Genomic DNA, 55,727 nt, shown 5'->3' on the forward strand with positions numbered 1-55,727 from the left:
CGAACAGGGTGTCGAACACCGCCGCTGCGGTGGCATCGAGCTGCTCGGCACCGCCGGCCACCATCACCGTCTGCTTGCCACTGCGGATCGCTTCATAGGCCGCACCCACGCCCTGGCTGCCGGAGGTGCAGGCACTGGAGGTGGTGTACACGCGCCCGGACAGGCCGAAGAACACGCCGATGTTGACCGGCGCGGTGTGGCTCATCATCTTCAGGTAGGTGGTGGCACTGATGCCATCGGTGGTGAACTCGTTGAGCATGCGCCCGAATTCACCCGTGGCCTCGTGGCTGCCCGAGGACGAGCCGTAGGCCACGCCGGTACGGCCGCTGCGCAGCACCGGATGCTCGTGCAGGCCGGCTTCACGCAGTGCCACCTCAGTGGCGCGCACCGACATGATCGCGACCTTGCCCATCGAGCGGGTGGTCTTGCGGTTGTAGTTCGGCGGCAGCTCGAAATCCTGTGCCGGCGCGGCCAGCTTGGTGTTCAGCCCGGCATAGACATCCCACTCGGGCATCGCACGCACCGCATTGCGGCAGCTGCGCAGGTGTGCCTCGATGGTCGGCCAGTCGTGGCCGAGCGGACTGATGGCGGCGGCACCGGTGACCACCACGCGACGATCGGCGGCCATCAGATCATGCCTCCGTTCACCGAGATCACCTGGCGGGTGATGTAGCCGGCCGGCTCGGACAGCAGGAACGCCACCGTGGCCGCCACTTCGTCGGGACGACCGACGCGGCCGGCGGGAATCAGCTTGAGCGCGTGTTCAACCACTTCATCGTTGAGCATTTCGGTCTCGATCAGGCCCGGGGCCACGCAGTTGACGGTGATCTGGCGGCTGGCCAGTTCCAGCGCCAGGGCCTTGGTGGCACCGATGATGCCGGCCTTGGCGGCGCTGTAATTGACCTGCCCGCGGTTGCCGGCCAGTCCGGACACCGACGACAGGGTGATGATGCGGCCAGGCTTGCGCCGGCGCACCATCGGCATGATCAGCGGATGCAGTACGTTGTAGAAACCGTCCAGGTTGGTGTGGATGACCTGGTCCCAATCCTCCGCTGACAGTGCCGGGAAGGCACCATCACGGGCGATGCCGGCGTTGCAGACCACGCCGTAGTACGCGCCGTGCGCTTCGACATCGGCCTCCAGCACAGCGCGTGCGGCCTCGCGATCAGCCACGTCGAACATCAGTACGCGGGCCTGCTGGCCCAACGCGTGGATCTCGGCCATCACGGCCTGTGCCTCATCCAGGCGGCTGCGGCAATGCACCACCACGTCGAAGCCGTCACGCGCGATGCGCAGCGCGATGGCCCGGCCGATGCCCCGGCTGGCGCCGGTCACCAGCACGCTTCGATTCCCTGTCATGCCTGTCCACTCTCCAGATAGGCCATCGCATCGGCCGGTTCGAACACCGACACGTTGGCTGTCGCCCATTCGTCCTCGCCTGCCAGGATGCGGCAGGCGAACATCCCCAATCCATTGTCACCCAACAGCTCGCAGCGCGCCTGTACGCGCAGCCGCGATCCGCTGGGAAAGCTGCTGCGCGGGCTGCTGTAGCGGCGGCTGCCAAGCAGGAAGCCCAACTGCGGCGGCTTGCCCGCCGCACGCGCACGGCAACCGGCCCAGGCCGCGATGGCCTGCGCCATGTATTCGATGCCGACCCACGCCGGCACCTGGCCCTCCTCGACGAACAGGCCCGCGTCGGGCACCACCAGTTCGGCCTCGATGGTGTCCTGGTCCCAGTGCGTGATGCGCTCCAGCAGGCACATGTCCTGGCGGTGCGGCACCACCTCTTCGATCGCGTACAGCGTGTTCATCGACGCTCCAGCGCCAGCACGGCATTGCTGCCGCCGAAGGCGAACGAATTGCTCAGCACCCGCCGCGGTGCCTGTGCCAGGCGGGTGGCCGGTGCGACCAGCGGCAGTGCCGGCAGCGCGGGGTCTGCCACGCCGTCCCACCAGTGCGGTGGCAGCTGCTGCTGCGGGTTCCCGGCCAGCACGATCCAGCACAGTGCAGCTTCGATCGCGCCTGAAGCACCCAGCGTATGGCCGGTCAGCGGCTTGGTCGAACTGGCCGGCACCTGGTTGCCCAGCACCTGCGACACCGCCAGGCTTTCCATCGCATCGTTGTGGCCGGTGGCGGTGCCATGCAGGTTCACGTAGTCCACTTCATCGGCCGCCCAGCCGGCGCGCTGCAGCGCCTGCTGCAGGGCATCGATGGCACCCAGGCCCTGCGGATCGGGGGCGGACATATGGTGCGCGTCGGCCGATTCGCCCCAGCCGGCCAGGCATACCGGGCCGGGTTCGCGGGTGAGCAGGAACAGCGCGGCACCCTCGCCGATGTTGATGCCGGCACGGTGCTGCGAGAATGGATTGCAGCGCAGGGCCGACACCGATTCCAGCGCGCTGAAGCCGGCCACGGTGAAGCGGCACAGCGAGTCCGCGCCACCTGCGATCACGGCGTCGACGATACCGGCCCGCAGCATGCGTGCAGCCGACATCAGTGCCTTGGCACTGGACGAGCAGGCGGTGGACAGGGTCCACGCCGGCCCCTGAGCGCCGCTGCGCTGGCGCACGAACTGCGCGGCAGTACCCATTTCCTGCTGGGCGTAATCGAACCCGGGCGGCCATTGGCCCTGTTCGGCATGGGTGCGCAGGGCCTGCTCGGATTCACCGATGCCCGAGGTACTGGTGCCCAGCACGACCGCCACGCGTTCGGCGCCGTGGCGGGCGATCGCGGCGGCCACCGCCGGTGCGATCTGCGCCAGTGCCACGTCCAGCAGGGCGTTGTTGCGCCCGCGCAGGGCGGCCGGCAGTTCTTCAAGCGTCGGCAGCGGTGTACGCACCTGCCCCAGCGCCAGGGTGTGCCCCGGCAGCAGGGTATCGTTGTCGCTGAGCCCGCCCGGCACGCCGGCGAACATCGCCGAAGCCACCGCGTCGCGGCCATCGCCGAGCGCGCAGACCACGCCCAGATCGTTCAGATAGATCGGTGCACTCATCGATCCGGCCCGCCCATGTCGATCGATTCGATGCGCAGCACATAGCCTTCGGCCCGGTTGTCCAGCTGCACGCTGCCATCGTCCAGGCGCTGCAGCTGCAGCCACACCGTGCCGTCGCGCGACAGGCTGCGCTGATGGCCATCGTCACGGACCTGCCAGCCGGCTGGCAGCGCGGCCGCGATGGCTGCGGTCGGCCACAGCGCGAACTGCAGGTCATCCAGCACGCGCTCGGCGCGCACCTGCGGCGGCAGCCACGGCGCGCGCTGCTGGGTCAGCTGCTGGCCGTCCCACTGCAGGCGCACGCCGGTCTGGCCCATCGCCTGCACCGCCAGCTGCACCTGCTGCGCATCGGCTTCCAGCAGTGCATCCAGGTCGCGCTCATGCGTGCCGAACCGGAAATGCAACTGCTGCTGCAACGCCAGCGGCGCCGGCAGGCTGGCCGGCGACAGGCGCAGCGGCGGCAGTTCCACCAACGGCTTCGGCATGCGGCCGGCGCAGGCCACCAGCAGCAGGCTCAGCAGCAGTGCTGTCGCAGGGGCGATCAGGCGCCGCACAGCTGCTCCAGCACGCGCATGCGGCGGCCACTGTCATCGGCCACGTACGGGTTGTTGGTGTCCCAGGCGTAACCGGCCAGGATGGAGCTGATCATGTCGCGCACTTCGGGCTGCTGCTGCGGGTGGTAGATGATCTTCTGGAAACCGCCTTCGTACCAGCTTTCGACAAAGCGGCGGAAGGTCTTCACGCCCGCCCGCAGCGGGACCGAGAACTCCGCTTCCCAGTCCACGGCTTCGCCGGCATAGCGGCGCGCCAGGCATGCACTGGCCAGCTGCGCGGACTTGAAGGCGATGGTCACGCCGGACGAGAACACCGGGTCGAGGAACTCGCCGGCATTGCCCAGCAGGGCATAGCCCGGCCCCCACAACGAACTGACATTGGCCGAGTAGCCGGTGATGCGGCGCACCGGCAGCACCGCCCATTCGGCATTGGCCAGCAGCCGGGTCAGGTTCGGGTCCTCGCCGACGATGGCCTGCAGTTTCTGCAGGTCGTCGCCCTCGTAGCGCTCGAAGAACGACGGTTCGGCGACCACGCCCAGCGAGCAGCAGCCGTTGGAGAACGGGATTGTCCAGTACCAGACGTCGACGTGCTCGGGATGGGTGGTGATCAGGATCTTGTTGCGGTCGAAGTCCGCTTCGGCCGGAATGTTGTCGCGCACGTGGCAGAAGATCGCCCCGCGCACCGGGAAGTTGGACGGGGATTCCAGCTGCAGCAGGCGCGGCAGCAGGCGTGCGAAGCCCGAGGCGTCGAGGATGAAATCGGCCTCGATGCGGTACTCGCTGCCGTCCGGGCGGCGCACCGTCACCGCCGGCTGCTCGCCGGCTTCGACCGACAGCACTTCATCACCGAAACGCAGCGTGGCCCCCATGCGCTCGGCACCGCGCGCCAGCACGTTGTCGAAGTCGGCGCGCTGCACCTGGTAGGTGGTGCCCCAGCCCGGCGAGAACTTCTTCCTGAAGTCGAATGCGGTACGCGCTTCGCCGTGCACGAAGGCCGCGCCGTTCTTGTGCTGGAAGCCGGCTTCGACCACGTCCTGCAGCAGGCCGGCGGCCTCGATGTACTCCATGCTCTGCGGCAGCAGGCTTTCGCCGATGGAGAAGCGCGGGAACTGCTGGCGCTCCAGCATCAGCACCTGGCGGCCCTGCTGGCGCAGCATCGCCGCAGCCACGGAGCCGGCCGGGCCGGCACCGATGATCAGGATTTCAGTACGTTCGACAGCATCCACAGCAGTATTCATCGGTGCGTCCTTGTTGCTCGATCAAGTGGAAAGAAGGAAGTCGGAAGCAGGCTCAGGCCCGCGGCAGATCATGCGGCGGCGGCCGGAACAGCGGCGAGATCAGCCAGACCAGGCCGATGCCGAACAGCAGGGTCAGGCCGAACGCGCGCAGCGCCGGGGTCTGCGACAGTCCCAGCAGGCCGAACGACAGCCAGGTGCTGGCCGCGCCCACGCACACCGCCAGCCAGGCACTGGCATCGCCGCGGTGCTCGATCAGGAAGATGCCGTAGTCGATGCCCATGCCCAGCAGCAGCATCAGTGCCAGCACGTTGAACAGCTGCAGTGGCTGGCCGAACAGGCCCAGCAGGCCCAGGGTCAACGCACCGGCAATCAGGGTCGGCGCGAACACGCGCCAGGCCTGGCGGCGGTAGCGCAGCCACAGCGCGCCGAACACCAGCAAGATGCCGACCAGCAGCAGCCCCCCCATCAGCTTGCGGTAGTGGCCCAGCAGCTGCGAGAAGTCGGCGGTGCGGTCCACCCAGCGCACGCCAGGCAGGCCTTCGGCCGCCCCGCGCAGGGTCGCCAGCGCATCGGCGCGCGACAGGTCATCGACCATCACCACGCTGATCATCTGCCCACCGACCTCACCCACCCACAGGTGGCGGAACGGCTGCGAGGCCGGCGAGGCCAGGAACGCCTCCGCGGTCAGCGGCGTGGTGGCGAAGTCGGGGCGCGGCAAGGGTTCTCCGACCGCATCGGACACGGCCTGCAGCACGCCCGGTTCCACCTTGGCGGTCAGCGCCGCATCGGCCTGCTGGCGTGCCGGCGACGGCAGCCAGTCACTGATCGCGCGGTAACCGCCGATGCGCTTGTCGTTGGCCAGTACACGCAAGCGTTCGGTCAGTGCTTCTTCGCGCTGCAGCAGCTGTGCAGCGTCACTGCCCTGCACCAGATAGAACTGCGCCGGGCTGGGCATGCCCAGCAGCTGGCTCAGGCGGATCTGCTGGGCCATCAGTGCCGGCGGTGAGGACTGCAGGCTGCGCAGGTCGTCATTGCTGTGCAGGCGGGCGATGCCGATGGCAGACAGCGCCAGCGTGATCACCACGAACACCGTCACCGGCCGGCGGCCATGCAACCGCGGGAAGCGCTCCAGCGTGTTGCCCAGCCACTGCGAGAAACGGGTCTGGCGGATCTCGCCGCCATCCAGCCACGGGAACCAGAAGATCACCGTGAGGAACGCGGCGGCCAGGCCGACCACCGAGAACAGCGCCATCTGGCGCAGGCCCGGGAACGGGGCCAGGCCCAGGGCCAGGTAGGCCAGCGCGCTGGTCAGCAAGGCCAGCCACAGGCCCGGCAACAGGTGCCCCAGCAGCTTCCAGCGGCGATCGGCCGGCTCGGCCTGGCGCGAGGCAAACCAGTGGATGCCGTAATCCTCGGCCACGCCCACCAGCGACGCACCGAACACCAGGGTGAGCACGTGCACCTTGCCGAACACCAGCACGGTCACCGCCAGCGCCACGCCACAACCGATCAGCAACGACGCGGCGACCAGCAGGATCGGCCGCAGCGAACGGAACGCCAGCCACACCAGCAGCAGCACCGCGGCCAGCGAGCCCCAGCCGATCGTGTTGATCTCCTGGTTGGCCTGCACCGCGGCCGCCTCGGCGTGCAGCGGCACGCCGGCATGCAGGATTTCCAGCTCCGGCGCTGCCGCCCTGGCAGCCCGCCCGGCACGTTCCAGCAGGCCGTCGAGATGACGCTCACCGTCGAGCTGGAACGCCGAACCCGGTGTATCGAACTGCAGCACGGCCCAGTGCCTGCCCTCGGCTTCGAGCAGGCCATCATCGCCCAGCCGCAACCCCGACCCCTGCGCCTGCTGCTGCCACCATTGCGGCCACAACGACAACGGGTCTTGCCGCCAGTCGGTCAGGCGCGGAGCGCCCATCGGGCCGTACAGCGCGGCCAACGCCTGCTCGGCCAACGCGCCCGGTTCGCTGCCCTGCAGCTGCTCGCGCTGGGCCGGCGTCAGCAGGCGGTCGCGGTACGGCGCGTAGAACGCGCGCGCCTCATCGAACCAGCCTTCGATCGAACCACTGGGCACCAGCAGGGCTCGGTCAGTGTCCTTGGCCATGGCCGCGGCAAAGGCCGCCTGCGCACGCTTGGCGGCGGCGCCGTCCCTGCTGCCCAGCAGTACCACCACCTGCCGCGAGCTGCCGTCGGCGATGCGCCGGGTGACGTCGCTCAACAGGCGGTCATGCGCATCCTGCGGCAGCAGCGCGAGGATGTCGGTGTCGATCCGCGATTGCTGGCTCCACAGGTGCCACTGCTGCGCGCCCAGTACCAGCAGCAGCAACAGCCAGGCGATGCCCAGCCAGTGCCACCAGCGCCGCAGCCGCTCCGGTGCGTTCGATGCGACGGCCTCACTCAAAGCGGCGTGCCTCGTCGGCGGTGAGGGTGGCCGGCGCCTCGCTCAATGCACTGAACTGGATCTGCGTGCGGTCCTTGTTGGCCTCGACGATCTCGACCTGGCGCACGTAGCGGTCACCCTGCAGGGTCAGCGACTGGAACGCCTTGGCCAGCATCGCCGACTTCGGCGTCAGCCGCAGCCGCCAGCCCTGCCCTTCACGGCTGGCCGCCACGTTGAACTGGCTGGACAGCGCCTGCACGTCGCCACTCATCAGCGCGAACATGATCGCGTTCACCGAACGCATCGCCGGCTGCTGCCGTGCATCGAGTTCGACACGGGTGCTGCCATCGCGCTGGCGGCTCAGGATGCGGTCGGCGGTGACCACCACTTCGGAAGGGAACGGCTTGAGCGTGGCCCAGATCACGCCGTGCTGGCGCGCGACCACGAACTGGCCCTGCGAGCGCAGCGGGTTCCTGAAGCCGCTGACCTGCTTTTCCTGGCTGAACTGGCCACGCAGCACATCCGGCCGCGCCACCGCCTGGGTGATCGCATCGATGGCGGGGTCGGCCGCCTGCACCTGCGGTGCGGCAACGAAGATCAGCGCGCACAGCAGCACGCTCGAAAGACGGACAAGGGGGTTCACGGCGCAGGTACTCCCAGGCGTTCCCACAGTACCGGCGGGCACTGGTACAGCATTTCCTTGCTGGCCGCGTCCACCGCGACCTGGATGGTCATCGCGCGGGTCAGCACCTGGCCGCTCTGCGCATCGAGGATTTCATACTCGATCTTCAGCCGGTTCTCCCATTCCACGATGCGCGCGACCACGCGCAGCGCCTGGTTGAACAGCAGCGGCCGCACGTACTTCACCCGCGCATCGACCACCGGCCACAGGTAGCCCGATTCGAGCATTTGCGGGTAGTCGTAGTCGTAGCGCCCGAGCAGCGCGCAGCGCGCGATCTCGAAGTACTTGAAATAGTTGCCATGCCAGACCACGTTCATCGGATCGCAGTCATGGAAGGCAGGGGTCAACGCAATTTCGCCAACCCGTTCGATGGCCTCATTCACCGGCATACAGCTCCCAACGTTGCGCGCGGATCTCCACCAGCAGTTCCCGCAGTTCGCGATCCAGCGCGCGGTCTTCTTCAACCAGGGCGATGCGCTGCCCCAGGTCGGCGTACATGTCGGCCAGACTGCCATGCAGCTGCGCGTTCAGGCCAACCCGTTCGCGCAGCGCCAGGCCCTGGCGGGCGGCGATCAGCATCGCGGCCACCACCTGTTCAGTCAGCTCGATCACGCGCAGGCAGTCGCGCGCGGCGATGGTGCCCATGCTGACCTTGTCCTGGTTGTGGCACTCGGTGGAACGCGAGAACACGCTGGCCGGCATGGTCTGCTTCAGCGCTTCGGCAGTCCAGGCCGACACGCTGATCTGCAGCGCCTTCAGGCCATGGTTGATGGCCGCGCGCGGGCCGGTGGCCGCCGACAGGTTGGCCGGCAGGCCATGGTTGTAGCGGGCATCCACCACCAGCGCCAGCTGCCGGTCGAGCAGGTCGGCAACGTTGGCCACGGTGTTTTTCAGGGTGTCCATCGCCAGTGCGATGTGGCCGCCGTAGAAGTGGCCGCCATGCAGGATGCGCTCGCCGTCGGCGTCGATCAGCGGGTTGTCGTTGGCACTGTTCAGTTCGGTTTCGATCAGCTGGCGCAGGAACGGCAGGCTGTCTTCCAGCACGCCGATGACGTGCGGCGCGCAGCGCAGCGAATAGCGGTCCTGCAGGCGCTGTTCGTTGCGCGGCGGGCGTTCGCTGTGCAGGTCGCTGCGCAGGCGCGCAGCGATGCGGCCCTGGCCCGGGTGCGGCTTGGCGGCGAACAGGGTTTCGTCGAAGTGGTGCGCGTTGCCGTCGCTGGCCAGCACGTTGAACGCGGTCAGGCGCGTGGCCATGCGCGCCAGGTAATCGGCGCGCTGCCAGGCCAGGCAGGCCAGGCCGGTCATCACCGCGGTGCCGTTCATGATCGCCAGGCCTTCCTTCGGCCGCAGCTTCAGCGGGGTCATGCCGATCTTCGCCAGCACTTCGGCCGCCGGCTGCACGCGGCCGTCATGCAGCACCTCGCGCTCGCCGCACAGCACCGCCGCCACGTATGACAGCGGGGTCAGGTCGCCGCTGGCACCGACCGAGCCTTCGGCCGGGATCATCGGCAGCACGTCGTGCTGCAGCAGCGTGGCCAGGCCTTCCAGCAGCGGCACGCTGACGCCGGACATGCCGCGCACCAGCGACGCCAGGCGCGCGGCCAGCACCGCGCGGGTCTCGACCGGGTCCAGGTAACGGCCCAGGCCGCAGCCGTGGTAGGTGTACAGGTGGTGCGGCAGTTCCGCCACCAGCGCCGGCGGGATGTTCACCGTGCACGAGTCGCCGTAGCCGGTGGTCACGCCGTAGATCACGCCGTCCTCGCGCAGCAGGCGGTCGAGGAAGTCGGCACCGCGCTGGATGTGCGCGCGGAACGCCGGCGCGTCGCTCAGTGCGGCCTCGCACTGGCGCTGGGCCAGGGCAACCACGTCTTCGATGGTCAACGGTGCGTCGCCAAAGCGGCACACGGGTACGGCGTCAGTCGTCATGCGGAGCCTGATCCCAGAAGGGGAAGAAATTGAACCAGTCCAACGGGGACTGGATGACCTGGAGTTCCAGCCAGCGCGCGAAGCGCTGTGCCTGTTCGGCCAGCGCGGCGTCACGCGAGCCACGCGGCAGCACGATGCGTTCGGCGAACTGTTCGAATGCCACCCGATAGCCGTCGCCCTCGTGCAGGCAGGCCATGGTGTAGACCGGGCAGCCCAGCGCCGCGGCGAGCACATAGGCGCCGATCGGGAACGGCGCGCGGTGGCCCAGGAAATCGGCAGTGACGCTGCGGCCACCCTGTACCGGCGTGCGGTCGCCGACGATGGCAACGAAGCCCCCCGCCGCCACGCGCTCGGCCAGCATCACCGCGGTGGCCGGCCCCATTTCGGTCACCTGCACCAGTTCCACCGCCGCCAGCGGGTCCAGCCGCTGCAGCAGGCGGTTGAAGCGCTGCGCATGCGCGGTGTGCACCAGCACGGTGATGCGGAACCCCGGCACCTGTTCGGCCAGCACCTGGCACAGCTCCAGGCAGCCGATGTGCGCGGTGAGGATCAGCCCGCCCTCGCGGCGCGCGATCTTCTGCAGTACCAGGTCACGATGCAGGTGGATGCGTTCGGCCGGGTAGCGCCCGCCCAGGCCGAGGATCTTGTCCAGCATCGTATCGGCGAAGGCGAAGAAGTGGCGCAGGCTGTCACGCCGTGTCGGCGCGCGGCCGAGCACGCCGCTGTGCGCCTGCAGCCGCTGCAGGTACTGCATCGAAGCCTGGCGCCCTATACGGTTGCCCAGCCAATGGCAGGCCACCACCGGCCACACGCACAGGCGGAACGGCCAGCGCCCGAACCAGCGGTGCACCCAGCACAGGAACAGCACGCCGGCCACCGACGTCGATTCGCCGATGTCGGCCCAGTGCGGGGCACCCTGCGCGGCCGCCATCTCAGCGTTGCCCCTGCAGGCGGCGCCACAGCAGCCGCGGCGCACGCCAGAGCATGCCGAAGAACAGGCGGGTATGCATGCGGCTGATGCGCACGTTGTCGCGCCACACATCGAAGTGCGACACGCCATCGGATGGATAGGTCACACGCGTGGCCAGGTGCTCGACCGGCAATTGCCGCCAGTACAGCCGCACCATCACTTCGGTATCGAAATCCATGCGCCGGCCGATGGTCTCTTCACCGATCAGGCGCAGTACCGGCGGCAGCGGATACACGCGGAAGCCACACATGGTGTCGCGCAGGTGCAGCGACAGCGTGTTGATCCAGACCCAGATGTGGGTGGCGTAGCGGCCATACAGGCGCGCCTTGGGAACACTGGCGTCGTAAGCCGGAATGCCGCAGATCACCGCCTCGGGATGGGCCCGCGCGGCTTCGATGAAGCGTGGCAGGTCAGTGGTATCGTGCTGGCCGTCGGCATCGATCTGCAGCACGTGGCTGTAGCCACGCGCGCCGGCCTCGGCAAAGCCGGCCAGCATCGCCCCGCCCTTGCCCTGGTTGACGTCCAGGCGCAGCAGGTCGACGCCCTGGCGCTGTGCCAGCGCGCGCAGCACCGCCGCGCACCCATCGTGCGAACCATCGTCGACCAGCAGGCAGGGCAGTCCCGCGGCCTGCACGCCATCGACCACCGCCGCGATGGCGTGCTCGTGGTCGTAGACGGGGATCACCACCAGTGGCGCGAATGCGGCACCGGCAACGGCCGGGTCAGTCCGCATCAGCGAAAACCACCCTGCCGCTGGCATGCACACCGTGGCTGGAGGTGTAGCGGAAGGCCAGCACGTTGCGTGCGGCATCCCAGTCCAGCTGCAGGGTCAACTCGTCACCGGGGCGGGCCACGTGCTGGAATTTCACCGCATCCATGCGCACGAACGCGCCCGGCATCACAAACGCCTGGCGGGCGAAGCGCACCGCCCAGTCCAGCTGCGCCACGCCGGGCAGGATTGCCGCCTGCGGGAAGTGGCCCTGGAACGGCCGCAGCGCCGGGTCCAGGGTCATGCGCAGGGTGGCGCTGGCGGCATCGCGGTGATCCCACGCCGGCACCGGCATCAACGGCTGGAACAGCGCCGCCAGCGCGGCCTGGGTCACCTTGCCCTGCGCATTGATCGGCAGCGCCTGCACCAGGCGCCAACGACGCGGCCGGGTCACTGCGTCATGCGCATGCGCCAGGCGGGCGCCAAGGCGCTGGCCCAGCGCCCGCCGCGCAGCGTCGCCGCCCTCCAGCAGCGCCGGATCGGCCGGCACCACCACGGCGGCCAGCTGCTCGCGCTGCCCGGGCAGCACCAGCACGCGCGCGTCATCCACCTCGGCGTCTTCGCGCAGCGCGCGTTCCAGCGCATCCAGCGACACCCGGCGTTCCTCGATCTTGACGATGCGGTCGGCCCGGCCCAGCAGGCGGAAGCGGCCGTCGGCCAGGGCTTCGACACGGTCCTGGGTGCGCCACCAACCGGGGGTGTCCAGGTGTGCCGAGGCCACCGCCAGGCAGCCATCGTCGATGCGCCACTGCACGCCCGGCAGCGGCTGCCACGGCGGCAGGTCGATGTCCCAGCGGCGCCAGGCGATGCCGCCGGTCTCGCTGCTGCCATAGACCTCGGTCGGGGCCACGCCCAGCCACTGCCGCACCTGCCGCGCTGCGTCTTCCGGCAGCGGACCACCGGAGGAGAACACCGCGCGCAGGCGGCCATGCAGGCTGGCCCAGTCGAGCTGCCCGGGCAGGCGCTTGAGGTGGGCCGGCGTCGCCACCAGCACCGTATCGGTACCGGCCAGCGCACCCACCAGGTCTTCGTGGAAGAACCGGCGCGGATGAATCAGGCGGCCGGCGGCCAGCGGCCACAGCACGCGGAACAGCAGCCCGTAGATGTGCTGGTGGGACACCGTGCCATGGACCTGCACACCCTCCATCCGCGCACCGAACGCGGCCTGCAGCGCCTCCACCTCGCGCGCCAGCTGGTCCAGGCGCTTGCCGATCGCACTGGGCTGGCCGGTGCTGCCGGAGGTGAACACGCACAGCTCGCAGGCGCGCTCGTCCAGCGCCTGCAGCTCATCGTCCAGCGCGGCGTCCAGCGCCACCAGCGAGCGGTAGTCGGCGGACACGTCGCCTGCGAAGCCGCTCACCTGCGGCTGCAGCGCCTGCAGCGTGGCTGGCAGGTTGTCGGCGGCCAGGAACACCCGCTTGCCGGCATGCCAGGCACCGAACAGCGCGGCGGCAAAGGCCACGGCATCATCGAAGTACAGGGCCCAGTCGCGGCCTTCGGCGGCCGCAAAGGCGGCGCGCCAGGCCCGTACGCGCTGGCGGAAGCCGGCATGGTCGATCACCTCGCCGTCGCACAGGCCGACGCTGCGCTGCGGCCGTGCCTCCAGCAGCAGCCGGTCCAGGGCAATCCACTCAGCCATGCGCGTGCGCCGCCTTCACCTGCCGCCGCACCAGCCACTCCCCTGCGAACAACACGCCCATCATCACGTACGCCAACAATCCGTTGTAGAGCATCCAGACCCGGTCCGACGCGTACAGCGCGGTCAGCAGGGCCAGGCTGCCGTTGAGAACGAAGAAGCCGCACCACACCTGGGTGACGCGGCGGGTATAGGCCACCGCGAACGGCGGCAGGTCCGGCTCCTGCAGCCGCGCCAGGCGCTCCACCAGCGGTGGCCCGAAGCGCAGGCTGGTGCCGAACACCGCCAGCATCACCACGTTGACCAGCGCCGGGTACAGCTTCAGCGGCAGGGCCTGGTTGAGCACGGTGGCCAGCACCGCCAGCAGGCCGGTGCCAGCGGCGGCGGCCCACCACAGCGGCTGTCGCGTGCTCAGTGCACGCAGCAGGGCCAGGGTGAACAGCAGCAGCGACAACCAGCGCGGCTCGAAACGGCCCATCGCCAGGTACACCAGCAGCGGGTAGGCAAGCGAAATCGCTGCCACCACGACGGTACGTGCGCGAGCCATGGCGAAGCCGCCGGCGCTGCAGTCAGGCGGCTGCCTGGTCCGGCAGCAGTCCATGCACGACATCGACGATGTCCTGCACGGTGCGCACGGCCTTGAACGCTTCCGGCTGCAGATTGCGGCCGAGCAGCGGCTTGAGCTGCACGATCAGGTCGACCGCATCGATGCTGTCGATGTCCAGGTCGTCGTACAGGCGGGCCTCGGGGGTGATCCGGGCGGTTTCGATCTCGAAGCTGTCGGTCAGGATGCTGACGATGCGTTCGAACAGTTCATTCTTGGTCATGGCAATTCCTGGCGCCGTTACGACTGGCGGGCGGCGACGAACTCGCCGAGCGCGCGCACGCTGGAGAAATGGCGACGGGTTTCTTCTGAATCGGCCGAGAGGCTGACACCGTACTTCTTCTGCAGCGCCAAGCCCAGTTCCAGCGCGTCGATCGAATCCAGGCCGAGGCCCTCGACGAACAGCGGCGCGGTCGGATCGATGTCCTCCGGCGTGATGTCCTCCAGCGAAAGGGAGGAAATGATCAATTCCTTGATCTCGTGCTCAAGTGCTTGCACGGGGCGGATCTCCAGACAGGTCGAAATAACGAGAAAGGTGCTCGGTGACGCGGCGTGCTGCCAAGGCATCCCCCCTTGGCGAGTCGTCATCGGCCAGGAAGGGCGCGATCGGGATATCTTCGCCGATCTGCAGCCGAACGTGAAAGCGACGTGAGGGGACACGATACCACTTCTGTCCCTTGGTCAACGTGGGCGGGGTGCAGGTGATCCGTACCGGGGTGATGTCCAGCCGGCCGCGGACGGCGATGTTGGCGGCCCCGCGCTGCAGCCGCGGCGGTTGGCCCGGCACGCTGCGGGTGCCCTCCGGGAAGATCACCAGGGTACCGCCGGCATGCACCGCCGCTACGCAGTCGTCGACCAGGCCGGCCCCGTCATCGTTGGCGATGTAGCCGGCCGCCCGCACCGGGCCGCGCATGAACGGGTTGCAGGCCACGGCCCGCTTCACCACGCAATCGGCGTTGGGCAGCAGCGAAATCAGGCAGACCACGTCGATCAGGGTCGGGTGATTGGCCAGAACCAGCAAACCGTCGCGCTGCAGGCGTTCCCCGCCCTCGATCTGGTAGGTCATCACCCCCAGCGCACGCATCAGGCGCAGGTGGCTGGCAAAGGCGACCTGGACCACGCGGCGGGCGCGGCGGCGGCGGACCACCGGGTCGCGCATCAGCAGCAGCACCGGCATCACCAGCACGCCCAGCAGCAGGCCGCCCACGCCAAATGCGGCGAAGCTCAGGCCGGTGCCGAACACCCGCCAGGCATGATCGAGGCGGCGCAGCGCCTCAGCCACGGCGTCCCCAGCGCCAGCGCTGGCCCTGGGCCACGTGCTCCAGCGCCGGCGCGCCAGACAGCAGGAAGCGGTGCAGGTCCAGCGCGTGCGGCAGCGTGCCCGGGGCGGTGGCGGTGGCCTCCGGCGCCGCCTCCCATTGCAGCGAGAGCGTCGGCTGGCCCGCTGTCGGCGCGGTCAAACGCCAGCACCAGGCAAAGAACGGGTCGGGTTCGTCGGCAAACGTCGCGTAAATTTCAGGAAGCGGCGACTCATAGACCACCACCCGCACTTCGCGGGCACCATCGGCCAGCAGCCCGGCGGCCTCCAGGCAGGCGGTCTCGACCGTGGCCTGGCCGGCGGCCAGCGCCAGGTAGTTGCCGCGGTGGCCGCGGGCGATCGAGTACAGCGCCGCGATCGCGTTGTGCACCGACAGGCCGAACCCGGTGGGGGACAGAGGCTGATCGCTGGCCAGCGCCCCCAGCAGGTCCATCGAACGGGCCACGTCGCCGTGGCGGCTGGCGAACACCAGCGGCACCTGGCTGTCAGCGCCCTGCCCGTCCTCGCACCAGCAGGCAGCCTGGATCGCCATCCGGCCCAGCCGCTCGATGCGGCGGCGCTGCATCGCCGGGATCTCGGCCAACGCCGGCGTGTCTTCGCCCTGCGGCGGATACGGCGCATCGGCCCAGCCCAGCCACTGGCTACGCTCGCTCAGGCCGGGCGCCCAGGCGGCCCAGTCGACGATAGAGAATTCGATCATTTAGCGATGGTGCTTCAACGGGAGAACGATAGGCACGAGCCATTACGGCGACGCGCGGCGGCCCCCCATTCCTGCAGCCGTGCGTCCGTCCAGGACGTCGCCGGCTGCCCCCCTGGCCGCCGGAAAGGAGCGCACGCTAGCACGTCCTGCGCGGGGTGTGCAGGTTTCACATTCCCCAACGCGGGGGCCGGCACCGGCCGGCCCCGCATTCAAACGATCAGTGGTAACCGGTGTCGGCGTGCACCTTGCCGCGGAACACCCGGTATGACCACGCCGTGTAGCCGAGGATGACCGGCAGCAGAATGACCAGCCCGACCAGGGTGAAGCCCAGCGAGGAGGCCGGCGCGGCGGCCTGCCACAGGGTCATCGACGGCGGCAGCAGGTAGGGCCACATGCCCAGCACCAGGCCAAGGAAGCCGAGCACGAACAGGGCCAGGCTGAGCAGGAACGGCGGCAGGTCGCGGCGCGGATGGGTCGCGCTGCGCCACAGCGCGGCCGCCACCGCCAGGGTCAGCAGCGGGACCGGCGACAGCCACCAGAAGTTGCCGTCGCTGAACCAGCGGTCCATCAACCGCGAATCGAGGAACGGCAGCCAGCTGCTCACCAGGCCCATCGCCGCGATCACCGCCACCACCAGCGGGCGGGTCATCTGCCGCGCCAGCGCCTGCACGCGCCCTTCCGTCTTCAGGATCAGCCAGGTGCTGCCCAGCAGCGCATAGCCGGCCACCAGCGCGGCACCGGTCAGCATCGCGAACGGGCTGAACCAGGCGAACGCGCCGCCCTGGTAGGCACCGTCCACCAGCGGGATGCCCTGCACCAGCGTGCCCAGGATCACGCCCTGGGCAAAGGTGGCCAGCAGCGAGCCCAGGCCGAACCCCACGCTCCACAGCCGGCGCGAACGATGTGCCTTGAAGCGGAACTCGAACGCCACGCCGCGGAACACCAGCGCCACCACCAGCAGCAGCACCGGCAGGTACAGCGCCGACAACAGCACCGCATAGGCCTTCGGGAACGCCGCCAGCAGCCCGGCGCCGCCCAGTACCAGCCAGGTCTCGTTGCCGTCCCAGATCGGCGCGGCGGTGTTCATCATCAGGTCCAGCTGTTCCTCGTCCTCGGCGAACGGGGCCAGGATGCCGATGCCGAGCACGAAGCCGTCCAGCACCACATACATCAGCACGCCGAAGCCGATCACCGCGAACCACGCCACCGGCAGCCAGGTCATCAGGTCCATGTCAGCGGTCCTCCAGCGGTTCGTCGGCCGCCGACAGCGGGCGTGCCGGCGTATGGCTGCCATGGTCCAGCGACGGCCCCTCGGCGTACGGCTGCGGCCCGTGGCGCAGGATCTTCACCAGGTACCAGATACCCCAGCCGAACACGAAGGCATAGCCAACCACATAGACGCCCAGCGACAGCGCGGTCATCCACGCACTCTGCGGGCCCACCGCATCAGCGGTGCGCAGTACGCCATACACCACCCACGGCTGGCGACCCATCTCGGTAACGAACCAACCCGACAGCAGCGCGATGAAACCGCTGGGCAGCATCCAGTTCCAGCCGCGCAGCAGCCACGGCGAATCCAGCAGCTTGTTCCGCCACAGCTGGAAGGCCGACACCCAGGCCAGCAGCAGCATCAGCGTGCCCAGCCCGACCATGATGCGGAAGGCGAAGAACACCGGCGTCACCGGCGGCCGTTCGCTGGCGGGTACCGAGGTGAGCGGATCGAAGGTGCCGTCCAGGCTGTGGGTAAGGATCACGCTGCCCAGCTTCGGAATGGCCACTTCGAAATCGTTGCGCTCTTCCTTCTCGTTCGGCAGCGCGAACACCACCAGCGGCACGCCCTCGCCTTCTTTGGTTTCATGCCAGTGCGCCTCCATCGCCGCGATCTTCATCGGCTGGTGCTTGAGCGTGTTCAGGCCATGCATGTCGCCAACGAAGATCTGCACCGGCACGGTCAGTGCGGCGAACGCCACCGCCGCGATCAGCATGCGCCGGCCCGCTTCCACGTGCGTGCCCCTGCGCAGGTACCACGCACCGACGCCACCAATCACGAAACAGGTGGTGATGAACGAGCCCAGCGCCATGTGCGCCAGGCGGTACGGGAACGAGGGGTTGAACACCACCTGCCACCAGTCCACCGGATGCACGATGCCGTTGACCATCTCGTAGCCGGCAGGCGTATGCAGCCAGCTGTTGGACGACAGGATCCAGAACGTGGAGAACAGCGTGCCCAGCGCCACCATGCAGGTGGACAGGAAATGCAGGCGCGGCGAGACCCGGCCCCAGCCGAACATCATCACGCCGAGGAAGCTGGCTTCCAGGAAGAACGCGGTCAGCACCTCGTAGGTCAGCAGCGGGCCGATGACCGTACCGGCCACCTCGCTCAGCCGCGGCCAGTTGGTGCCGAACTGGAAGGCCATGACGATGCCGCTGACCACGCCCATGCCGAACGACACCGCGAAGATCTTCTGCCAGAAGAAATACAGCTCGCGCCACACGGGCAACTTCGTGCGCAGCCAGCGCCATTCGATGAAGGCCAGCCAGCTGGCCGTGCCGATGGTGAAGGCCGGGAACAGCACGTGGAAACTGATGACGAATCCGAACTGGATCCGGGACAACAACAACGCGTCCAAGGGACGCCTCCTGCCTGCGACCGGTGGGATACCGGACCACTTTAGGAGGATTTCGTTAAGGTGGGATGCGACCGGGTGACGCGCTGCTTCACTTTGTCGCAGGGGTCAACCGTTCTGGTAGCTGCCAGCCTTGGTTGGCACACACGCCCAAACGCCGACCCAGGTCGGCATCTACCAACGGCGACTGGAACGGCCCACCGCCCGGAGGGCGCCTCAGAGCCAGAAATACCAGGCCGCTGCAGCCAGCAGCGCGCCAAACAACAGCACCTGCACCACCACATAGCCCACGCCACCGTCGCGCGACTCAGCGGCAATGCGCTTCTGCAGCGCCTCGCTCACATCCGGCGTTGCTTCCTGCTGCGCCTGCTCGCGCAACGCCTGTGCCAGCACGCGCGCTTCCGCATCGCGAGGATCGGTGGGTGGGTTCACAGCAGCTCTCCGGCAGTGGCATGCCGCGTCAGTTCCTGCTTCAGGACCTGGCGCGCGCGGTGCAGGTGGCTCTTGATGGTACCGCGTGCCAATCCGGTCACCTGCTCGATCTCGGCCAGATCGAAATCCTCCAGGTAATGCAGGCCGACGATCAGGCGCTGCGGCGCGCTCAGCCGTTCCAGTGCCGCGCCGAGCTGGCGCCCGGCCTGCAGCGCCTCGCTCAACTCGGCGGGCCCGGGGCCTTCATCGCCGATCCCCAGTTCCTCCGGCACCTCCACCGCCACCATCCATTGCGCCTCCAGCCGCCGCCGGCGCAGGTGCTGTAGTGCAGTGGTGTAGGCCACCCGCGAAACCCAGGTACGCAACGAAGATTCAAAGCGGAACCGGTGCAGCTGGCGGAACACGGCCAGGAAGGTTTCCTGCAGCAGGTCAGCCACCTGGTCGCGGTCGCCCACCATGCGTCCGATCACATGCGCGCAGGTGCGCTGGTGGGCTTCAACCAGTTGCGCGAAGGCCGACTGCGAGCCATCGATGATGGCCCGCACCAGGGCCTGGTCCGCGTCCAGCGCTTTGGCGGGAGCCGCCGTCGCCGCCGTATCCTCGCGGCGACGGCCCCGCAGTGCCGACAGCGCTTCGCCGAGCAGGCTCATGCGCGGGGCGCCCCCTGTGCCCGTGGCATGCGCCGGCTCAGCCCTTGCGTGCGGCAGGACGGGTGAAGTGCCAGGCCAGCAGCTGGCCCAGGCCGGCACTGCCGACCAGCGCGGCAGCGGCACCGAAGGTCAGGTCACGCGCACCGATGGCCTCCAGCAGGGCCATGGCCAGGGCCAGGCAGACCAGGCTGATGCCCCAGCGCAACGCCCCCTGGCGGCGCCGCTCTTCTTCCAGCACGGCCAGCGAGCGGATCACTTCCTCCGGCACGTGCGGGGCCACCAGCTTGCTGCGCGCGCGCGCATCGGCAATGGCATGGATCGCGTAGGCGATGCAGATGAAGAGGGTGATCGGGATCAGTTCCTGCATGGTCGGGCTCCTGTTCGATGGATGATGCGGGTTCAGGAGAATGGATGCGCGACCACGGCAACCGGTTGCACTAGCTGCCTGCCACCTCGTCGCTGGCGCCGGGCGTGTCCGCCGGGTCCGGGAAATAGGTCTCCACCTGGAAACCCAGCTGCAGGTCCGCCAACAGTCGCAGCAACTGCTGATCCAGCACAAAACCCGCCCATGCGGTCTTTCCAAAGATGCCGACACGCACGCCGATCGAAGCCCCCTCCTGCAGCAGTTCCCCGATCACATCGGCGCGTGCCCGCAGGAGATCGACCAACGCCGGCCAGGCATCCATCAGCCAGCCGTCCTTGCCCCTCTCCAGTACGAACACCACGCGGGTCTCCGCATGCCCGCTGATCAGGCTGCCGTCGCGATCCCGGTATCCGGTTCCGACGTCTCGGGAAAACGCCGGTTCCAGATCCAACCGGGCGGCAATCCCGGCGCCGGCCTCTGTTGGGTGCTGCACGCGCAGCGAGATCCTGTAGTCGTAGCAGTACATATCGGTTCCATCCGAACGGAATGGCCATCATGCCGCACACGCCGTCGCAGCGACCTGGAGGGGCCATTTTGCCGATTCCGCTGCCATGACCTGTGGCCCCTGCCCCGGGCCCGTGCGGCTGCTACGCTTGCCCGGTTTCCTCTACTGGTGCCGTCCGCCCATGTCCCGAGTGCTGCCCCTGTCCCTCCTGCTGTCGGCCGTGCTGGCCGCACCGGCTGCGCATGCCGCGCCGACGTCGATCACCATCGAACAGGCCATGGCCGACCCGGACTGGATCGGTCCGCCGGTCGAGAAGGCCTGGTGGTCGTGGAACAGCCAGCAGGTGGAGTACCAGCTCAAGCGCAACGGCAGCCCGGTACGCGATACCTTCCGCCAGCCGGTAGCCGGTGGCGTGGCCGCGCAGGTGGCCGATGACCAGCGCGGCACCCTGGACGTGGCCGAGCCGGTCTACGACCGCAGCCGCAGCCGCAGCGCCTTCGTGCGCAATGGCGATGTGTTCGTGCGCGACCTGCGCAGCGGCGCGCTGACCCAGCTCACCCGCAGCAACGAGCGCGCGGGCAACGTGAACTTTGCCGCCGACAACGGCGTGATCTGGCGCGTCGGCCAGAACTGGTTCCACTGGACCGCCGCCAGCGGCGTGCAGCAGGTGGCCAGCCTGAAAGCCGAGAAGGACCCGCGTACGCCGCCGAAGGCCGACGTGCTGCGCGACCAGCAGCTGCGCACGCTGGAAACCCTGCGCCGCGACCGCGAGCAGCGCGAGGCATTGAAGGACCAGGACCAGCGCTGGCGCCAGGCCGACCCGACCCGTGCGCCGGGCCCGGTCTACCTGGGCGCCGACGTCGAGATCGGTGACAGCGTGCTGTCGCCGGACCTGACCCACCTGATCGTGGTGACCAAGCCGAAGGACTTCGACGACGGCCGCACCAGCAAGATGCCGCTGTACGTGACCGAATCGGGCTACGAGGAAACCGAGGACACCCGCACCCGCGTCGGCCGCAACGGCTTCGAGCCACACACCCTGTGGTACGTGGACGTGCGCACCGGCAAGGCCGAGAAAGTCTCGCTGTCCAGCCTGCCGGGCATCAGCACCGACCCGCTGGCCGAGCTGCGCCGCAAGGCCGGCAAGGATGCGCTGAAGGGCGAGCGCAGCGTGCAGGTGATGAGCGACTTCATGGGCGGCGGCATCCGCTGGAGCGCCGACGGCCAGCAGGCCGCGGTGATGCTGCGTGCCAACGACAACAAGGACCGCTGGATCATCAGCGTCAACGCCGCCGACGGCCGCGTGCAGAACCGCCACCGCCTGACCGACAACGCCTGGATCAACTGGGGCTTCAACGATTTCGGCTGGATGGCCGATGGCCGCACGCTGTGGCTGCTGTCCGAGGAATCGGGCTTCTCGCACCTGTACACCCAGGCCGGCACCGCCAAGCCGCAGGCGCTGACCAGCGGCAAGTGGGAAACCTCGGCACCGGTGCCGTCGGCTGATGGCAAGGGCTTCTATTTCCTGTGCAACCAGCAGGCGCCGCATGACTACGAAGTCTGCGCGGTCGACACCGGCAACCGCCAGGTGCGCGAGCTGACCAGCCTCAATGGCGTGGAAGACTTCTCGCTGTCGCCGGATGGCCAGCAGCTGCTGGTGCGTTACTCCGGTGCCTACCTGCCGCCGCAGCTGGCGGTGCTGCCCAGCACCGGCGGCCAGGCACGCGTGCTGACCGACACCCGCACCGCCGACTACAAGGCACGCCAGTGGATCCAGCCGAAGCTGGTCGCGGTACCGTCCAGGCACGGTGCGGGCGTGGTCTGGGCCAAGTACTACGAGCCGGAAAACAAGGAACCGGGGAAGAAGTACCCGATCGTGATGTTCGTGCACGGCGCCGGCTACCTGCAGAACGTGCACCAGCGCTACCCGGCCTACTTCCGCGAGCAGATGTTCCACAACCTGCTGGTGCAGAAGGGCTACATCGTGCTGGACATGGATTACCGCGGCAGCGAGGGCTACGGCCGCGACTGGCGCACGGCCATCTACCGCAACATGGGCCACCCGGAACTTGAAGACTACAAGGATGGCCTGGACTGGCTGGTCGACACCCAGCAGGGCGACCGTGACCACGCCGGCATCTACGGCGGCTCCTACGGCGGCTTCATGACCTTCATGGCGCTGTTCCGTGCACCGGGCACGTTCAAGGCCGGCGCCGCGCTGCGCCCGGTGGTCGACTGGCACAACTACAACCACGGCTACACCAGCAACATCCTCAACACCCCGGACATCGATCCGGAGGCGTACCGCGTGTCCTCGCCGATCGAGTACGCGCAGAACCTGCAGGACAACCTGCTGATCGCCCACGGCATGATGGATGACAACGTGTTCTTCCAGGACTCGGTGAACCTGACCCAGCGCCTGATCGAACTGCACAAGGACAACTGGTCGATCGCACCGTACCCGCTGGAACGCCACGGCTACGTGCGTGCCGATTCCTGGCTGGACCAGTACAAGCGCATCCTCAAGCTGTTCGAGCAGAACCTGAAGTGAGCAACGCCGCGGCCACGATCCGGATCGTGGCCGCGGTCATCCTGGATGACCGCGGCCGGGCGCTGCTGGTGCGCAAGCACGGTGCCCGCCGCTTCATCCAGCCCGGTGGCAAGCCCGAACCCGGCGAAGCACCGCTGCTGGCGCTGGCCCGCGAACTGCACGAGGAACTGGGCGTGCAGCTGCGCGCCGAGACCGCCATCGCGCTGGGCACCTTCGAGGACTGGGCGGTGAACGAGCCCGGCCACCGCGTGCAGGCCCAGGCCTGGTGGGTGCAGGTGGACGGTACGCCACAGGCGTGCGCCGAAATTGCCGAACTGGCCTGGGTGCCGCTGCAACCACCGCATGGCCTGCCCTTGGCACCCTTGAGCGAACACCATATCCTGCCGGCGGTCGCCACCCGGGTGACGGCCCGCTGAGCAGGCGGGCGCCGACTGCAAGGACATCGGATGTCAATGTCGATCCCGTCGATCCCCTCGCTGCCTTCCCCGGCCTATCACGCCTGGGTGCGTCCTGTCGCACAGGCCTCGTTCTGGCTGTCACTGGTGCTGACGATCTACTTCGTGCTGCAGGGACTGGTGCTGTGGCCGTTGCACAACCTCGCGCTGTGGCGCCTGGTGGAAAGCGAAGTGCAGCACCAGCAGCTGCACAGCCTGATCTGGCTGCTGGCGCACCCGGTAGCCGCATCGATGGTCGTCGCGCTGTTGTGCCTGGCCTCGACCGTATCCAGCTGGGGCCTGCTGCGCGAACGGCGCTGGGGCCTGTGGAGCTTCGTGGTACTGCTGCTGCTGAGTGGCCTGACCAACTTCGCGGCCGCCTGGTGGCTGGACCTGTTCATGGGCGACTTCATTCCGCTGCTGGCCAATGACCCGGCCCTGCTGCAGGAGCTGCAGCTGAAACGCTGGCTGATCACGCTGACCGTGGTCGGCATGTCGTTCGTGCTTCTCGGCCTGCAGGGCTGGCTGGCCTGGCGCCTGCTGCGGCCGGATGTGCGCTCGCGCTTCCACTGAGTTCTACCGATCCCCGTTCGACAAGGACTGTCGCATGCGCTTGCTGATGCTTCTTCCCGCACTGCTGTTCGCCGCGCTGCCTGCCAGCGCCGACGCGTTGCAGTGTGGCGAATACCGCAGCGCCGATGGCGGCACGGCGCTCGTGTTCACCACCCCCAGCAGCGGCTACCGCCACAACGACATCCGTGAACGGGAGCCGCTATGGGTCGATCGCAGTGCGGCGCAGACCCGGTTGGTCATGCTCGACGATGGCGTGGCGCAACCGATCCGGATCAGTGCCGATGGACAGCGCATCGAGGACGACGTGGTGACCTACACGCTGAGCCACTCCCGCGCCTGCGCCATCGAGCCCAGCGTGATGGACGGCAGCTGTCGCGCCGCTGGCAGCCACTGCATCGCTCAGCTGCCCACGGCCTCACCCGGCCAGGCCCTGCGCGCGTGCAACGAAGGCGTTGGCGCAGGCTGCTCGACGCTGCTGCGACAACTGCGCGAGGACAGCGCAGCAGTAGCCGATGACACCGGCCCGGCCCGCTTCGAGCGCCCGGGCATCTGCCGCGAACCCACACCTGGGCATGATCCGGGGGCCTGCGAGACGCAAACCAGTGATGCGCTGGCTGCCGCCATGCAGCAATTGGGCGAACGTCTGCAACAGGTAGACGAAGACGCGCTGGATTCGCCGCTTCCGGGCGCTGCACGTGATCGTCTGCAGCAGCTGTGCCTGCAACACCGTGGTGGTCGCTTCTGCACCGAGGTTGCCGAGCAGCAGTTGATCGCGCTGGAACCCGCGCTGGCCGTGCAGGCGCTGCAGGTCATCTGCGATGCGGGGCGCGCCAGTGCCTGCGAACGTAGTGCGCCATTGCGTGAACTCGGCGCCGATCTACGCCTGGTGCCGCTCCGGCAGGTGCCGTGTGGCCGCTACCAGGCCGAGGGCGGCCAAGTCGACAGGCTCGACTTCGGCGACGGCACGCGCGGCCGCCTGTATGACGGCGCCATCCACCTGCAGCAGGACGGCGAAACCCTTGTCCTGCGCCAGCTGGGCAACGGCGACCTGCTTGGCATGGATACGCAGACCGGTTACCAGCGCTACCAGCCGGTGCCCGGCACGGCACAATGCACGCCCCCGCGCGAGGGCCGTGATTCGCCGTAGCGCCTGGAGTTTCCCGTTCAATCGTCAAGGAGACGACATGCATTCACCCGCACCGCGCCGCCGCTGGCTGGCCTGGGCGCTGCTGCTGGCCGCGCCGATGGCCGCCGCACAGTCACCGCAATGCGGCCTGTTCAAGGCCGACGAAGGCAGCGGCACGCTGCGCATCAGCTCACCGAACCGCGGCGAGCAGAAGCACTTCGGCAGTGCGCCGTCTCCGGTCGCGTTCCAGCAGATCGACGGAAAGCTGCAACTGGTGAACCTGGAGTACGGCCTGCCCAGCGCGTTGCAGGTGCGCGATCGTGGCCGCACCGTCGAGGTGGATGGCACGGTCTACATCCTGCAGGCCCCCGCACAGTGCGCCGCCGCAGCCAGGCCGGCTGAAGGCAGCTGCTTGGCCGATGCGGCGGCGTGCCTGGACAACCGCCGTGAAGCGCCCCCGGCCGCGCTGGAAGCAGGGTGCCGGGAAGGCGTGCCCGGCATGTGCCTGCAGCTGGCCGATCGCTGGCATGACGAGGCCAGGGCGCCGGCCACGCCGGATGAGGCGCAGCAACAGGCCATCCTCGATACCGCACTGGCCGGCATCGAACTGCCTGTGCCGTGCCGGAATGGCGGCTTCAGCAACGAGACACCGGCCTGTGCAGCGGCGCTGGAAGCGGATCCGGCGCTGCAGGAGCAGATCGTCAAGGCCGCGATGGGTGCGGCGATGGTCGAAGCCGTGAGCTCCGTGCTGTCACCCTCCACGCCGGTGGTGGTGCCGGCCGCGCAGCGCCAGCAGCTGTTGCAGTTGTGCCAGCAGGTCGGCCATGGCGGCTTCTGCAGCCGCGTGGCCGAGCTCTCGTGGGAATCCGACGACCCCTTGCAGGCGGTGCAGGCACTGACCACAGCGTGCGCGCCCGGTAAGGAAAGCGCCGCCTGCGAGCGCCTGCCTGCATTGCAGGCGCTGGGCGCCTCGTTGCGGCCGCAGCCGGCTACGGCGCTGCCCTGCGGCACCTTCCGCGCCGCAGGTGGCCTGATGGATACGCTGGACTTCGGCGATGCAGGACGGGTCGGCATCGGCTGGGACAGCCAACTGCGTGCTCGTGTCGAAGACGGCGACATCCGCATCCGCCACGACAAGGGCGGCGACTTCGTGCTGCGGCCGTTGCCCGGGGGCCAGCTGCTGGGCCTGGACACGTGGACACGCTTCCAGGTGTTCGTGCCGACCGGCGAGGGCGCGAGCACCTGCAGCCCGCCGAAACACTACACGGTGCTGCCGCTGCCGCAGGACTGCCCGCAGGCGCTGGCCAGCGGCGGTGCCGAAGCCTGCTGCGCGCAGGGCAAGCTGCAGGGCTGCAACATTCTTGGCAACCGTCTTGCGCTGTCCGGCCAGTGGCGGCAGGCGGCAGAGCACTACACCACCGTGTGCCGTGCCGGCGTGCGCGAGGGCTGCGAAAACCTGGTCGCAGCGCAGGGCCGCAGCAGCGACATCGACGCCCATGCGACGCTGGAGCGGCTGTGTGCCGCCGACCGCAGCGGGCGCCACGTCGCCTGCGACGTGCTGGACACCGGAAACTGGAGCGCCCTGGAGCTGGGCCGTGTCCTGCAGGAGGCGGTGGACGAAGCGACGGCCGAGGACACTCCGGCGCCGCACGCTTCCAACCGCAAGCGATGAGCCGGCCAAGGCCTGCCCGCAGCTTCGGGCGGGCCCTGCGGTAAAGTAGCGCCATGAACGAATTCGAGCGCGTGCGCACCTACCTCACCGACCTGCAGGACCGCATCTGTGCGGCGATCGAGGCCGTCGATGGCCAGGCCCGCTTCCAGGAAGACCTGTGGCAGCGGGCCGAGGGCGGTGGCGGGCGTACCCGCGTGCTGCGCGACGGCGCGGTGTTCGAGCAGGCCGGCATCGGCTTCTCCGATGTGGCCGGCAGCCGCCTGCCGCCGTCGGCCTCGGCCAACCGCCCGGAACTGGCCGGCGCCTCCTGGCGCGCCACCGGCGTGTCGCTGGTGTTCCACCCGCTCAATCCCTACGTGCCGACCACCCATGCCAACGTGCGCTTCTTCCAGGCGCAGCGCGACGGCGAAGTGGTGGCCAGCTGGTTCGGCGGCGGCTTCGACCTGACTCCGTTCTACCCGTTCGACGAGGACGTGCAGCATTGGCACCGGGTCGCACGCAACCTGTGCACGCCGTTCGGCGACGAGCGCTATGCCGCGCACAAGCGCTGGTGCGATGAATACTTCTTCCTGCGCCACCGCAATGAAACGCGCGGCGTCGGCGGCCTGTTCTTCGATGACCTGCACGGCGATTTCGAGCGCGATTTCGCTTATCTGCGTGCGGTCGGTGATGGCTTCCTCGACGCCTACCTGCCGATCGTGCAGCAGCGCAAGGACGCCGCATATGGCGAGCGCGAACGCGAGTTCCAGCTGTACCGCCGCGGCCGCTACGTGGAGTTCAACCTGGTCTACGACCGCGGCACCCTGTTCGGGCTGCAGAGCGGTGGCCGCAGCGAAAGCATCCTGATGAGCCTGCCGCCGCGGGTGCGCTGGGAGTACGGCTTCACCCCGGAAGCGGGCAGCGCCGAGGCGCGCCTGGCCGACTACCTGGTGCCACGCGACTGGCTCTGATCGTCCGGCGCCACGCCTGATCCGTGGCGCCTTCTTACGCCTGTGGTGCGCCCCGCGCCGGACAGGCCCTGCACTGCCTCCTTCAAGGATGACCCCATGCCTGCTGCTGTTCCCTTCCGCCCCCGCGCCGCGGGCTGGCGCTCCCTGCTGTTGCTTGCATTGGCCTCGGCCAGCCTGCCGGCCGCCGCGCAATCGATGGCCTGCGGCACCTACAAGGACGTCGACGGCAACACCACGCTGACCATCGAAAGTGAAGGCCATGGTTTCCTGTCCGGCCCCTACCAAGCCACCGAGCAGCTGCGCATCGCCCGCCAGGAGGACGTGCTCGGCACCGGCAACCTGTCCACCGGCCGCCTGGAAAACTGGTACTTCTCGGACAACGATCGCACGATCAGCACCCCCTATCGCGAATTCACCCGCGAGCACACCGCCGCCTGCAAGACGATGCCGGAGCCCATCGAGGGCGGCTGCGTAATGAACACCTCCGAGTGCCTGGAGGCGTTGCCGGAAGCCGAACCGCTGAAGCTGCATGCCTGGTGCGCCGAAGGCGTGGGCGCGGCCTGCATGCAGCTGCTGGAGACCTACCAGCGGCAGGCCAAGGACGCAGCGCCGGCGCCTGCACGTTCCGAGCCGCCGATGCCGGAGATCTGCAAGGAGGATTCGGCGTCGTTCAATGCCGAGGGCTGCAGGGCGATCGCCGAGGTGGTCGGCGCCGAGATGATGGGCAAGGCCGTGCTCGGCCTGCAGCATTCGAACGACCCTGTCTTGCCGTCCGCGCAGCTCGATGAACTGGCCGCACTGTGCCGGCAGCAGCACGGCGAGGCGTTCTGCGCCGACGTTGCCGAGGCGCTGTGGAGTGGTGGGCTCCTGTTGCAGGCCCATGACGCGCTGCAGCTGTCGTGCGCCCAGCGCGCGGAGGGCGTGGCCTGCGGCCGCGCCGAGGCGCTTGCCCGACTGGCCTCGGTACCGGCCGCCGCACTGGCCCCGGTGCCGGCTTCCGCGCTGCCCTGTGGGAGCTATGAAGCGGAGTACGGCGTGCTCTCGCAGCTGCGTTTCCTCGATGGTGGCCTGGTGGAAGCCGGGGGCCGCGACCAGCGCCTGCGCGCGAGCCTGCAGGACGGGCGCATCCTCATCCATCGCGACGTCGGCAGCGACTTCGTACTGCAGCCGCTGAAGAACGGAAACCTGGCCAGCGTCGACGGCGGCAACCGCTTCGCCTACTACGAGCGCAAGCCGGGCTCAGGCAATGCCAGCTGCGCACCGCCGGTGGCCTTCGCGGAGATCCCCCTGCCGCTGGACTGCCCGACCCTGGACCGCAAGGACGGCGCCAAGGCCTGCTGCACCGATGGCAAGCTGCTGGGCTGCAAGGTTGCCGGCGAGGCACTGTTCAAAAACGAACAATGGGCCGCATCGCGGTCCTACTTCCAGACGCTGTGCAGCGCGGGTGTGCGCGAAGGTTGCCTGGCAATGGCCGCGGTGTATGCGCATACCGCGGATCCGAAGATTCCGCAGGCCATGGCGGCGATCTGCGCGAAGGACGGCAAGGGCACCCACGTCGCCTGCGATGTGGACGCGACGCGCAACTGGCCGGCGCTGAAGGCTGAAGCCGCTCCCTGAGGCCAGGCACCTGTTGAGCCGGGCATGGGCCCGGCGCTACGAGGTCAGGTGCTCTTCCGCGCGATGATCGTGATGTGCCCGGTCGTCTCCAGCAAGGCGATCTGCACGTCCTCGATCCGCAGCCCGCCCTGTTGGCGCAGCGCGGCATCGAAATCGGCCCGGCTGATCAGTTCGCGGCGGAGAACGCCCTCCAACAGCCGGCCATCACGCGCGATCACGGTGGGCTCTCCTTCGATCATCCGCTCCATGCGCCGATTCCGGGTGGTCAACCAGCCCACCCCGTAGTTCAGCACGATCAGGGTGGCCGCCAGCAGCAGGCCACCGCCCAGCGAGGTGTCGGTGCCCAGCAGCGCGTTCTGCACCGCGTTGCCCAGCAGCACGATCAGCAGCACGTCGAAAGGCGTGATCTGCCCCAGAGCCCGCTTGCCGCCCAGCCGGACCATGCCCAGCACCACGACATAGACCACCACCGCGCGCAGGATGAATTCCCACCACGGCATGGCCAGGGCGAACAGGTCGGGCATGGTCTTCCCCTGCGGAACGGTGGCCCAGCCTAGCATCTGGGGTCAGATCCCTTTGCCCGGCGGGCAAAGGGATCTGACCCCCAGTGTGTGTTCCGTTGGCGCAAATAAAAAGCCCCGCTGACCAGGGGGAGGTCAACGGGGCCGGGGAACGGGCACTTGGGGAGGAGTCCCCGTTCCGAGATCTGCTCCAGGGGATGGGAGAGATCCACAACAGGCGTTGCGCCTGTCGGGAGTTATAGAAGCACTTCGAACACTAACGGTTCGTGAAGGGGCCCCATTTAATGAATTTCAATAGGGGCAACATTCATGGTCGAGTCAGAAACACCCGACTCATGAACAAATTCACGTCGTTTTCGGCCTGAAACACCGTCAGTGCGCTTCGTCCCAGTTGTTGCCGACGCCCGTGTCGACCACCAGTGGCACCCGCAGTTTGGCCGCTTGCGACATGCGCTCCACCACCTGCAAACGCAGGTCCTCGACGAAACTGCTTTCGGTTTCGAACACCAGTTCATCGTGCACCTGCAGGATCATCCGTGCCGGCGCCCCGCTGTCACGCAGCCACTGGTCCACATCCACCATCGCGCGCTTGATGATGTCGGCGGCAGTGCCCTGCATCGGCGCGTTGATCGCCGCGCGTTCAGCACCGGCACGCAGGCCCTGGTTGCGGGCGTGGATGTCGTTCAGGTACAGGCGACGGCCGAACAGGGTTTCCACGTAGCCCTGGTCACGGGCCTGCTGGCGCATCCGCTCCATGAAGTCGCGCACGCCCGGGTAGCGGCTGAAGTACAGCGCCACGTAGTCCTGCGCCTGGCCACGGTCGATGCCCAGGTTGCGGGCCAGGCCGAAGGCGCTCATGCCGTACATCAGGCCGAAGTTGATGGCCTTGGCGGCGCGGCGCTCGTTCGGGGTCACCTCCTCCAGCGTGCGCCCGAACACCTCGGCGGCGGTGGCACGGTGTACGTCGGCGCCCTGCTCGAAGGCACGCACCAGGCCCGGGTCCTCGGACAGGTGGGCCATGATCCGCAGTTCGATCTGCGAATAGTCGGCCGCCAGCAGCTGGAAGCCTTCCGGGGCGATGAACGCGCGGCGGATGCGGCGGCCGTCCTCGGTGCGGATCGGGATGTTCTGCAGGTTCGGGTCCGACGAGGACAGGCGGCCGGTGGCGGCACCGGACTGGTGGTAGCTGGTATGCACCCGGCCGGTGTCCGGGTTGACCATCTCCGGCAGCTTGTCGGTGTAGGTGCTGCGCAGCTTGGCCAACCCACGGTAGTCCAGGATGACCCGCGGCAGCTCATGCTGGTCGGCAATCGCCTCCAGCGCCTCTTCATTGGTGCTGGGCTGGCCCTTCGGGGTCTTCACCACCGCCGGCAGCTTCAGCTCGTCGAACAGCACCGCCTGCAGCTGCTTGGGCGAATCCAGGTTGAAGCTGCGCCCGGCCAGCTCGGTGGCCTTCTGCTGCGCGGCCAGCATGCGCGAGGACAGGTCCTGGCTCTGCCGGCGCAGTTCGTCGGTGTCGATCCGCACGCCATTGGCTTCAATGCTCGCCAGCACCGGCACCAGCGGCATCTCGATGTTGCGGTACACGCTGTCCAGCGCCGGCTCGGCCAGCAGCTGCGGCTGCAATGCGTGGTGCAGGCGCAGGGTGATGTCGGCGTCCTCGGCGGCGTAGCGGCTGGCTTCGTCGATGCCCACCTGCGAGAACGGGATCTGCTTGGCGCCCTTGCCGGCCACGTCCTCGAACTTGATGGTGCTGTAGCCCAGGTAACGCAGCGCCAGCGAATCCATGTCGTGGCGGGTGGCGGTGGAATTGAGCACGAAGCTCTCGAGCATGGTGTCGTCGTGGTAGCCCTGCACCGCCACGCCGTGGCGGCGCAGCACATGCAGGTCGTACTTGCCATGCTGGCCCAGCTTCTTCTTCGCCGGGTCCTGCAGCGCCGGGCGCAGTGCGTCCAGCACCTGCTGCATGGGCAGCTGGGCCGGCGCACCCGGGTAATCGTGGCCGACCGGAATGTACGCCGCCCTGCCCGGCTCGACGGCCAGGCTGATGCCCACCAGGCGCGCGCGCATCGCGTCCAGCGCATCGGTCTCGGTATCGAAGCTGATCAGTTCGGCCTGCTGCAGGCGTTCGACCCAGGCCTGCAGCTGCTCGGCGGTCAGCACGGTCTCGTACTCACCCGGCGCGGACAGTGCCGGATCCAGCGTGCCAGCGGCGGGCGCCTCGACGCTGCCACGGGCGAAGCCAGCGGCGGTGCCACGCAGGCTCGGGGTCGCCTCGCTGGCGGCCACCGGTGCCGGCACCGGCGCGCCCAGCTCCTTCAGCGCCTGGGTGAAGCCATAGCGCGTATACAGCTCGGTCAGCGCCGGCACATCCTGCTCGCGCAGGGCCAGCGTGGTCGGGCTGGCGTCCAGCTGCACGTCGGTACGGATGGTCACCAGCTCGCGGTTCAGCGGCAGCCGCTCCAGCGCGGCGCGCAGGTTCTCGCCGATCTTGCCCTTCATGGCCGGCGCGGCCGCCATCACGCCGTCCAGGTGCTGGTACTCGGCCAGCCACTTGGCGGCGGTCTTCGGCCCGCACTTCTCCACGCCCGGCACGTTGTCGACCGCGTCGCCCATCAGCGCCAGCAGGTCGATGATCTGGTCGGCGCGCACGCCGAACTTCTCCATCACCGCCGCATCCGAATCCATGCGGCTGCCGGTCATGGTGTTGACCAGCTCGATGCCCGGGCGCACCAGCTGGGCGAAGTCCTTGTCGCCGGTGGAAATGGTCACCTTCAGGTCCTGCGCCAGGCCCTGAAGGGCCAGCGTGCCGATCACATCGTCGGCCTCCACGCCGGGGATGCGCAGGATGCTGATGCCCAGCGCTTCGACGATGCGGCACATCGGCTCGACCTGGCTGCGCAGCTCATCGGGCATCGGCGGGCGGTTGGCCTTGTACTGGTCGTACAGGTCGTCACGGAAGGTCTTGCCCGGCGCGTCGACCACGAACGCGACGTAGGCCGGGCGCTCCTTCAGCGTCGAACGCAGCATGTTGACCACGCCGAACAGCGCGCCGGTGGGTTCACCCTGTGCATTGGACAGGGGCGGCAGCGCGTGGAACGCGCGGTACAGGTAACTGGACCCGTCGATCAGGACTAATCTGCTCATGTGCCGATTCTACGCGCCCGTGCCTGCACCGCGGCGACACGGCCCGTACACCGCGATGGGGCATAATCAGGGCTCTTTCCAGGCAAAGGCCCCGCCGATGAAGACCCTGATGCTGGCTTCCCTGCTCCTGCTCGCTGGCTGCGCCAGCATGGGTGGCGCGGGCGCTCCCCCGGTGGACGTCAAGGGCGCGGATGTATCCAAGCGCACCATGGACAACGGTGACACCATCGAGGAATACCGCGTGTCCGGCCAGCTGCGCATGGTCAAGGTGACCCCGTCGCGCGGTGCCCCGTTCTACATGTACGACAAGAACGGCGACGGCCGCATGGACAACGACAAGGACGGCGTGTCGCCGGTCTACTGGAAGCTGTACAGCTGGTGAGGTGACCGGGGTTGTGACCGGGGTCGGATCCCTTTCCACAGGAAAGGGCTCTGACCCCCTCGAAGCCACCGGCACGGCCCCGATCCCCCCACAAAAAAACAACGCCGGCGCGCATCCTGCGGCCGGCGTCGGGTCCCCTCCCCGGGAACGCTTGAATCAGCGGGTATGGATCAGCGGATGACCAGCACCGGCAGCGTGCTGCGTGCCAGCACTTCGGCGGTCTGGCTGCCCAGCAGTACACGGGTCACGCCGCGGCGGCCGTGCGAGGTCATCACGATCAGGTCGCTGTTGCGCTCACCGGCGGTCTCGATGATGCCGTCGGCCGCATAGCGGTCCAGCACGTGTACCGGGTTGGCGGTGATGCCCTGCTCGGCGGCCTTGGCCAGCGCCGGCTGCAGCACCTTCTGCGCGCCTTCCTCGCGGTCGGCCTTGTATTCGGGGCTGTTCATGTAGCCCACGCTCCAGCCCATGGCGTCGTACATGCCGACGGCCCACGGCTCGGAAACAGTGACGATATCGACCTCGGCGTTAAGGTCCTTGGCCAGCTCCAAGCCCTTGGCCAGGCCCTTGTCGGCCAGTTCGGACCCGTCAGTGGCAATCAGGATGCGCTTGTACATGGTGGGGCTCCGTGGCGGTCTGCCAGATGGGAACGACACCATTGCACACCGTATGTGCAGGCGGCGCCTTGAGCAGGATCAATCCGGCGCCGCGCAGCGGCGTGTGCGCACCGTCACGTGGTCCGGGGGACAGGCTCGGCCCGCCCTCTTCTGTAGAGCCGAGCCCGTGCTCGGCTGCTTCTGGCGGGAAGAGCAGCCGAACATGGGCTATGCCGGTCGTCCTGACCGGCACCCTTCGGGCCGTCGCAAGCGACGTTGGCAGCGGCTCCTGCCGCTACCTTCGGCTCTACAACAATGTCGCTCAGGCGATCTGCACGATGCGCGCGTTCTGGCACAGCGGGTAGCTGGCCACGAACTCGTCAATCGCATCGCGCATCGCCTCGAACGATTGGCCGTACATGTACAGCGCGGTCTCGGTCGGGCCCTGCCACCAGCTGCAGATCTCGCCCAGGCCGTCGATGTTCCCGGACAGCTGCTCGAACACGTGGTTGGAATCGCACTGTTCGTAGACCTCGTCCGGCAGGTTCAGGCCATCCAGGTAGATGCCCAGGCCTTCGGTCACGCCGAAGCTGCGATCGGCCTCGCCTGCGCCCTGTATCTGCGAACCCTTCGGTGCACCCAGCTGCTCCAGCAGGTCGATCAGCTTCGGCACGCCCGCGGCATCGACCAGTGCCACTTCGATATCGCCGTATTCGACCTCACCCAGGTCGGACATCGCGGTGCCGCCGCCGGTCAGCTCGCCCACCTGGGCCGCCTGCAGCAGCGCGTCGAGCGGATCCTCGAACAGTTCGTGGCGGTGCTCCGGCTGCAGCCGGGCGTTCAACTTCACGGTGACGTGCAGCGTGGGTTCGGTCATGGGGGCGTTCCTGGAAGAAGTGCCACCTATTGTAGAGCCGAGCCCATGCTCGGCTGCTTCTGGCCGGAAAAGCAGCCGAGCATGGGCTCGGCTCTACAACAGCCTGTCAACGCAGGAACGGCGTGACCTTGCGCTTCAGCAGTTCCACCAGCACCGGGTCCATGTACTCGTAGTCATCCGGAATATCCAGGCAGATCACCCGCTTGCCGTTCAACCAGGCCTTGTAGCGGCTGGACAGCCGATTGCGGTGGGCGCGCTCCATCACGAACACGATATCGGCCCACTGCAGCAGCTCGGGGCTGAGCACTTCCTCGGCGTCGGCCAGCAGCCCGGCCGAGGCGGTCTCGATGCCCGGCCAATCGGCGAATACCTGCTCGGCCGTCGGGCTGCGCAGGCGGTTCTGGCTGCAGAGGAAGAGCACATTGCGGGTCATGAGCGCAGCCTAATGGGGGCAGAGCCCTTTTCCAACGGAAAAGGCTCCGGCCCCAACCACGTGCATTCCGCGATGGGGTCAGAGCCCTCCCTGCGGGAGGGATCCGACCCCTCGACGGCGATCAGATCACCGTCAGGTTGGCGTAGGCCATCACCAGCCACTTGCTGCCGGCATCAGCAAACTCGACCTGCACGCGGGCGTGCGCGCCGCTGCCTTCGTAGTCGGTCACCATGCCTTCGCCGAACTTGGGATGGGTAACCAGCGCACCGAGCTTGACCGGCGGCGCCTCGATCGAGGCATGGCCCATCACCCGGCTGGCGCCCATCGAAGCCGGGCGCGAGACCTGCACCTTCGGGCGCACTTCGTGCAGCAGTTCGCGCGGAATCTCGCGCAGGAAGCGTGACGGCAGGCTGTAGTTGTCCTGGCCGTGGATGCGGCGCGATTCGGCATAGCTCAGCACCAGCTTCTGGCGCGCGCGGGTGATGCCGACATAGGCCAGGCGGCGCTCTTCTTCCAGCCGCCCGCTTTCCTCCAGCGAGCGTGCGCTGGGGAACAGGCCTTCTTCCAGGCCGGCCAGGAACACCAGCGGGAATTCCAGGCCCTTGGCCGAGTGCAGGGTCATCAGCTGCACGCCCTCTTCGCCTGCCTGCGCCTGGCCCTCACCGGCCTCCAGCGCGGCATAGGCCAGGAACGCGACCAGCTCGTCCATGTCCTCGCCCACTTCCTCGATGTCGTCGGCCCGGCGCACGAAGCGCGAGGCCACCGAGACCAGTTCGTCGAGGTTGTCGGTGCGCGACTCCGAGTCCAGCGCATTGCGGCTTTCCTTGCTCCAGTGCTCGCGCAGCTGCGAGCGGGCCAGCACGTGGTCCACGCGCTCGGCCAGGGTCATGTGCACGGTCTGCGCCTGCAGCTCGTTGACCAGCCCCAGGAAGCCGGCCAGCGCATTGCGCGCGCGTGCGGCCAGCGCGTTGCCCTGGGTGACCAGCATCGTTGCTTCCCACAGCGAGATACCCTGCGCGCGTGCCTCGCGGCGCACTTCGTCCAGCGTGCGGTCGCCGATGCCCCGGGTGGGCGTGTTGACCGCGCGCTCGAACGCGGCGTCATCGTTGCGGTTGGACAGCAGGCGCAGGTAGGCCAGCGCGTCCTTGATTTCGGCACGCTCGAAGAAGCGCATGCCGCCATACACGCGGTACGGCACCTGCTCGCTCAGCAGCGCTTCTTCCAGCGCGCGCGACTGCGCGTTGCTGCGGTAGAGCACGGCCACTTCGGTGTAGCTGCCACCGTCGCGCACCCACTGGCGGGCACGCTCGACGATGTAGCGTGCCTCGTCCATCTCGTTGTACGCGGCGTACAGGTCGATCGGCTCGCCGTCACCGCTGTCGGTCCACAACTGCTTGCCGATGCGATCCGGGTTGTGCGCGATCACCGCGTTGGCAGCGCCGAGGATGTTGGCGGTGGAGCGGTAGTTCTGCTCCAGGCGGATGGTCTGCGCGCCCGGGAAATCGCGCAGGAAGCCCTGCACGTTCTCGACCTTGGCACCGCGCCAGCCGTAGATGGCCTGGTCGTCGTCGCCGACCACGAACACGTGGCCGGAATCGCCGGCCAGCACGCGCACGAAGGCGTACTGGATGGCATTGGTGTCCTGGAACTCGTCCACCAGGATCTCGCGGAAGCGGGCGCGGTAGTGCGACAGCAGCGCCGGGTTGTCGCGCAGCAGTTCGTGCGCGCGCAGCAGCAGCTCGGCGAAGTCGACCAGGCCGGCGCGGTCGCAGCGCGCCTGGTACTCGATGTAGGCCTGGCGCATGGTCTCCAGCCACGCGTCGTGCGGTTCGGGCTGGATGTGCTGCGGGCGGCGGCCCTCGTCCTTCTGCGCGTTGATCCACCACGCGATCTGCTTGGGCGGGTACTTGCCGTCGTCCAGCTCCAGCGCCTGCACCACGCGCTTGACCAGCCGCAGCTGGTCATCCGAATCCATCACCTGGAAGCCTTCGGGCAGCTTCGCGTCCTGCCAGTGCAGGCGCAGCAGGCGGTTGGCCAGGCCGTGGAAGGTACCGATCCACATGCCACGGCTGCCATGGGGCAGCTGGGCATCGATGCGGTGGCGCATTTCGCCAGCCGCCTTGTTGGTGAAGGTCACCGCGAAAATGCCATGGGTCGGCACGCCATCGACTTCATGCAGCCAGGCGATGCGGTGGGTGAGTACGCGGGTCTTGCCGGAACCGGCACCGGCCAGCACCAGGTGGTGGCCGGGGGGAGCGGAGACGGCTTCGCGCTGGGCCGGGTTCAGGCCATCAAGCAGGTGGGAGACATCCATGCCCCCATTTTACGGCATCGCCGTCGCGGCTCCTGCGACCACCTGGGTGGCCAGTGCCTGCGCCTGCTGACGCAGTTCAGGCACCGCCAGGCTTTCCCACAGGCTGCCGATGCGCAGGCTGCCGAGTACGCCCAGCCGCGCCTGCGGCTGGCCACCGGCGGCACGCAGGCGGTCGCCCGGCACTGTGCTGTCCAGGCCCAGCCCGTGCGGGCCGGGGCGGGCCAGGCCATCGCTCTGCAGCTGTTGCAGCAAGGGATTGCGCAGCGCGCTGGCGCGGGTTTCCACGCCGGTGGCGTTGATCACGCCGCCGATCGTCCAGTGCTGATCCTTGCCGGAGGCGTCGCGACCCGACAGCCGCAGGGCATCGCCTTCGCGGCCGATGCGTTGCAGGCGGGACCGGTGAATACGCAGTTGGCCGCTTTCGATCAGCGCCTGCAGCTGTGCGTCGACCTCTTCGGCGATGCGGTGGCGGTGCACGTCCCAGTAGCGCACCACATGGCGCAGGAAGCGGCGCTGGTCGGCCGCGTCAAGGCTGCACCACAGCGCCTGCCCGTGCGGACGGATGCGGTCCATCACGCCCTGCCACGGCAGGCCGTCGGCCTGCGCCTGGCGCGCGAACCCGCGCAACGCGCGCAGGCGCTGGCGCAGGCTCATCGGCAGCAGCGCAGCCGGGTCGAACGCGGGCAGGCCGCCATGCGCATGCGGCAGCGGCAGCAGGCCATGGCGCGAGATCACGTGCAGCGGGCCGGTGTGGCCGGCAGCAACCAGCGCCAGCACGGTGTCGGCCATGCTCAGGCCGGAGCCGACGATGGCCACGGCCTGCTCACCGGCCAGGGTGCGTACGCCGTCGTAGTCCCAGGCCTCGATCACGTCATCGGCAGGCAGCGCATCGGCACCGGCCACCGGCAGCGGCCGCATGCTGTTGCCGGTGGCCAGCACCGCCTGTGCGGCGTGCAGCGTCTGGCCATCGCCCAGCAGCAGCCGGTAACCATGGTCATCCGGCTGCAGGCCCAGCACCGGCTGCGCGATCACCTGCAGCTGCGCCGGGCTGGCTGCGGCAGCCTCCTGCAGGCGCTGCTGCAGGTAGGCCGCAAAGTGGTGGCGGCACACGTAGCGCTCGCCCAGCACCTCGCGCGCCTCGCCCGGGTAGGCATTGGCGGCCATCAGGTAGTCGAGGAAATCGCCGGGCTGGTCGGCAAACGCACTCATCTTCGCCGCCGGCACGTTCAGCAGGTGCTCCGGCCACGGCGTGGCATAGGCGATGCCCTGCGCCAGCTGCGAAGCCGGTTCGAAGATGGCCAGCGCCAGCGGCGCCTGGGCCTGGCGCAACACCTGGATCGCCACCAGCACCCCGGCCGCACCACCACCGATGATTGCCAGGTCCAGTTCGCCATTACGCGGTGAATCAGTCATGCGCCGATTGTAGGCCATCGGCGATGACGGGCCGGATTGCCGAAGCGGGCGGTTGCCGCCGTTTCACATCAACGCATCGGCCAGCCGTGCGATGCCTTCGCGGCTGCGCCGCCACGTGGGACGGCTGCGCCACTGCTGCAGGTCCAGCTGCCGCGACTCGCGCAGGTAGCCATCCTCGATCGCGCACAGCTGCTGCACCAGCGCACGGTCGTAGCAGACCAGGCCGATTTCGGCATTCAGCGCGAACGAGCGGATGTCCATGTTGATCGAGCCGAGCACGGCGATGTCCTCGTCCACGCTCATGTGCTTGGCGTGCAGGAACTGCGGCTCGTACAGCGCGATGCGCACGCCACAGCGCAGCAGCTCGTCGTAGTAGGCCTCCTGCGCCCACGACGTCAGCCGCTGGTTGTTGCTGGCCGACAGGATCAGCTGCACCTGCACGCCGGACAAGGCCGCAATGCGCAAGGCGCTGAGCGTGGCTTCGTCGGGCACGAAGTACGGGGTGACCATCACCAGCCGGCGCCGCGCCAGGTGGATCAGCGCCGCCACCGCATCGCGTGCGTTGCTGTAGGGATAGGCGGGGCCGCTGGGCAGCAACTGGGTGGCGATGTCGTCGCTGCACTCGGGCACATCGGCGATCACGTCCAGGCGCTGGCCGGTTTCCATGTACCAGTCGCTGGCGAACACCGCTTCCAGATGCGCCACCGCCGGGCCGCGCACGCGCGCCACCAGCTCGCGGTTCGGGTGGCCAGGCACGAACTGCGGGCCGGCCAGGTTCTGCGAACCGACATAGGCCACTTCGTTGTCGATCACCGCGATCTTGCGGTGGTTGCGCAGGTCCATGCGCCCGCTGCGGCGCCAGCGCAGGCCACCGGGCAGCATCGCGCGCACTTCGATGTCGCGCGCCTGCAGGCGCTTGCGATAGGCACGCAGGCCGCGCTTGGCGCCCACCGCGTCGAGCAGCACGCGGCACTGCACGCCACGTGCAGCCGCACGCTGCAGGGCCTCGACGATCGCCTCGCCCACCGCGTCGTCGAACATCAGGTAGTACAGCAGGTGCACGCGGTCTTCGGCCTGGTCGATGTCGGCGATCAGCGTGTGCAGTGATTCGTCGTAGTCGGTCAGCAGATCGACGGCGTTGCCGTGCACCGGCATGAAGTCGCCCTGGCGCTGCACCAGCGGCACGATCTCGGCGCTGGCGGTGTCCGGCTGCGGTGTCCAGCGCAGGCGATGCTGCAGCGCCTGTTCCTCGCGGATGACCTGCGAGGCCTCGGCCTGGCGGCGGATGCGCTCGCGCGACAGCCATGGGTGGCCAAACAGCAGGTACAGCGGCAGGCCCAGCAGCGGCACGAAGCCGACCAGCAGCAGCCAGCTACGCGCCGCCCCCGGCGTGGTGCGGGTGGGGATCCAGCACAGTGCAACCAGCCGGATCAGCCAGTCGATCAGCAGCAGGTACGAACCCAGCAACCACTCGAACAGCATCGTGTCGCCCGTCGGGAGGTGATGGGCCATTCTGCCCACCGGCCCTTGTGGAGTCGAGCCGCGCTCGACGGCCTTCCGGTCCGACCGCACAGCAGCCGAGCGTGGGCTCGGCTCTACAGGATGGCTCAATGCCGCACCGGCACCTCGCACAGCCGCCGCACCGCGTCGGCATGGCGGCGGCCGTTGAGCGCCATGCAGGCGATCGCCTGTGCGGCCCGCTCCAGCTGCGCCTCCGGCAGCGGCGACGGCGCGCCGTTGGCCAGTGCCAGATGGTGGTCGCACAGCAGCAGCGCCATGCCCTTGATGCCTTGCAGCATGCGCTGCAGGCGCAGCCAGCCCAGTTCCAGGTCCTGCCGGTGTGATGGGGTGTTCATGCAACCTCCTTCAACGGATCTGGCCACCGTGAAGGTGGCGGACGATGCGTGGTTGCAATACCGGGGAACAAGCAACGGAAACCAAACCGGCGGGCACGCGGCCCCCACGCACCGCCCGCCATAAGGCAGAGCGGGTCGCCAGCCGCTGCACACGCAGAGACAGCGGCTGGCGAATTTACCGTTACTCGATTCCTCGGGATTGCAAGCCCGACCGCTGCAACCGCAGCGGCTCACCATCATGGGCACGGCCACGCCCGTCGTTCCAATCGATTTGAACCGTGCGAGGCGCCGGAACCGGTAGGAACAATCACTTATCGCATTCGGCCCTTCGCTCCAGGCATGGCGCCATTGGCGACAGCGTGCGCAGGAACTGCCCAGTGCCGACCAACGGTCGGCACCCACCACCACCACAGCAGCATCGGAACGGTCGGTATCCACCAGGTAAACGCAGGGCATGAAAAAACCCGCCACAAGGGCGGGTTTCTTCGCGGGGACCAGCAATCCGTGCGGATTACTTGATCTTGCCTTCCTTGTACAGGACGTGCTTGCGCACGACCGGATCGTACTTCAGGAATTCCATCTTCCCCGGGGTGTTCTTCTTGTTCTTGTCGGTCGTGTAGAAGTGGCCGGTACCGGCCGAGGAAATCATACGGACCTTATCGCGCTTGCCTGCCATGATGCTTTACTCCTCAGACCTTTTCGCCGCGCGCACGCAGCTCAGCCAGAACGGAATCGATGCCGTTCTTGTCGATGGTGCGCAGTGCATGCGCGGAAACACGAAGCTTGACCCAGCGGTTCTCGCTGGCCACCCAGAAACGGCGCTCGTGCAGATTCGGCAGGAAACGACGACGGGTCTTGTTGTTGGCGTGCGAGACGTTGTTACCCGTCTGCACTCGCTTGCCGGAAACCTGGCATACGCGGGACATTGCGCACCTCGATAGTAGTAGTTGTCAGCCCGTAGCCCGGGCGACGGCGGCCTCGATGGTTGCCCACCACACGTCAAGAGAATCAAAGGGTTACGCTGGCGTTGGGCGGCCGGGGACGTGCTCCCGGGAGCGCCGCCCGGTAGAAAACCGGACACAGCGAGCCGCGCATTATGCACGGGTTCAAGCACTTGCGCAAGTTACCCACAGGCGGGGACTGGACCGGCGGGGCGGGGGGACTTCGCCAACCGGCATACTGGCCCGGATCACTGCGGAGCTTTCCATGCGGCTGCTGGCCCTGACCTACGGAACCGAAGGCGATACGCGTCCGCTCGCCATGCTCTGCCATGGGCTGATCAGCGCAGGCCACGCGGTGACACTGCTGGCCGATGGCGGCACCTTGGGCAGCGCGCAGGCCCTGGATGTGCCCCACGCGGCCCTTGAGGGTGACATCCATGACGAAGTGGTCGCCCTTGTCTCGCGGGGCAACGGTGTTGCCGCCGCCAGTACCGGTCTGGCACGGATGGCGCTGCAGCATGTCAGCGGCTGGATGCGCCAGGCCGATGCCGCCGCCGAAGGCTGCGATGCGATTCTGACCGGCGGACTGGCGGCCCTTGTCGGCATGAGCGTGGGCGAACGTCGGGGTCTGCCGGTCATCGGCACCGGCATGATTCCGCTGACCCCGACGCGGGCCTTCCGCTCTCCGTTCCTGCCGCCCGGACGCTCGCCGGGCTGGTTGAACCGGGCCAGTTACGGGTGGGTCAACGGCCTGATCTGGCGCCAGTTCCGCCGGCCGATCAACGCGGCACGCCAGCAACTGGGGCAATCGCCGCGTCGCGCGCTGTGGTCCGGCCTGCCGATGCTCTATGGCATCTCGCCGCAGCTGCTGCCGCCACCGGCGGACTGGCCGGTCGACCACATCGCCTGTGGCCAATGGCGGCTTCCTGATGCGCCCTGGACGCCGCCGGCCGATCTGCAGGCCTTCCTCGATGCCGGGCCGCCGCCGGTCTATCTGGGCTTTGGCAGCATGACCGGATTCGATCGCGAGCGCGTGCTGCCGGCCCTGCTGCAGGCGCTGGCACCGCGCCGGGTGCTGCTGTTTCCAGGGTGGGCCGGATTGCCGACGGGTGCGCTGCCAGCAGAGGTGTTCGTGCTCGGCCCGACGCCACACGAAGCACTGTTCCCGCATTGCGCACTCGCCATCCACCATGGTGGCAGCGGCACCACGCATTCGGCCTGCCGCGCCGGCATTCCCTCGCTGGTGATGCCGTTCGCCGCGGATCAGTTCTTCTGGGCCGATCGCCTGTATCGGTTGGGCGTGGCACCGCCACCGTTGTCACCGAAGCGACTGGATGCAGCAACGCTGGCGGCAGCCATCACCTTCGTTGAAACCGACGCAACACGCGCACGCGCGGCGGCCCTGGGCGTGGCGATGGGCCATGAGGACGGGGTGGCCTGTGGCGTGGCGATGATCGAGCGCTGGTTACGGCCGGTGTAACAGCGGCCAGGCCTCAGCGCAGGTGCGGGATCACCTGCGCCAGCAGATGGGCATCCTTGAGCGCGCCGTGCAGGCCGCGCTGGCTGGGAATGCGCAGGCGCTGCAGCACATCGTCCAGCTTGTTGCCCTGGCCGGGCCAGCGCCCGCGCGCCAGCTTCAGGCTGCAGGTGATGCGGCAGTGCTGGGCCAGCGTGCCGGGAATACCGGACAGACGCAGCTCGTTGTCCAGGAAGCCCACATCGAAGGTGGCGTTGTGCGCGACCATCTCGCTGCCGCGCAGGAAGTCCAGCAGTTCGGCGGCCTTGCTGGAAAACAGTGGCTTGCCCACCAGCATCGCATCACTGATGCCGTGCACGCGCTGTGCACCCCAGTCGACCCTGCGCTGCGGCTGCAGGTAGGTGTGGAACTGGCGGCCGGTGAGCTGGCCATCGATCAGTTCGACGGCACCGATTTCGATCACCCGGTGCCCCAGGCGGTGGGAGATGCCGGTGGTTTCGGTATCCAGTGCGACGATGCGACTCATGCGTGGCGATGTTTCCTGTTACGTGCTGTGGTGATTTTCGCATGCCGGTAGAGCCGGGCCCACGCTCGGCTGGCGCGCGTAGCGCGGGCTTGGTGATGCCAGAAGCAGCCGAGCGTGGGCTCGGCTCTACAGATGCGCGCGCGCGATCAACCCAACGCCTCCACCACCCAATCGATGAACACCCGCAGCCGCTGGCTCATGTGCCGGTTCGGCGGGAACATCACATGCATCGGCATCGGCGGCAGCTGCCAGTCCGGCAACACCGGCAACAGCTCGCCGCGCGCCACGTGCGGCTCGGCCATGTAGCTGGGCAGCGCCACCACGCCCAACCCCGCCAACGCAGCGGCCAGATAGGCGTTTCCATCATCGAAGCCGACCGTATAGCGGCCCTGCACCTCAACGCGTTCATCGCCGCGCTGTGCAACGAACACGCGTGCGCGGCCACTGCGCGGGCTGAGGAAGCCGACCATGTGGTGGTCGGGTCCTTCCAGCGCGCGCGGATCGGTCGGCAACCCGAAACGCTGCACATAGCCGGGGCTGGCGTGGAAGCCGATCGGCAGCGCCGCCAGCGGCCGCGCCACCAGTGCCGGGTCGGCCGGGGTGCCACCCCGGATCACGCAGTCGACGTTGTCGGCGATGACATCGACCTCGCGGTCACTCACGCCGATGTCCAGCTGGATCTCCGGGTAGCGCGCCTGGAAATCCGGCAACGCCGGCACCAGCCGCAGCCGCGCGTACGGCCCGGGCACATCCACGCGCAGGCGTCCGCGCGGCTGGCTGGCCGCGTCACCCAGCCCGCCTTCCACTTCTTCCAGCTCGGCCAGCAGGCGGGCGATGCGCGGGTAGTAGGCCGCGCCGTCGGCGGTGACGCTGACCCGGCGCGTGGTGCGGTTGAGCAGGCGCAGCCGCAGGTGTGCCTCCAGTTGCTGCACCAGCTGGGTGGCCGTGGTGCGGCTGATCTGCAGGGTCTGCGCGGCGCGGGTGAAGCTGCCGGTTTCCACCACCCGGGCAAAGGCCCGCATCGCCTCGAAACGGTCCATGGCGGGCCATGATTGTTTGGAATTGACAATCAATCTAGGCCGATCATCGCGGTTTATCCAGACAGCGCTGACGGGGAGGATGGCGTTCTCTCCCACGGGATCTTCCCCATGTCACAGCGTGATGTCGTTTTCCCCGCCGGCCGCCAGGCCCTGTACGAGCGCAACCGCTACTCGCCTGCGATCCGTTCCAACGGCTTCCTGTTCGTATCCGGCCAGGTCGGCAGCCGTGAGGACGGCTCGCCCGAGCCAGACTTCGAAACGCAGGTGCGCCGCGCTTTCGAGAATCTCAATGCGGTGTTGGCTGCTGCCGGCTGCACGTTCGATGACGTGATCGACGTGACCGTGTTCCTGGTCGATCCAGAGAAGAACTTTGAGAAGGCCTGGGCAATCGTGCCGGAGTATTGGGGCGAGGCGCCGCACCCGACCCTGACCGGTATCGGCGTGACCTGGCTGTATGGGTTCCAGTTCGAGATCAAGGTGATCGCGAAGCTGCCGTGATACGGGTAGTGCCGGCCGCTGGCCGGCAACGCGGTGGGGTCGAAAAGCGTGTCGACCAAGGTCGACACCTACCAGAGCACATGTGCGCGGCGCACCCGAACGATGTGGTGGGGTCAGAGCCCTTTCCGGAGGAAAGGGATCCGACCCCGCGCCCGGCCCAGCTGAACGGGAGATTCCGACGAATTCCCGAAGCGTCCATTGATATTGTATCCGGCGAAAACCGCTTGCTAGCCTGCCGTCCATGCGCTGGATCACCCGCCACCTCCGTTCGACCCTGCTGATGCTGCTGATGGCGGCATTCGTGGTCGTGCCGGTGGCCGACGCGCTGGCCTGCACGGTGGAACCGCACGCCAGCACGGTGCATGTGGAGTCCGCACCGGATGCCGATGGCGATGCCGACGGCAAGCACGCCGGTGCCTGCAGCCACAACCACTGCCACCACTCCAATCTGAGCCTGCCGGCCAGTACCGTCGCCGCCTTCGGTGCGCCGCTTCCGGCGCGCTGGATGAATGCCGGCGACGCGGCGACCTATGCGGTCGCCCAGGATGAACTGACGCGTCCTCCCCGGGCGTGAGTTGAGCGCGTCCCGCATTCGCGGGCTTCGGTTCCTCTCACCTCCGGAAATTCTTCATGTCGACCCTGACACGTCGGCCGCTGCGTGCGGCCGGGCGGGTCGTCGCCGTGTTGCTGGGCCTGGCCCCGGCGGCATCGGTGATGGCGCAAGCCGCCCCTTCCTACGACACCCTGCTTGAACGCCTGGACCAGCTGCCCGGCACCCGCGTCGGTGCGGCGCTGGCCGAGGCCGCCGACGCGCGCGCCGACCAGGCCCGTGCGTTGCCCAACCCTTCCCTCTCTTACTCCGCCGAAAACGCCTGGGGCACCGGCTCCTATGGCGGCATGGGCAAGGCCGATACCGTGCTCACCCTGTCCCAGCCGCTGGAGGTCTGGGGCCAGCGTGGCGCGCGTGTCCGTGCCGCCCGTGCCGAGGCACAGGCCGCCAACCTGCGTGGTGCCCAAAGCCGCAGCGACGTGGCCAGCCAGCTGGCGGTGGTCTATGCACAGGCGGAAAGTGCACTGCGCCGCTACACCCTGGCCGAAGAAGCACTGAGCCTCACCCGCGCTGACGCCAACGCGGTCAACGCGATGGTCAAGCAGGGCCGCGAGCCGCAGCTGCGCGCCGTGCAGGCGCAGAGCGAAGTCGCCAACGCCAGCGCCGCGCTGGATGAGGCGCAGGCCTTCCGCGATGCCGCGCTGGCCCGCCTGGCCGGTGCCGCGCTGCTGGATGCGCCGGTGCAGTCGATCGGCGACAGCCTGCTCGACCGCGCGCCGCCGTTGCCACGCGGTGCCACCGATACCGCACTGGCGGTGCGCATCGCTGAAGCCGAAGCCGATGCGGCGGGCAAGCTGGTCGAGGTGGAGCGCAAGCGCGCCCTGCCCGACCTGAGCGTCACTGCCGCGCAGACCCGCTTCCGCGAGGGGGGCGAGCGCGCCTACAACCTCGGGGTCAGCCTCAGCATCCCGCTGTTCGACCGCAACCGCGGGGGCATCCGCGCCGCCAATGCCGACCAGCGCGCGGCCGAGGCACGCCTGGACCAGCAGCGCCGCGACAGCGAGGCGGCACGCCTCTCCGCGGTGGCCGGTTTGAAGGCCGCCGGCAGCCGTACCCGCGCCGCCGATGAAAGCGTGGTCGCCGCCGAAGAGGCGTATCGCCTGGCCCGCATCGGCTTCGACGCCGGGCGCATCTCGCAGCTGGAACTGCGCAGCACGCGCAGCGCCCTCATCGCCGCCCGCGGCACCGCCGTGGATGCGCGCCTGTCGCGCGTCGCCGCGGAAATCGATCTTGCCCGCCTTGAAGGGCGCGCACCTTTTGTGGAGGTCCCATGACGCTCTCCCGTACTTTCCCGCTGATCGGCGGCGTGCTGCTGGCCGCGCTGCTGGCCGGCTGCGCTGGCAACGCGCAGACACCTGCCAATGAAGACCCGGCTGCGGCCAAGGCCGGCACCGACGATGGCCACGGCCATGCCGCCGACAGCAAGGAGGCCAAGGCCGAATCCGCAAAGGCGCCCGCCGATGGCGATGAGGGTGTCGTGCAGCTGACTCCTGAGCAGATCAAGGCGTCCGGTATCGAAGTGGTCGCGGTCGGTCGTGGTGGCGGTAGCTCCACGCGCCTGTCCGGCCGGGTCGAACCGTCGGTCGGTGCACGCGCCTCGGTGGCGTCGACCGTGACCGGCCGCGTCGAACGCGTGCTGGTCGCACCGGGCACCGCGGTGAAGCAGAACCAGGCACTGGCGATCGTGGTCAGCGGCGAAGCGGCGGTGTTCCGCGCCAATGCGCTGGCCGCCTCGGCCGAAGCCGAGGCCGCGCGCCTGGCCTATGGCCGCGACAAGGCGCTGGTCGACCAGGGCGTGGTCGCCCGCCAGGAGATGGAAGCCTCGCGCGCACGGTCGCTGGCGGCACAGGCCCAGGCCGCTGCCGCGCAGGCCCAGGCCGCTGCCAACGGTGCGCCCGATGCCAGTGGCCGCGTGCGCATCACCAGCCCGGTGGCCGGCATCGTCGGCAACGTGCAGGTCACTCCGGGCGGTGTAGTCGCCGCCGGCAGTGCAGTCGCCGATGTCGCCGACCCGACAATGAACGAGCTGGTGTTCACCGCACCGCCGGCGCTGGCCGCACAGGTCACGCCCGGCATGACGCTGGAAGTGAGCGTGCCGGGTGGCAGCTTCACCGCCACCGTCACCGGTTCGGCCGCCGATGTGCGCCAGCAGGGCGGCGTCGCGGTGATCCGCGCCACCCCGGTGGATGCGTCGCTGCCGCCGGCCGGTTCGCCGGTCTCGGCCGTGGTGGTCACCGAAGGCCAGGACGGTTCGCTCAGCGTCCCGGCCGATGCAGTGCAGAACGTTGATGGCAGCAGCGCGGTGTTTGTCGCCGTCGAAGGTGGCTTCAAGGCGCAGCCGGTCCTGGCCGGGCGCCGTGCCGGTGACCGCATCGAGATCCTCGCTGGGCTGACCGGCAGCGAGCGCATCGTCGGTGCCAATGCCTTCCTGCTCAAGGCCGAGCTGGCCAAGGGCGAAGCCGAGCACGGCCACTGAGGAGGCGACCATGTTCAAGCTGATCATTGAAACAGCGGTGCGCCACCGCTGGCTGGTGGTGTTCATGGCCGCACTGATCGCCGCGGTGGGCCTGTTCCAGCTGGGCAAGCTGCCGATCGACGCGGTGCCGGACATCACCAACCGTCAGGTACAGATCAACACGGTGGCACCGGCGCTGACACCGGAGCAGATCGAGCGGCAGGTGACCTATCCGCTGGAAACCGCGCTGGCCGGCATCCCCGGCCTGACCACCACGCGTTCGCTGTCGCGCAATGGTTTCTCGCAGGTCACCGCGATCTTCACCGATGCCACCGACATCTACTTCGCCCGCCAGCAGGTGGCCGAACGCATGCGCGAGGCATCGGAAGACCTGCCCGATGGTGCATCACCGATGCTGTCGCCGGTCACCACCGGCCTTGGCGAGGTGCTGATGTGGACGGTGGACTTCACCGCGTTCGATCCGGCCAAACTGGCCAAACCCGATGAAGCGGGCTGGCAGGCCGGCGAGGTCTACCGCACACCGGAAGGCAACCTGCTGCGTACGCCCGAAGAACGTGCGACCTACCTGCGCACCGTGCAGGACTGGATCATCGCGCCGCAGATGCGTTCCAGCCCGGGGCTGGCCGGCGTCGATACGGTCGGCGGCTACGTCAAGGAATACGGCGTGCATCCGGACAGCGCCAGACTGGCCGCGCATGGCCTCGGCCTGGCCGACCTGGTCACTGCCCTGCAGCGTTCCAACGTGCAGGCCGGTGCCGGCTTCGTACAGCGTGCCGGCGAGGGCCTGGTGGTACGTGCCGACGGCCTGGCGCTGACCACCGACGACCTGGCACAGGCCCCGGTGGCGACCCGCAATGGCGTGGTGGTACGCGTAGCCGATGTGGCCACGGTGGAACTGAGCCGCGCGCCGCGGCTGGGTGCGGCCAGCCGCAACGGCCATGAAGCCGTGCTGGGCACCGCGCTGATGATTGCCGGTGGCAACAGCCGCACCGTGGCCCAGGCAGCGGCCGCGCGCCTGGAACAGGTAAACAAGTCACTGCCGGCCGACATCGTGGCGGCACCGGTGCTGGACCGCAGCGTGCTGGTCAATTCCACCATCAAGACCGTCGCCAGGAACCTCACCGAGGGCGCGCTGCTGGTGGTGGTGGTGCTGTTCCTGCTGCTGGGCAACCTGCGTGCGGCAACGATCACCGCGCTGGTGATTCCGCTGTCGTTCCTGTTCGCAGTGATCGGCATGAACCGCTTCGGCATCAGTGGCAACCTGATGAGCCTGGGTGCGCTGGACTTCGGCATCCTGGTGGACGGTGCGGTGATCGTGGTCGAGTCGACACTGCTGATGCTGGGCCAGCGCCGCGCCGAACTGGGCCGTGCGCTGACCGCGATGGAACGCCTGCGCGTAGCCGCCGATTCGGCCATGAAGATGGCGCGCCCTGCGGCCTTCGGCCAGCTGATCATCCTGCTGGTGTTCGCGCCGATCCTCACGCTGGAGGGCGTGGAGGGCAAGACGTTCCACCCGATGGCGGCCACGTTCATGCTGGCCCTGGTCGGTGCCTTCCTGTTTTCCTTCACCTTCGTGCCGGCGATGGCCGCACTGCTGGTGCGCGAGCCCAAGGTGAAGGACGGCGATGCGCACGCGGACGACGGCGAGCACGAAACCAGGCTGATCCGCGTGCTGCGTGCGCGCATCGAACCGGTGGTGCGCAAGGCCGTGGCGCACCCGCGCACGGTGCTGGCCGGTGCGGTGATGATGGTGGTGGTGGGCATCGGCGCGTTCTCGCTGCTGGGCCGCGAGTTCATGCCGACCCTGGATGAAGGCAACGTGGCGATGCAGGCCCTGCGCGTGCCATCGACCTCGCTGGAGCAGTCACTGGCAATGCAGCTGGCGCTGGAAAAGGCGATTGCCAAGCAGCCGGAAGTGGAAACCGTGTTCTCGCGCACCGGTACCGCCGAGGCGGCGATCGACCCGATGCCGACCAACATTTCCGACAGCGTGATCGTGTTGAAGCCACGCAAGGACTGGCCCGATCCGACGCTGGCCAAGGACGCACTGGTGGCGCGCTTCGAGAAACTGGCCGGGCAGCAGCTGGGCAACAGCTTCGAGTTCAGCCAGCCGATCGAGCTGCGCTTCAACGAACTGATTTCCGGCGTGCGTACCGACCTGGCCGTAATGATCTTCGGTGATGACTTCAGCCAGCTGCAGAAGGTGGCCGACCAGGTGGCGTTGAAGCTGCGTGCGGTGGATGGCGCGGCCGACGTGCGGGTGGAACAGATCTCCGGCCTGCCCACGCTCAACGTGGCGATCGACCACGTGGCGGCGGCACAGTACGGGTTGAGCGCTGCAGATGTGAGTGATGCGCTGTCCACCGGCATCGGCGGTACCACGGCCGGCAAGATCTTCGAAGGCGACCGCCGCTTCAACGTGGTGGTGCGCCTGGACGATGCCTCGCGCAACGATCCGGACCAGCTGGCCTCGCTGCCGATCGCCACGCCATCGGGGCTCGTGATTCCGTTGTCGTCGGTGGCGCGCATTACCGTGAGCGAAGGGCCGAACCAGATCAGCCGCAACAACGGCAGCCGCCGCGTGGTGGTGCAGGCCAACGTGCGCGGTCGCGATCTGGGCGGCTTCGTCGGCGAGGCGCAGGCCGCGGTGGCCGACGTGGCGCTGCCGCCGGGCGCCTACCTGACCTGGGGCGGTCAGTTCGAGAACCTGCAGCGCGCGGAGAAGCGGTTGGCAACCGTGGTGCCGGTGGTGTTCCTGCTGATCGGCAGCCTGCTGTTCATGGCCCTGCGCAGCGGCAAGGAAGCCATTCTGGTGTTCAGCTGCGTGCCGTTGGCGCTGGTCGGTGGCATCCTCGCGCTGCTGCTGCGAGGCATGCCATTCTCGGTATCGGCGGCAGTTGGCTTCATCGCCGTCTCCGGCGTGGCCACGTTGAACGGCCTGGTGCTGATGCAGGCGATCCGCGAACGCCTGGACGCCGGCGACCTGCCGCTGCAGGCAGCAATCAACGGTGCCTCCAGCCGCATCCGCGCGGTGCTGACCACGGCGCTGGTGGCGATCGTCGGCTTCATCCCGATGGCGATTGCCAGCGGTTCCGGTGCGGAGGTGCAGAAGCCGCTGGCCACGGTGGTGATCGGTGGCCTGATCACCGCCACCGTGCTGACCCTGCTGGTGCTGCCGACCTTCGCAGCACGGGTGGCCAAGCCGCGGCCGGTGGGGTGAGGCGAGAGGGGGTCGGAGCCCTTTCCACAGGAAAGGGATCCGACCCCGTGACCGGGTCGGGTTGCCGGCCAGCGGCCGGCACTACCCTTGCACGGTCAGGCCTTCTTGCGCTCGGCGATGTAGGCCTGGATCTGCTGTTCCAGCACCGGCAGCGGCACCGAGCCCTGCTTGAGCAGGGTGTCGTGGAAGCCCTTGATGTCGAACTTGTCGCCCAGCTCCTTCTCGGCCTGCGCACGCAGGCGCACGATGGCGATCTCGCCCAGCTTGTAGCTCAGCGCCTGGCCAGGCCAGGAGATGTAGCGGTCCACCTCGGTGGTCACTTCATGCTCGCTCAGCGCGGTGTGGTCACGCAGGTAGGCCAACGCCTGCTCGCGGGTCCAGCCCTTGCTGTGCACGCCGGTGTCGATCACCAGGCGCGCGGCACGCCACATCTCGTAGGTCAGGCGGCCGAAATCCTCGTACGGGGTTTCGTAGATGCCCATCTCCACGCCCAGTTTCTCGCAGTACAGCGCCCAGCCTTCGCCATAGGCGGAGATGTAGGCGTTGCGGCGGAACTCCGGCAGGTTCTTCTGCTCGGCGGCGATCGCGCCCTGCAGCGAGTGGCCCGGATCGGATTCATGCAGGGTCAGCGCCGGCAGGTTGTACAGCGGGCGCGACGGCAGGTTGTAGGTGTTGAGCCAGTAGGTGCCCATGCCACCGCGGCCGGCCGTCCAGAACGGTGCGATGTCCGGCGGCACCGGCACGATGGTGAAGCGCGCGCGCGGCAACGTCATGTACTTGCCCAGCTGGCCGTCCGCCCGCTTGGAGATCCACGCGGCACGCGACAGCAGCTCTTCCGGCGTCTTTGCATAGAACTGCGGATCGGTACGCAGGAAGGTCAGGAACTCGGCAAAGCTGCCCTTGAACTTCACCTGCTTGATGATGTCGTTCATTTCCTTCTGGATGCGCGCGACCTCATCCAGGCCGATGCGGTGGATCTCGTCCGGCGACAGGTCCAGCGTGGTGTACTCGTGGATCTGCTGCCGGTAGTACGCCTTGCCATCGGGCATCGCTTCGGCGGCCAGGGTGGTACGCGCCTGCGGCACGTACTCGTTGACGAAGAAGGTGCGCAGCTGCTGGAACGCCGGCACCACCTTGCCGCTGATCGCCGCGCGCGCCTGCGCCTGCAGCCTGGCCTGCTCGGCGGCCGGGATGGTGGTGGGCAGCTTCTTGAACGGCGCGTACAGCGGCGACTCGGTCGGGTCCTTCAGCTCGGCGACGGTGGCGATGGACACTTCGCGGCCATCGAGCACCGCGCGCGGCACGCTGAAACCACGCTTCAGGCCGGCGCGCATGTTCTCGGTCTGCTGGCCGAAGTAGCGCGGTACATCATTCAGGCGTGCGATGTAGTTCTGGTAGTCCTGCACGGTCTTCATCTCGCGCCGGGCCATGAAGGACAGGTTGGACCAGAAAGAGGAATCGGCGTTGAACGGCATCTCGTAGCCGCGCAGGCGCGTCTCTTCGGCCAGGTTGAACACCTGGTCGTGGTAGATCGCGTAGTTGACCTGGTTGTCGGCCGACAGGGTCTTCGGGTCGATCTTCTTCAGCGCGGCCAGGGTCTCATCCCACACCTTCAGGCGCGCCTGCTGCGCGGCCGGGCCGACGTCGGGCATGCGGGTGGCGTTGGCCGGGGCGTCCTCGTCCTCGCTGGCCTCGCCACCGCCCTGCTGGCGCCACTTCCATTCCTTCTCGTACAGCGCGCGGAAGGCGGCGTCGGCGGGCGATTCAGTGGCCACGCCGGACGGTGCGGCGGTGGCGGGCGGCGCGGCCAGGGCCACGGCAGGGGCGGACAGGGCGATCAGCAGGGCAACGGCAAGACGGGTTTTCACGAGCACAGGTTCCCGGGAAGGCAGACCCCGATCATGGCACCGCCCATCGCCCGTGGCATGGGACGAAGGTCCTGCCTGCGCAGCAGACCGGGGCCCCGGTAGCCAGGTACGCAGTAGACCCACGTCATGCGTGGATGCGCCGCGGATCCGGACAGGGTGATCCGGACGGGGTCAGAGCCCTTTCCCATGGAAAGGGATCCGACCCCCGGGGCCTCAGTGGCTGGCCTTGTCGCGCTTCCAGCCGCGGTGCTTGATGTCCAGGTGCAGGCTGTACAGCGCGGTGAACGCCGGGAACAGGTTCTGCAGCACGCCCACCGAGTCCTGCTTGGCCGAGAACAGGAAGTAGCTCAGCGTCATCAGGCTGCCGAGCACGCTCATGTACCAGAACAGGCGCGGGATCACCGGCTTGCCGGCGCGCTTGGACGCGACGAACTGGACCAGCCAGCGGCCGCCGAACATCAGCGCGCCGGTATAGCCGATCAGCTTCCAGCCGGTCACGTGCAGGCCGGTCCAGTACAGCCAGGTCAGCGGCTGGTCGAGCCAATGCAGCTCCAGATCCATCAGCGCTCCTCCACCGCGGTGCGCTTGCTGCGGGTGATCAGCCAGGCCACGCCACGCAGGTCGCGGATGCCGACCAGCGCGCGGCCGAGGTTGTTGTACTTGGACACGCCAGCGGTACGGTGGCGGTGGTTGACCGGCACGCTGGTGGTCTTCCAGCCGGCGCGCTGCATCAGCGCCGGCAGGTAGCGGTGCATGTGGTCGAAGTACGGCAGGTCGAGGAACGCGCTGCGTTCGAACAGCTTGATGCCGCAGCCGGTATCGGGCGTATCGTCGCGCAGCATGCGTGCACGGATGGCGTTGGCCCATTTGCTGGCCCAGCGCTTGCTGCCGCTGTCCTGGCGGTTGACGCGCCAGCCGGCGAACAGCTTCACCTGCGCCTCGGCGGCGTCGCGTGCGGCGAGCAGCTTGGGGATATCGGCCGGATCGTTCTGGCCATCGCCATCCAGGGTCGCGATCCACGGCGCGCGCGCGTGCTTGACGCCGGTGCGCACCGCGGTGCTCTGCCCGCTCTGGTTCACATGGTGCAGCACGCGCAGTTCCGGGGTGGTCGCCTTCAGTCCCTGCAGCACCGCCAGGGTGTCATCGCGCGAGTGATCGTCGATGTAGACGATTTCGAACGGCAGCCGGCCACGCAGCGCGGCGGTGATTTCGGCGACCAGCGGGGCGACATTGTCGCGCTCGTTGAATACCGGGACGACAACGGAAAGCTCGGGTTGGCTCATAAGGCACTCGGCCAAAGGGGGGACAAAGACCGCGCATTCTCCGCTGCCGAGGTTATCCGAAGATGAACCCCGCGGCGTGAGGATCCATCCTCAGGCGCGATCGCCAAAATACTCGCGGCACCACTGCACCACAGGCGGCAGGCCTTCTTCGATCGGGGTCACCGCATCGAAGCCGAAAGCGTCATGTGCGCGCCGGGTATCGGCCATCGTGCGCACCATGTCGCCGGGCTGCATGGGCTTGTACACCTTCTGCGCGGGGCGGCCGGCGGCCTGCTCGATCACGCTGATGAAGCGCTCCAGCTCGACCGGCGTATGGTTGCCGAGGTTGAACACCCGGTGCGGCACCGGGCCGTCGGCCGGATGCGCGAGGGCGCCGAGGATACCGGACACAATGTCGGAGACATGTGTGAAATCGCGATGCATGCGGCCTTCGTTGAACACGTCGATCGGCCGCCCGGCCAGCACCGCGCGGGAGAACAGCAGCGGTGCCATGTCCGGCCGGCCCCACGGGCCATACACGGTGAAGAAGCGCAGGCCGGTGGCATGCAGGCCGTACAGCTGCGCGTAGGTGTAGGCCATCAGCTCATTGGCCGCCTTGGTCGCCGCGTACAGCGAACGCGGCTGGTCTACGCGCTGGTCCTCGGAGAACGGCGGCGTGGCCGAATCGCCGTAGACCGAGCTGCTGGAGGCATACACCAGGTGCTGCACGCCGCGGTGGCGGCACAGTTCGAGCATGTTGACGAAGCCGACCAGGTTGCTGTCGACGTAGGCGTGCGGGTTTTCCAGCGAATAGCGCACGCCGGCCTGGGCGGCCAGATGGATCACCGCCGTCGGCTGCACTTCATCGAACAGCGCAGCCAGGCCCTCGCGGTCGGTCAGGTCCAGCGCGCGCAGGTCCAGCGACGGGCACAGCGCGGCCACGCGGTCGCGCTTGATCTGCGGGTCGTAGTAATCGTTGAAGTTGTCCAGGCCG

55 protein-coding genes (2 of these 55 cut by a window edge) are annotated in these 55,727 nt (G+C 68.4%); 14 read left to right on the forward strand and 41 right to left on the reverse strand.

The genetic code is table 11. The features are described 5' to 3' along the window. From AC5P7A_RS15955 to AC5P7A_RS16070, 24 genes are all read right to left on the reverse strand, one after another. A protein-coding gene (locus AC5P7A_RS15955; RefSeq protein ID WP_014648835.1) for a beta-ketoacyl-ACP synthase crosses the window boundary here: on the reverse strand, positions 1-628 show its 5' portion. It extends 611 nt beyond the left edge of the window; the window shows 628 of its 1,239 coding nt (coding positions 1-628); the start codon lies at positions 626-628; its stop codon lies beyond the left edge, outside the window. Then, positions 628-1,359, reverse strand: coding sequence for a 3-ketoacyl-ACP reductase FabG2 (locus AC5P7A_RS15960; RefSeq protein WP_032960607.1), 732 nt, complete (start codon positions 1,357-1,359; stop codon positions 628-630). Before AC5P7A_RS15960 ends, AC5P7A_RS15955 begins: the two co-directional genes overlap by 1 nt. Then, a complete protein-coding gene (locus AC5P7A_RS15965; RefSeq protein ID WP_032960608.1) occupies positions 1,356-1,811 on the reverse strand; it encodes a hotdog family protein in 456 nt (151 codons plus the stop codon). The genes AC5P7A_RS15960 and AC5P7A_RS15965 overlap by 4 nt, the downstream gene beginning before the upstream one ends. Further along, entirely contained in the window at positions 1,808-2,992 is a 1,185-nt protein-coding gene (locus AC5P7A_RS15970) for a beta-ketoacyl-[acyl-carrier-protein] synthase family protein (protein ID WP_014648838.1), read from the reverse strand. Before AC5P7A_RS15970 ends, AC5P7A_RS15965 begins: the two co-directional genes overlap by 4 nt. Beyond that, complete coding sequence (locus AC5P7A_RS15975; RefSeq protein WP_495220328.1) at positions 2,989-3,546, reverse strand: DUF3261 domain-containing protein; 558 nt, start codon at positions 3,544-3,546, stop codon at positions 2,989-2,991. The genes AC5P7A_RS15970 and AC5P7A_RS15975 overlap by 4 nt, the downstream gene beginning before the upstream one ends. Beyond that, the gene (locus AC5P7A_RS15980; RefSeq protein ID WP_014648840.1) at positions 3,534-4,784 is read right to left on the reverse strand and encodes an NAD(P)/FAD-dependent oxidoreductase; all 1,251 of its coding nucleotides are present in this window, start codon (positions 4,782-4,784) and stop codon (positions 3,534-3,536) included. The genes AC5P7A_RS15975 and AC5P7A_RS15980 overlap by 13 nt, the downstream gene beginning before the upstream one ends. A 52-nt stretch (positions 4,785-4,836) precedes the next feature. Then, positions 4,837-7,191 (reverse strand): MMPL family transporter, encoded by a 2,355-nt coding sequence (locus AC5P7A_RS15985; RefSeq protein ID WP_495220329.1) that lies wholly within the window; start codon positions 7,189-7,191, stop codon positions 4,837-4,839. Beyond that, positions 7,184-7,813 carry a LolA family protein gene (locus AC5P7A_RS15990; protein ID WP_041863962.1) on the reverse strand — a complete coding sequence of 210 codons (630 nt, stop codon included), beginning with the start codon at positions 7,811-7,813 and terminating at the stop codon, positions 7,184-7,186. The genes AC5P7A_RS15985 and AC5P7A_RS15990 overlap by 8 nt, the downstream gene beginning before the upstream one ends. Further along, positions 7,810-8,241, reverse strand: coding sequence for an acyl-CoA thioesterase (locus AC5P7A_RS15995; protein WP_032960618.1), 432 nt, complete (start codon positions 8,239-8,241; stop codon positions 7,810-7,812). Before AC5P7A_RS15995 ends, AC5P7A_RS15990 begins: the two co-directional genes overlap by 4 nt. Beyond that, entirely contained in the window at positions 8,228-9,778 is a 1,551-nt protein-coding gene (locus tag AC5P7A_RS16000; RefSeq protein WP_032960620.1) for an HAL/PAL/TAL family ammonia-lyase, read from the reverse strand. The genes AC5P7A_RS15995 and AC5P7A_RS16000 overlap by 14 nt, the downstream gene beginning before the upstream one ends. Then, on the reverse strand, positions 9,768-10,709 hold the full coding sequence (locus AC5P7A_RS16005; RefSeq protein WP_014648845.1) for a lysophospholipid acyltransferase family protein: 942 nt from the start codon (positions 10,707-10,709) through the stop codon (positions 9,768-9,770). The genes AC5P7A_RS16000 and AC5P7A_RS16005 overlap by 11 nt, the downstream gene beginning before the upstream one ends. Position 10,710: 1 nt before the next feature. Further along, positions 10,711-11,481, reverse strand: coding sequence for a glycosyltransferase family 2 protein (locus AC5P7A_RS16010; protein WP_197605252.1), 771 nt, complete (start codon positions 11,479-11,481; stop codon positions 10,711-10,713). Further along, positions 11,471-13,156 carry an ApeI family dehydratase gene (locus tag AC5P7A_RS16015; RefSeq protein WP_495220330.1) on the reverse strand — a complete coding sequence of 562 codons (1,686 nt, stop codon included), beginning with the start codon at positions 13,154-13,156 and terminating at the stop codon, positions 11,471-11,473. Before AC5P7A_RS16015 ends, AC5P7A_RS16010 begins: the two co-directional genes overlap by 11 nt. After that, positions 13,149-13,700 carry a COG4648 family protein gene (locus AC5P7A_RS16020; protein ID WP_046433259.1) on the reverse strand — a complete coding sequence of 184 codons (552 nt, stop codon included), beginning with the start codon at positions 13,698-13,700 and terminating at the stop codon, positions 13,149-13,151. Before AC5P7A_RS16020 ends, AC5P7A_RS16015 begins: the two co-directional genes overlap by 8 nt. A 22-nt stretch (positions 13,701-13,722) precedes the next feature. Beyond that, the gene (locus AC5P7A_RS16025) at positions 13,723-13,980 is read right to left on the reverse strand and encodes an acyl carrier protein (RefSeq protein ID WP_005411609.1); all 258 of its coding nucleotides are present in this window, start codon (positions 13,978-13,980) and stop codon (positions 13,723-13,725) included. A 17-nt stretch (positions 13,981-13,997) separates the two neighbouring features. Further along, positions 13,998-14,255, reverse strand: a complete 258-nt coding sequence (locus tag AC5P7A_RS16030; protein WP_005411610.1) for a phosphopantetheine-binding protein — start codon at positions 14,253-14,255, stop codon at positions 13,998-14,000. Next, positions 14,242-15,039, reverse strand: coding sequence for a lysophospholipid acyltransferase family protein (locus AC5P7A_RS16035; RefSeq protein ID WP_014038937.1), 798 nt, complete (start codon positions 15,037-15,039; stop codon positions 14,242-14,244). Before AC5P7A_RS16035 ends, AC5P7A_RS16030 begins: the two co-directional genes overlap by 14 nt. Continuing rightward, positions 15,032-15,775 carry a beta-ketoacyl synthase chain length factor gene (locus AC5P7A_RS16040; RefSeq protein WP_014648849.1) on the reverse strand — a complete coding sequence of 248 codons (744 nt, stop codon included), beginning with the start codon at positions 15,773-15,775 and terminating at the stop codon, positions 15,032-15,034. The genes AC5P7A_RS16035 and AC5P7A_RS16040 overlap by 8 nt, the downstream gene beginning before the upstream one ends. A 217-nt stretch (positions 15,776-15,992) precedes the next feature. After that, on the reverse strand, positions 15,993-17,006 hold the full coding sequence (gene cydB, locus AC5P7A_RS16045; protein ID WP_032960627.1) for a cytochrome d ubiquinol oxidase subunit II: 1,014 nt from the start codon (positions 17,004-17,006) through the stop codon (positions 15,993-15,995). Position 17,007: 1 nt separating this feature from the next. Further along, complete coding sequence (locus tag AC5P7A_RS16050) at positions 17,008-18,405, reverse strand: cytochrome ubiquinol oxidase subunit I (RefSeq protein ID WP_111205369.1); 1,398 nt, start codon at positions 18,403-18,405, stop codon at positions 17,008-17,010. Positions 18,406-18,618: 213 nt separating this feature from the next. Beyond that, positions 18,619-18,834: a hypothetical protein gene (locus AC5P7A_RS16055; protein WP_014648852.1), complete on the reverse strand. Its 216-nt coding sequence runs from the start codon at positions 18,832-18,834 to the stop codon at positions 18,619-18,621. Continuing rightward, positions 18,831-19,484: an RNA polymerase sigma factor gene (locus tag AC5P7A_RS16060; protein WP_014648853.1), complete on the reverse strand. Its 654-nt coding sequence runs from the start codon at positions 19,482-19,484 to the stop codon at positions 18,831-18,833. The genes AC5P7A_RS16055 and AC5P7A_RS16060 overlap by 4 nt, the downstream gene beginning before the upstream one ends. Positions 19,485-19,521: 37 nt before the next feature. Further along, entirely contained in the window at positions 19,522-19,851 is a 330-nt protein-coding gene (locus tag AC5P7A_RS16065; RefSeq protein WP_005414880.1) for a hypothetical protein, read from the reverse strand. A gap of 70 nt (positions 19,852-19,921) precedes the next feature. Next, a complete protein-coding gene (locus AC5P7A_RS16070) occupies positions 19,922-20,374 on the reverse strand; it encodes a hypothetical protein (protein WP_014648854.1) in 453 nt (150 codons plus the stop codon). Positions 20,375-20,534: 160 nt separating this feature from the next. Here AC5P7A_RS16070 and AC5P7A_RS16075 point away from each other — a divergent pair, with 160 nt between their 5' ends. The 7 genes from AC5P7A_RS16075 (at position 20,535) to AC5P7A_RS16105 (ending at position 29,276) form a co-directional block, all read left to right on the forward strand. Beyond that, a complete protein-coding gene (locus AC5P7A_RS16075) occupies positions 20,535-22,904 on the forward strand; it encodes a S9 family peptidase (RefSeq protein ID WP_495220331.1) in 2,370 nt (789 codons plus the stop codon). Then, positions 22,901-23,320 carry an NUDIX hydrolase gene (locus tag AC5P7A_RS16080; protein WP_111205371.1) on the forward strand — a complete coding sequence of 140 codons (420 nt, stop codon included), beginning with the start codon at positions 22,901-22,903 and terminating at the stop codon, positions 23,318-23,320. The genes AC5P7A_RS16075 and AC5P7A_RS16080 overlap by 4 nt, the downstream gene beginning before the upstream one ends. Positions 23,321-23,350: 30 nt before the next feature. After that, the gene (locus AC5P7A_RS16085; RefSeq protein WP_126411517.1) at positions 23,351-23,911 is read left to right on the forward strand and encodes a hypothetical protein; all 561 of its coding nucleotides are present in this window, start codon (positions 23,351-23,353) and stop codon (positions 23,909-23,911) included. A gap of 34 nt (positions 23,912-23,945) precedes the next feature. Next, positions 23,946-25,058 (forward strand): hypothetical protein, encoded by a 1,113-nt coding sequence (locus AC5P7A_RS16090; protein WP_495220332.1) that lies wholly within the window; start codon positions 23,946-23,948, stop codon positions 25,056-25,058. A 37-nt stretch (positions 25,059-25,095) separates the two neighbouring features. Further along, on the forward strand, positions 25,096-26,709 hold the full coding sequence (locus AC5P7A_RS16095) for a hypothetical protein (RefSeq protein ID WP_495220333.1): 1,614 nt from the start codon (positions 25,096-25,098) through the stop codon (positions 26,707-26,709). Between the two features lie 53 nt (positions 26,710-26,762). Then, entirely contained in the window at positions 26,763-27,659 is an 897-nt protein-coding gene (gene hemF / locus AC5P7A_RS16100) for an oxygen-dependent coproporphyrinogen oxidase (protein WP_032960638.1), read from the forward strand. A gap of 96 nt (positions 27,660-27,755) precedes the next feature. After that, a complete protein-coding gene (locus tag AC5P7A_RS16105) occupies positions 27,756-29,276 on the forward strand; it encodes a hypothetical protein (RefSeq protein WP_495220334.1) in 1,521 nt (506 codons plus the stop codon). A gap of 44 nt (positions 29,277-29,320) precedes the next feature. Here the strand turns inward: AC5P7A_RS16105 and AC5P7A_RS16110 are convergent, their stop codons facing one another. Both AC5P7A_RS16110 and polA read right to left on the reverse strand, forming a co-directional pair. After that, the gene (locus AC5P7A_RS16110; RefSeq protein WP_014648862.1) at positions 29,321-29,800 is read right to left on the reverse strand and encodes a DUF421 domain-containing protein; all 480 of its coding nucleotides are present in this window, start codon (positions 29,798-29,800) and stop codon (positions 29,321-29,323) included. A 369-nt stretch (positions 29,801-30,169) separates the two neighbouring features. Further along, on the reverse strand, positions 30,170-32,944 hold the full coding sequence (polA, locus tag AC5P7A_RS16115) for a DNA polymerase I (RefSeq protein WP_111205375.1): 2,775 nt from the start codon (positions 32,942-32,944) through the stop codon (positions 30,170-30,172). Positions 32,945-33,041: 97 nt separating this feature from the next. Between polA and AC5P7A_RS16120 the strand changes: the two genes are divergently transcribed. Further along, positions 33,042-33,326: a DUF2782 domain-containing protein gene (locus AC5P7A_RS16120; protein WP_014038952.1), complete on the forward strand. Its 285-nt coding sequence runs from the start codon at positions 33,042-33,044 to the stop codon at positions 33,324-33,326. 170 nt (positions 33,327-33,496) lie between these two features. Here AC5P7A_RS16120 and AC5P7A_RS16125 read toward each other — a convergent pair whose 3' ends face one another. The 9 genes from AC5P7A_RS16125 to rpmB all read right to left on the reverse strand — a co-directional run bounded on the left by AC5P7A_RS16125 (position 33,497) and on the right by rpmB (position 41,741). Beyond that, a complete protein-coding gene (locus tag AC5P7A_RS16125; RefSeq protein ID WP_005411629.1) occupies positions 33,497-33,943 on the reverse strand; it encodes a universal stress protein in 447 nt (148 codons plus the stop codon). 301 nt (positions 33,944-34,244) lie between these two features. Beyond that, the gene (locus tag AC5P7A_RS16130; protein WP_049442082.1) at positions 34,245-34,799 is read right to left on the reverse strand and encodes a hypothetical protein; all 555 of its coding nucleotides are present in this window, start codon (positions 34,797-34,799) and stop codon (positions 34,245-34,247) included. A gap of 106 nt (positions 34,800-34,905) precedes the next feature. Next, a complete protein-coding gene (locus tag AC5P7A_RS16135; protein ID WP_032960648.1) occupies positions 34,906-35,232 on the reverse strand; it encodes a low molecular weight protein tyrosine phosphatase family protein in 327 nt (108 codons plus the stop codon). A 121-nt stretch (positions 35,233-35,353) separates the two neighbouring features. Next, positions 35,354-37,546, reverse strand: a complete 2,193-nt coding sequence (gene uvrD, locus AC5P7A_RS16140; RefSeq protein WP_014648867.1) for a DNA helicase II — start codon at positions 37,544-37,546, stop codon at positions 35,354-35,356. A gap of 9 nt (positions 37,547-37,555) precedes the next feature. Next, positions 37,556-38,977 (reverse strand): FAD/NAD(P)-binding protein, encoded by a 1,422-nt coding sequence (locus AC5P7A_RS16145; RefSeq protein WP_164076985.1) that lies wholly within the window; start codon positions 38,975-38,977, stop codon positions 37,556-37,558. Between the two features lie 45 nt (positions 38,978-39,022). Continuing rightward, positions 39,023-40,441, reverse strand: coding sequence for a cardiolipin synthase (cls, locus tag AC5P7A_RS16150; RefSeq protein WP_014648869.1), 1,419 nt, complete (start codon positions 40,439-40,441; stop codon positions 39,023-39,025). A 125-nt stretch (positions 40,442-40,566) separates the two neighbouring features. Continuing rightward, entirely contained in the window at positions 40,567-40,815 is a 249-nt protein-coding gene (locus AC5P7A_RS16155) for a hypothetical protein (RefSeq protein ID WP_478406166.1), read from the reverse strand. A 511-nt stretch (positions 40,816-41,326) separates the two neighbouring features. Further along, entirely contained in the window at positions 41,327-41,494 is a 168-nt protein-coding gene (gene rpmG / locus AC5P7A_RS16160; RefSeq protein ID WP_169411268.1) for a 50S ribosomal protein L33, read from the reverse strand. 10 nt (positions 41,495-41,504) lie between these two features. After that, entirely contained in the window at positions 41,505-41,741 is a 237-nt protein-coding gene (gene rpmB, locus AC5P7A_RS16165; RefSeq protein ID WP_005411638.1) for a 50S ribosomal protein L28, read from the reverse strand. Positions 41,742-42,021: 280 nt separating this feature from the next. Between rpmB and AC5P7A_RS16170 the strand changes: the two genes are divergently transcribed. Then, entirely contained in the window at positions 42,022-43,236 is a 1,215-nt protein-coding gene (locus AC5P7A_RS16170) for a glycosyltransferase (RefSeq protein ID WP_495220335.1), read from the forward strand. 13 nt (positions 43,237-43,249) lie between these two features. On the opposite strand, the gene dnaQ is transcribed toward AC5P7A_RS16170, so the two are convergent. Together dnaQ and AC5P7A_RS16180 are read right to left on the reverse strand one after the other, a co-directional pair. After that, positions 43,250-43,759 (reverse strand): DNA polymerase III subunit epsilon, encoded by a 510-nt coding sequence (gene dnaQ, locus AC5P7A_RS16175; RefSeq protein WP_014648871.1) that lies wholly within the window; start codon positions 43,757-43,759, stop codon positions 43,250-43,252. A gap of 146 nt (positions 43,760-43,905) precedes the next feature. Further along, positions 43,906-44,799 (reverse strand): LysR family transcriptional regulator, encoded by an 894-nt coding sequence (locus AC5P7A_RS16180; protein WP_100450805.1) that lies wholly within the window; start codon positions 44,797-44,799, stop codon positions 43,906-43,908. Between the two features lie 108 nt (positions 44,800-44,907). Between AC5P7A_RS16180 and AC5P7A_RS16185 the strand changes: the two genes are divergently transcribed. The 5 genes from AC5P7A_RS16185 to AC5P7A_RS16205 all read left to right on the forward strand — a co-directional run bounded on the left by AC5P7A_RS16185 (position 44,908) and on the right by AC5P7A_RS16205 (position 51,603). Next, the gene (locus AC5P7A_RS16185) at positions 44,908-45,297 is read left to right on the forward strand and encodes a RidA family protein (protein ID WP_014648873.1); all 390 of its coding nucleotides are present in this window, start codon (positions 44,908-44,910) and stop codon (positions 45,295-45,297) included. Between the two features lie 241 nt (positions 45,298-45,538). Beyond that, the gene (locus AC5P7A_RS16190; protein ID WP_227864163.1) at positions 45,539-45,871 is read left to right on the forward strand and encodes a hypothetical protein; all 333 of its coding nucleotides are present in this window, start codon (positions 45,539-45,541) and stop codon (positions 45,869-45,871) included. Positions 45,872-45,927: 56 nt separating this feature from the next. Then, positions 45,928-47,181, forward strand: coding sequence for a TolC family protein (locus tag AC5P7A_RS16195; RefSeq protein ID WP_049442090.1), 1,254 nt, complete (start codon positions 45,928-45,930; stop codon positions 47,179-47,181). Continuing rightward, positions 47,178-48,383: an efflux RND transporter periplasmic adaptor subunit gene (locus AC5P7A_RS16200; RefSeq protein ID WP_032960667.1), complete on the forward strand. Its 1,206-nt coding sequence runs from the start codon at positions 47,178-47,180 to the stop codon at positions 48,381-48,383. Before AC5P7A_RS16195 ends, AC5P7A_RS16200 begins: the two co-directional genes overlap by 4 nt. Before the next feature lie 10 nt (positions 48,384-48,393). Then, positions 48,394-51,603 carry an efflux RND transporter permease subunit gene (locus AC5P7A_RS16205; protein ID WP_495220336.1) on the forward strand — a complete coding sequence of 1,070 codons (3,210 nt, stop codon included), beginning with the start codon at positions 48,394-48,396 and terminating at the stop codon, positions 51,601-51,603. 95 nt (positions 51,604-51,698) lie between these two features. On the opposite strand, the gene AC5P7A_RS16210 is transcribed toward AC5P7A_RS16205, so the two are convergent. From AC5P7A_RS16210 to AC5P7A_RS16225, 4 genes are all read right to left on the reverse strand, one after another. Further along, entirely contained in the window at positions 51,699-53,471 is a 1,773-nt protein-coding gene (locus tag AC5P7A_RS16210) for a DUF885 family protein (protein WP_262225196.1), read from the reverse strand. A gap of 213 nt (positions 53,472-53,684) precedes the next feature. Next, entirely contained in the window at positions 53,685-54,032 is a 348-nt protein-coding gene (locus AC5P7A_RS16215; RefSeq protein ID WP_014648879.1) for a lipid-A-disaccharide synthase N-terminal domain-containing protein, read from the reverse strand. Further along, positions 54,032-54,754 (reverse strand): glycosyltransferase family 2 protein, encoded by a 723-nt coding sequence (locus tag AC5P7A_RS16220; protein ID WP_005420380.1) that lies wholly within the window; start codon positions 54,752-54,754, stop codon positions 54,032-54,034. Before AC5P7A_RS16220 ends, AC5P7A_RS16215 begins: the two co-directional genes overlap by 1 nt. 90 nt (positions 54,755-54,844) lie before the next feature. Continuing rightward, positions 54,845-55,727, reverse strand: the 3' portion of a protein-coding gene (locus AC5P7A_RS16225; RefSeq protein WP_495220337.1) for an NAD-dependent epimerase/dehydratase family protein. The gene runs 83 nt beyond the window's last position; the window shows 883 of its 966 coding nt (coding positions 84-966); its start codon lies off the right edge, out of view; the stop codon is at positions 54,845-54,847.

It is taken from the genome of Stenotrophomonas sp. YJH_SMC_65, from assembly GCF_059369475.1.

Bases quoted from the DNA above. Each gene is read 5' to 3' on its own strand.
- AC5P7A_RS15960 (WP_032960607.1), bottom strand. From the start codon at position 1,359: ATGACAGGGAATCGAAGCGTGCTGGTGACCGGCGCCAGCCGGGGCATC.
- AC5P7A_RS15965 (WP_032960608.1), bottom strand. From the start codon at position 1,811: ATGAACACGCTGTACGCGATCGAAGAGGTGGTGCCGCACCGCCAGGAC.
- AC5P7A_RS15970 (WP_014648838.1), bottom strand. From the start codon at position 2,992: ATGAGTGCACCGATCTATCTGAACGATCTGGGCGTGGTCTGCGCGCTC.
- AC5P7A_RS15980 (WP_014648840.1), bottom strand. From the start codon at position 4,784: ATGAATACTGCTGTGGATGCTGTCGAACGTACTGAAATCCTGATCATC.
- AC5P7A_RS15995 (WP_032960618.1), bottom strand. From the start codon at position 8,241: ATGCCGGTGAATGAGGCCATCGAACGGGTTGGCGAAATTGCGTTGACC.
- AC5P7A_RS16000 (WP_032960620.1), bottom strand. From the start codon at position 9,778: ATGACGACTGACGCCGTACCCGTGTGCCGCTTTGGCGACGCACCGTTG.
- AC5P7A_RS16005 (WP_014648845.1), bottom strand. From the start codon at position 10,709: ATGGCGGCCGCGCAGGGTGCCCCGCACTGGGCCGACATCGGCGAATCG.
- AC5P7A_RS16010 (WP_197605252.1), bottom strand. From the start codon at position 11,481: ATGCGGACTGACCCGGCCGTTGCCGGTGCCGCATTCGCGCCACTGGTG.
- AC5P7A_RS16015 (WP_495220330.1), bottom strand. From the start codon at position 13,156: ATGGCTGAGTGGATTGCCCTGGACCGGCTGCTGCTGGAGGCACGGCCG.
- AC5P7A_RS16020 (WP_046433259.1), bottom strand. From the start codon at position 13,700: ATGGCTCGCGCACGTACCGTCGTGGTGGCAGCGATTTCGCTTGCCTAC.
- AC5P7A_RS16025 (WP_005411609.1), bottom strand. From the start codon at position 13,980: ATGACCAAGAATGAACTGTTCGAACGCATCGTCAGCATCCTGACCGAC.
- AC5P7A_RS16040 (WP_014648849.1), bottom strand. From the start codon at position 15,775: ATGATCGAATTCTCTATCGTCGACTGGGCCGCCTGGGCGCCCGGCCTG.
- cydB (WP_032960627.1), bottom strand. From the start codon at position 17,006: ATGGACCTGATGACCTGGCTGCCGGTGGCGTGGTTCGCGGTGATCGGC.
- AC5P7A_RS16060 (WP_014648853.1), bottom strand. From the start codon at position 19,484: ATGAGCCTGCTCGGCGAAGCGCTGTCGGCACTGCGGGGCCGTCGCCGC.
- AC5P7A_RS16065 (WP_005414880.1), bottom strand. From the start codon at position 19,851: ATGCAGGAACTGATCCCGATCACCCTCTTCATCTGCATCGCCTACGCG.
- AC5P7A_RS16070 (WP_014648854.1), bottom strand. From the start codon at position 20,374: ATGTACTGCTACGACTACAGGATCTCGCTGCGCGTGCAGCACCCAACA.
- AC5P7A_RS16075 (WP_495220331.1), top strand. From the start codon at position 20,535: ATGTCCCGAGTGCTGCCCCTGTCCCTCCTGCTGTCGGCCGTGCTGGCC.
- AC5P7A_RS16085 (WP_126411517.1), top strand. From the start codon at position 23,351: ATGTCAATGTCGATCCCGTCGATCCCCTCGCTGCCTTCCCCGGCCTAT.
- AC5P7A_RS16090 (WP_495220332.1), top strand. From the start codon at position 23,946: ATGCGCTTGCTGATGCTTCTTCCCGCACTGCTGTTCGCCGCGCTGCCT.
- AC5P7A_RS16095 (WP_495220333.1), top strand. From the start codon at position 25,096: ATGCATTCACCCGCACCGCGCCGCCGCTGGCTGGCCTGGGCGCTGCTG.
- hemF (WP_032960638.1), top strand. From the start codon at position 26,763: ATGAACGAATTCGAGCGCGTGCGCACCTACCTCACCGACCTGCAGGAC.
- AC5P7A_RS16105 (WP_495220334.1), top strand. From the start codon at position 27,756: ATGCCTGCTGCTGTTCCCTTCCGCCCCCGCGCCGCGGGCTGGCGCTCC.
- AC5P7A_RS16110 (WP_014648862.1), bottom strand. From the start codon at position 29,800: ATGCCCGACCTGTTCGCCCTGGCCATGCCGTGGTGGGAATTCATCCTG.
- polA (WP_111205375.1), bottom strand. From the start codon at position 32,944: ATGAGCAGATTAGTCCTGATCGACGGGTCCAGTTACCTGTACCGCGCG.
- AC5P7A_RS16120 (WP_014038952.1), top strand. From the start codon at position 33,042: ATGAAGACCCTGATGCTGGCTTCCCTGCTCCTGCTCGCTGGCTGCGCC.
- AC5P7A_RS16125 (WP_005411629.1), bottom strand. From the start codon at position 33,943: ATGTACAAGCGCATCCTGATTGCCACTGACGGGTCCGAACTGGCCGAC.
- AC5P7A_RS16130 (WP_049442082.1), bottom strand. From the start codon at position 34,799: ATGACCGAACCCACGCTGCACGTCACCGTGAAGTTGAACGCCCGGCTG.
- AC5P7A_RS16135 (WP_032960648.1), bottom strand. From the start codon at position 35,232: ATGACCCGCAATGTGCTCTTCCTCTGCAGCCAGAACCGCCTGCGCAGC.
- uvrD (WP_014648867.1), bottom strand. From the start codon at position 37,546: ATGGATGTCTCCCACCTGCTTGATGGCCTGAACCCGGCCCAGCGCGAA.
- AC5P7A_RS16145 (WP_164076985.1), bottom strand. From the start codon at position 38,977: ATGGCCTACAATCGGCGCATGACTGATTCACCGCGTAATGGCGAACTG.
- cls (WP_014648869.1), bottom strand. From the start codon at position 40,441: ATGCTGTTCGAGTGGTTGCTGGGTTCGTACCTGCTGCTGATCGACTGG.
- AC5P7A_RS16155 (WP_478406166.1), bottom strand. From the start codon at position 40,815: ATGAACACCCCATCACACCGGCAGGACCTGGAACTGGGCTGGCTGCGC.
- rpmB (WP_005411638.1), bottom strand. From the start codon at position 41,741: ATGTCCCGCGTATGCCAGGTTTCCGGCAAGCGAGTGCAGACGGGTAAC.
- AC5P7A_RS16170 (WP_495220335.1), top strand. From the start codon at position 42,022: ATGCGGCTGCTGGCCCTGACCTACGGAACCGAAGGCGATACGCGTCCG.
- dnaQ (WP_014648871.1), bottom strand. From the start codon at position 43,759: ATGAGTCGCATCGTCGCACTGGATACCGAAACCACCGGCATCTCCCAC.
- AC5P7A_RS16180 (WP_100450805.1), bottom strand. From the start codon at position 44,799: ATGGACCGTTTCGAGGCGATGCGGGCCTTTGCCCGGGTGGTGGAAACC.
- AC5P7A_RS16185 (WP_014648873.1), top strand. From the start codon at position 44,908: ATGTCACAGCGTGATGTCGTTTTCCCCGCCGGCCGCCAGGCCCTGTAC.
- AC5P7A_RS16190 (WP_227864163.1), top strand. From the start codon at position 45,539: ATGCGCTGGATCACCCGCCACCTCCGTTCGACCCTGCTGATGCTGCTG.
- AC5P7A_RS16195 (WP_049442090.1), top strand. From the start codon at position 45,928: ATGTCGACCCTGACACGTCGGCCGCTGCGTGCGGCCGGGCGGGTCGTC.
- AC5P7A_RS16200 (WP_032960667.1), top strand. From the start codon at position 47,178: ATGACGCTCTCCCGTACTTTCCCGCTGATCGGCGGCGTGCTGCTGGCC.
- AC5P7A_RS16205 (WP_495220336.1), top strand. From the start codon at position 48,394: ATGTTCAAGCTGATCATTGAAACAGCGGTGCGCCACCGCTGGCTGGTG.
- AC5P7A_RS16215 (WP_014648879.1), bottom strand. From the start codon at position 54,032: ATGGATCTGGAGCTGCATTGGCTCGACCAGCCGCTGACCTGGCTGTAC.
- AC5P7A_RS16220 (WP_005420380.1), bottom strand. From the start codon at position 54,754: ATGAGCCAACCCGAGCTTTCCGTTGTCGTCCCGGTATTCAACGAGCGC.